50 protein-coding genes and 1 tRNA gene (1 of these 51 running past the window's edge) are annotated in these 57671 nt (G+C 44.6%); 31 read left to right on the top strand and 20 right to left on the bottom strand.

All coding sequences use genetic code 11. From position 1 onward, the window contains the following. Nucleotides 1–1610, top strand: partial view of a BCCT family transporter gene (locus QO189_RS13755; RefSeq protein ID WP_371533174.1) — the 3' portion only. 34 nt of this gene lie to the left of the window's left edge; only the last 1610 of its 1644 coding nucleotides appear in the window; its start codon lies beyond the left edge, outside the window; it ends in the stop codon at nucleotides 1608–1610. Nucleotides 1611–1731: 121 nt separating this feature from the next. Here the strand turns inward: QO189_RS13755 and QO189_RS13750 are convergent, their stop codons facing one another. From QO189_RS13750 to QO189_RS13720, 7 genes are all read right to left on the bottom strand, one after another. Next, complete coding sequence (locus QO189_RS13750) at nucleotides 1732–2073, bottom strand: hypothetical protein (RefSeq protein WP_371533173.1); 342 nt, start codon at nucleotides 2071–2073, stop codon at nucleotides 1732–1734. Between the two features lie 219 nt (nucleotides 2074–2292). Continuing rightward, complete coding sequence (locus QO189_RS13745; RefSeq protein WP_371533172.1) at nucleotides 2293–2649, bottom strand: DUF3144 domain-containing protein; 357 nt, start codon at nucleotides 2647–2649, stop codon at nucleotides 2293–2295. Between the two features lie 75 nt (nucleotides 2650–2724). Further along, nucleotides 2725–3891, bottom strand: a complete 1167-nt coding sequence (gene metK / locus QO189_RS13740) for a methionine adenosyltransferase (RefSeq protein WP_238037137.1) — start codon at nucleotides 3889–3891, stop codon at nucleotides 2725–2727. Nucleotides 3892–4045: 154 nt separating this feature from the next. Next, entirely contained in the window at nucleotides 4046–4648 is a 603-nt protein-coding gene (locus tag QO189_RS13735; RefSeq protein ID WP_371533171.1) for a DJ-1/PfpI family protein, read from the bottom strand. A 159-nt stretch (nucleotides 4649–4807) separates the two neighbouring features. Continuing rightward, a complete protein-coding gene (gene nth / locus QO189_RS13730) occupies nucleotides 4808–5503 on the bottom strand; it encodes an endonuclease III (RefSeq protein ID WP_371533170.1) in 696 nt (231 codons plus the stop codon). A 91-nt stretch (nucleotides 5504–5594) separates the two neighbouring features. After that, entirely contained in the window at nucleotides 5595–6452 is an 858-nt protein-coding gene (locus QO189_RS13725; RefSeq protein ID WP_371533182.1) for an RnfABCDGE type electron transport complex subunit B, read from the bottom strand. Between the two features lie 302 nt (nucleotides 6453–6754). Next, nucleotides 6755–7645, bottom strand: a complete 891-nt coding sequence (locus tag QO189_RS13720; protein ID WP_371533169.1) for a LysR family transcriptional regulator — start codon at nucleotides 7643–7645, stop codon at nucleotides 6755–6757. 93 nt (nucleotides 7646–7738) lie between these two features. Here QO189_RS13720 and QO189_RS13715 point away from each other — a divergent pair, with 93 nt between their 5' ends. After that, nucleotides 7739–8668 carry a DMT family transporter gene (locus QO189_RS13715; protein WP_075105955.1) on the top strand — a complete coding sequence of 310 codons (930 nt, stop codon included), beginning with the start codon at nucleotides 7739–7741 and terminating at the stop codon, nucleotides 8666–8668. Nucleotides 8669–8734: 66 nt separating this feature from the next. Here QO189_RS13715 and nudC read toward each other — a convergent pair whose 3' ends face one another. The 3 genes from nudC to dnaQ all read right to left on the bottom strand — a co-directional run bounded on the left by nudC (nucleotide 8735) and on the right by dnaQ (nucleotide 13280). Beyond that, a complete protein-coding gene (gene nudC / locus QO189_RS13710; protein ID WP_371533168.1) occupies nucleotides 8735–9676 on the bottom strand; it encodes an NAD(+) diphosphatase in 942 nt (313 codons plus the stop codon). A 131-nt stretch (nucleotides 9677–9807) separates the two neighbouring features. Further along, a complete protein-coding gene (locus QO189_RS13705; RefSeq protein ID WP_371533167.1) occupies nucleotides 9808–11490 on the bottom strand; it encodes a hypothetical protein in 1683 nt (560 codons plus the stop codon). A 149-nt stretch (nucleotides 11491–11639) separates the two neighbouring features. Continuing rightward, nucleotides 11640–13280, bottom strand: a complete 1641-nt coding sequence (gene dnaQ / locus QO189_RS13700) for a DNA polymerase III subunit epsilon (protein ID WP_371533166.1) — start codon at nucleotides 13278–13280, stop codon at nucleotides 11640–11642. A 389-nt stretch (nucleotides 13281–13669) separates the two neighbouring features. Here dnaQ and QO189_RS13695 point away from each other — a divergent pair, with 389 nt between their 5' ends. Both QO189_RS13695 and QO189_RS13690 read left to right on the top strand, forming a co-directional pair. Continuing rightward, a complete protein-coding gene (locus QO189_RS13695) occupies nucleotides 13670–14218 on the top strand; it encodes a hypothetical protein (RefSeq protein WP_227675837.1) in 549 nt (182 codons plus the stop codon). 91 nt (nucleotides 14219–14309) lie between these two features. Further along, nucleotides 14310–14615 carry a hypothetical protein gene (locus QO189_RS13690; RefSeq protein ID WP_371533165.1) on the top strand — a complete coding sequence of 102 codons (306 nt, stop codon included), beginning with the start codon at nucleotides 14310–14312 and terminating at the stop codon, nucleotides 14613–14615. A gap of 177 nt (nucleotides 14616–14792) precedes the next feature. Here the strand turns inward: QO189_RS13690 and QO189_RS13685 are convergent, their stop codons facing one another. Beyond that, nucleotides 14793–15272 carry a YkvA family protein gene (locus QO189_RS13685; protein WP_371533164.1) on the bottom strand — a complete coding sequence of 160 codons (480 nt, stop codon included), beginning with the start codon at nucleotides 15270–15272 and terminating at the stop codon, nucleotides 14793–14795. 237 nt (nucleotides 15273–15509) lie between these two features. On the opposite strand from QO189_RS13685, the gene QO189_RS13680 reads away from it, so the two are divergent. Then, entirely contained in the window at nucleotides 15510–16790 is a 1281-nt protein-coding gene (locus tag QO189_RS13680; protein ID WP_371533163.1) for an LD-carboxypeptidase, read from the top strand. Nucleotides 16791–16961: 171 nt separating this feature from the next. On the opposite strand, the gene QO189_RS13675 is transcribed toward QO189_RS13680, so the two are convergent. Beyond that, nucleotides 16962–17972 carry a GlxA family transcriptional regulator gene (locus QO189_RS13675; RefSeq protein ID WP_371533162.1) on the bottom strand — a complete coding sequence of 337 codons (1011 nt, stop codon included), beginning with the start codon at nucleotides 17970–17972 and terminating at the stop codon, nucleotides 16962–16964. 273 nt (nucleotides 17973–18245) lie between these two features. Between QO189_RS13675 and QO189_RS13670 the strand changes: the two genes are divergently transcribed. The 6 genes from QO189_RS13670 (at nucleotide 18246) to arfB (ending at nucleotide 24172) form a co-directional block, all read left to right on the top strand. Continuing rightward, nucleotides 18246–20051, top strand: a complete 1806-nt coding sequence (locus QO189_RS13670) for an acyl-CoA dehydrogenase (protein ID WP_371533161.1) — start codon at nucleotides 18246–18248, stop codon at nucleotides 20049–20051. Between the two features lie 22 nt (nucleotides 20052–20073). Further along, complete coding sequence (locus QO189_RS13665) at nucleotides 20074–21081, top strand: NADP-dependent oxidoreductase (protein WP_371533160.1); 1008 nt, start codon at nucleotides 20074–20076, stop codon at nucleotides 21079–21081. Between the two features lie 3 nt (nucleotides 21082–21084). Continuing rightward, nucleotides 21085–21867, top strand: a complete 783-nt coding sequence (locus tag QO189_RS13660; protein ID WP_371533159.1) for an SDR family NAD(P)-dependent oxidoreductase — start codon at nucleotides 21085–21087, stop codon at nucleotides 21865–21867. Nucleotides 21868–21915: 48 nt separating this feature from the next. After that, a complete protein-coding gene (locus tag QO189_RS13655) occupies nucleotides 21916–22680 on the top strand; it encodes an SDR family oxidoreductase (RefSeq protein WP_264753449.1) in 765 nt (254 codons plus the stop codon). A 147-nt stretch (nucleotides 22681–22827) separates the two neighbouring features. Then, nucleotides 22828–23682, top strand: coding sequence for a CoA ester lyase (locus QO189_RS13650; protein ID WP_371533158.1), 855 nt, complete (start codon nucleotides 22828–22830; stop codon nucleotides 23680–23682). Between the two features lie 76 nt (nucleotides 23683–23758). Next, nucleotides 23759–24172, top strand: coding sequence for an alternative ribosome rescue aminoacyl-tRNA hydrolase ArfB (gene arfB / locus QO189_RS13645; RefSeq protein WP_371533157.1), 414 nt, complete (start codon nucleotides 23759–23761; stop codon nucleotides 24170–24172). Nucleotides 24173–24323: 151 nt separating this feature from the next. On the opposite strand, the gene QO189_RS13640 is transcribed toward arfB, so the two are convergent. Beyond that, nucleotides 24324–26222: an autotransporter domain-containing protein gene (locus tag QO189_RS13640; protein WP_371533156.1), complete on the bottom strand. Its 1899-nt coding sequence runs from the start codon at nucleotides 26220–26222 to the stop codon at nucleotides 24324–24326. A 237-nt stretch (nucleotides 26223–26459) separates the two neighbouring features. Beyond that, complete coding sequence (locus tag QO189_RS13635) at nucleotides 26460–27659, bottom strand: sugar transporter (RefSeq protein WP_371533155.1); 1200 nt, start codon at nucleotides 27657–27659, stop codon at nucleotides 26460–26462. 537 nt (nucleotides 27660–28196) lie between these two features. Between QO189_RS13635 and QO189_RS13630 the strand changes: the two genes are divergently transcribed. Then, on the top strand, nucleotides 28197–28832 hold the full coding sequence (locus QO189_RS13630) for a hypothetical protein (protein ID WP_371533154.1): 636 nt from the start codon (nucleotides 28197–28199) through the stop codon (nucleotides 28830–28832). Between the two features lie 173 nt (nucleotides 28833–29005). Here the strand turns inward: QO189_RS13630 and QO189_RS13625 are convergent, their stop codons facing one another. Next, complete coding sequence (locus QO189_RS13625) at nucleotides 29006–29644, bottom strand: TetR/AcrR family transcriptional regulator (RefSeq protein ID WP_371533153.1); 639 nt, start codon at nucleotides 29642–29644, stop codon at nucleotides 29006–29008. Nucleotides 29645–29916: 272 nt separating this feature from the next. On the opposite strand from QO189_RS13625, the gene QO189_RS13620 reads away from it, so the two are divergent. The 6 genes from QO189_RS13620 (at nucleotide 29917) to QO189_RS13595 (ending at nucleotide 37322) form a co-directional block, all read left to right on the top strand. Next, nucleotides 29917–31068: an acyl-CoA dehydrogenase family protein gene (locus QO189_RS13620; RefSeq protein WP_371533152.1), complete on the top strand. Its 1152-nt coding sequence runs from the start codon at nucleotides 29917–29919 to the stop codon at nucleotides 31066–31068. 62 nt (nucleotides 31069–31130) lie between these two features. Beyond that, nucleotides 31131–32339, top strand: a complete 1209-nt coding sequence (locus QO189_RS13615; protein ID WP_371533151.1) for an acetyl-CoA C-acetyltransferase — start codon at nucleotides 31131–31133, stop codon at nucleotides 32337–32339. Between the two features lie 72 nt (nucleotides 32340–32411). After that, a complete protein-coding gene (locus tag QO189_RS13610) occupies nucleotides 32412–34613 on the top strand; it encodes a 3-hydroxyacyl-CoA dehydrogenase NAD-binding domain-containing protein (RefSeq protein ID WP_371533150.1) in 2202 nt (733 codons plus the stop codon). After that, nucleotides 34606–35745: a CaiB/BaiF CoA transferase family protein gene (locus tag QO189_RS13605; protein ID WP_371533149.1), complete on the top strand. Its 1140-nt coding sequence runs from the start codon at nucleotides 34606–34608 to the stop codon at nucleotides 35743–35745. Before QO189_RS13610 ends, QO189_RS13605 begins: the two co-directional genes overlap by 8 nt. Nucleotides 35746–36046: 301 nt before the next feature. Next, nucleotides 36047–36751: a hypothetical protein gene (locus QO189_RS13600; protein WP_371533148.1), complete on the top strand. Its 705-nt coding sequence runs from the start codon at nucleotides 36047–36049 to the stop codon at nucleotides 36749–36751. A gap of 127 nt (nucleotides 36752–36878) precedes the next feature. After that, the gene (locus QO189_RS13595; protein WP_371533147.1) at nucleotides 36879–37322 is read left to right on the top strand and encodes an SRPBCC family protein; all 444 of its coding nucleotides are present in this window, start codon (nucleotides 36879–36881) and stop codon (nucleotides 37320–37322) included. 75 nt (nucleotides 37323–37397) lie between these two features. On the opposite strand, the gene QO189_RS13590 is transcribed toward QO189_RS13595, so the two are convergent. The 3 genes from QO189_RS13590 to QO189_RS13580 all read right to left on the bottom strand — a co-directional run bounded on the left by QO189_RS13590 (nucleotide 37398) and on the right by QO189_RS13580 (nucleotide 39510). Continuing rightward, nucleotides 37398–37709: a DUF1244 domain-containing protein gene (locus QO189_RS13590; RefSeq protein WP_201602008.1), complete on the bottom strand. Its 312-nt coding sequence runs from the start codon at nucleotides 37707–37709 to the stop codon at nucleotides 37398–37400. 83 nt (nucleotides 37710–37792) lie between these two features. Beyond that, complete coding sequence (locus QO189_RS13585) at nucleotides 37793–38413, bottom strand: class I SAM-dependent methyltransferase (RefSeq protein ID WP_371533146.1); 621 nt, start codon at nucleotides 38411–38413, stop codon at nucleotides 37793–37795. A 23-nt stretch (nucleotides 38414–38436) separates the two neighbouring features. Beyond that, nucleotides 38437–39510 (bottom strand): HNH endonuclease, encoded by a 1074-nt coding sequence (locus tag QO189_RS13580; protein WP_371533145.1) that lies wholly within the window; start codon nucleotides 39508–39510, stop codon nucleotides 38437–38439. Between the two features lie 305 nt (nucleotides 39511–39815). Between QO189_RS13580 and QO189_RS13575 the strand changes: the two genes are divergently transcribed. Then, entirely contained in the window at nucleotides 39816–40244 is a 429-nt protein-coding gene (locus QO189_RS13575) for a DUF2231 domain-containing protein (protein ID WP_371533144.1), read from the top strand. Then, nucleotides 40241–41536, top strand: coding sequence for a sorbosone dehydrogenase family protein (locus tag QO189_RS13570; protein WP_371533143.1), 1296 nt, complete (start codon nucleotides 40241–40243; stop codon nucleotides 41534–41536). Before QO189_RS13575 ends, QO189_RS13570 begins: the two co-directional genes overlap by 4 nt. A gap of 136 nt (nucleotides 41537–41672) precedes the next feature. On the opposite strand, the gene QO189_RS13565 is transcribed toward QO189_RS13570, so the two are convergent. Beyond that, nucleotides 41673–41747, bottom strand: a tRNA-Gly gene (locus QO189_RS13565). A gap of 253 nt (nucleotides 41748–42000) precedes the next feature. On the opposite strand from QO189_RS13565, the gene QO189_RS13560 reads away from it, so the two are divergent. The 3 genes from QO189_RS13560 to QO189_RS13550 all read left to right on the top strand — a co-directional run bounded on the left by QO189_RS13560 (nucleotide 42001) and on the right by QO189_RS13550 (nucleotide 46208). Beyond that, nucleotides 42001–43671, top strand: a complete 1671-nt coding sequence (locus tag QO189_RS13560) for an alpha-keto acid decarboxylase family protein (protein ID WP_371533142.1) — start codon at nucleotides 42001–42003, stop codon at nucleotides 43669–43671. A gap of 191 nt (nucleotides 43672–43862) precedes the next feature. Then, nucleotides 43863–44198 carry a GlpM family protein gene (locus QO189_RS13555; RefSeq protein WP_371533141.1) on the top strand — a complete coding sequence of 112 codons (336 nt, stop codon included), beginning with the start codon at nucleotides 43863–43865 and terminating at the stop codon, nucleotides 44196–44198. Between the two features lie 216 nt (nucleotides 44199–44414). Further along, the gene (locus QO189_RS13550; RefSeq protein ID WP_371533140.1) at nucleotides 44415–46208 is read left to right on the top strand and encodes a potassium/proton antiporter; all 1794 of its coding nucleotides are present in this window, start codon (nucleotides 44415–44417) and stop codon (nucleotides 46206–46208) included. Between the two features lie 14 nt (nucleotides 46209–46222). On the opposite strand, the gene QO189_RS13545 is transcribed toward QO189_RS13550, so the two are convergent. Beyond that, complete coding sequence (locus QO189_RS13545) at nucleotides 46223–47125, bottom strand: LysR family transcriptional regulator (protein ID WP_371533139.1); 903 nt, start codon at nucleotides 47123–47125, stop codon at nucleotides 46223–46225. 242 nt (nucleotides 47126–47367) lie between these two features. Here QO189_RS13545 and speB point away from each other — a divergent pair, with 242 nt between their 5' ends. The 8 genes from speB (at nucleotide 47368) to QO189_RS13505 (ending at nucleotide 57421) form a co-directional block, all read left to right on the top strand. Further along, complete coding sequence (gene speB, locus QO189_RS13540) at nucleotides 47368–48336, top strand: agmatinase (protein ID WP_371533138.1); 969 nt, start codon at nucleotides 47368–47370, stop codon at nucleotides 48334–48336. Nucleotides 48337–48474: 138 nt separating this feature from the next. Continuing rightward, nucleotides 48475–49821, top strand: coding sequence for a cytosine permease (locus QO189_RS13535; protein WP_371533137.1), 1347 nt, complete (start codon nucleotides 48475–48477; stop codon nucleotides 49819–49821). Then, nucleotides 49818–50600 (top strand): carbon-nitrogen hydrolase family protein, encoded by a 783-nt coding sequence (locus QO189_RS13530; RefSeq protein ID WP_371533136.1) that lies wholly within the window; start codon nucleotides 49818–49820, stop codon nucleotides 50598–50600. Before QO189_RS13535 ends, QO189_RS13530 begins: the two co-directional genes overlap by 4 nt. Further along, on the top strand, nucleotides 50597–51340 hold the full coding sequence (locus tag QO189_RS13525; protein ID WP_371533135.1) for an MBL fold metallo-hydrolase: 744 nt from the start codon (nucleotides 50597–50599) through the stop codon (nucleotides 51338–51340). Before QO189_RS13530 ends, QO189_RS13525 begins: the two co-directional genes overlap by 4 nt. 124 nt (nucleotides 51341–51464) lie before the next feature. After that, nucleotides 51465–53201, top strand: coding sequence for a 5-guanidino-2-oxopentanoate decarboxylase (locus QO189_RS13520; RefSeq protein ID WP_371533134.1), 1737 nt, complete (start codon nucleotides 51465–51467; stop codon nucleotides 53199–53201). 308 nt (nucleotides 53202–53509) lie between these two features. Continuing rightward, the gene (locus QO189_RS13515; RefSeq protein WP_371533133.1) at nucleotides 53510–54913 is read left to right on the top strand and encodes a YjiH family protein; all 1404 of its coding nucleotides are present in this window, start codon (nucleotides 53510–53512) and stop codon (nucleotides 54911–54913) included. 155 nt (nucleotides 54914–55068) lie between these two features. After that, nucleotides 55069–56586: an aldehyde dehydrogenase family protein gene (locus QO189_RS13510; RefSeq protein WP_371533132.1), complete on the top strand. Its 1518-nt coding sequence runs from the start codon at nucleotides 55069–55071 to the stop codon at nucleotides 56584–56586. Between the two features lie 220 nt (nucleotides 56587–56806). Then, nucleotides 56807–57421, top strand: a complete 615-nt coding sequence (locus QO189_RS13505; RefSeq protein ID WP_371533131.1) for a TetR/AcrR family transcriptional regulator — start codon at nucleotides 56807–56809, stop codon at nucleotides 57419–57421. Nucleotides 57422–57671: the final 250 nt, after the last annotated feature.

Genomic DNA, 57671 nt, shown 5'->3' with positions numbered 1-57671 from the left:
TTCCACGGGTGAGTAAACCCGTGTTTATTACATCGTCACTGTTGATCGTTGGATTTATTATTTTCGGTGCGCTTTTCACCGAAACAGCAGGGGCAGTTTTTAGTTTCTTACAGAATTTCATTACCGATAAGTTCGGTTGGTTATTTATTATCTTAGTGAATACAGCGCTCGGGCTTTGCATTTACTTAGGAATGAGTCGCTATGGTGATATTCGTTTAGGTAACCAAACGGAGCGACCGCAGTACAATCTGTTTTCTTGGATTGGTATGTTGTTCTCTGCGGGTATTGGTATTGGTCTCGTTTATTGGGGTACAGCGGAGCCGTTGTATCACTTTATGGCACCACCAATGGGCGAGGCCGAAACGGTTGAAGCCGCAAAGCAAGCGATGAATATCTCATTTATGCATTGGGGTCTACACGCTTGGGGTATCTATACGATTGTGGCACTGTCGTTAGCATATTTCCATTTTCGCCGCGGTTTGCCTTTATCGATTCGCTCAACCTTGTATCCTTTACTCGGCAAAAGAATTTATGGTCGCTGGGGGCATACGGTCGATATCTTGGCCGTGTTCGGTACGATGTTTGGTGTGGTCACCTCACTCGGGCTTGGAGTGATGCAGATCAATGCGGGACTTGAGAAACTATTTGGTACGCCGAATAGTCTCACTGTACAGTTCGGTTTGATAGCTTTCATCACAGCGCTTGCAGCCGCTTCCGTTATGATGGGTCTGGATAAAGGTATTAAGCGCCTTAGTGATATCAATATCGGTTTTACAATCGTTTTATTGGTATTCATGGTGGCTTTAGGGCCGACGCTCTTTATCTTTGATAGCTTTATCGAAAATATCGGTAACTATCTGACCGTGATCGTACCTTTAGGTACGTGGGGCGAGTCTTACAGTGGAACAGACTGGCAAAGTGCTTGGACGATATTTTATTGGGCATGGTGGGTGAGCTGGGCACCATTCGTTGGTATCTTTATTGCCCGTATCTCTCGTGGTCGTACCATCCGTGAGTTTACATTTGGGGTGCTATTAATCCCTATGCTTATTTTGTTTTTCTGGTTCACAACTTTTGGTGGCGTAGCTATTCACATGGAGCTGGCCTCTGCTGTGACAGGTATTAGCCCAGGATTGGTTGAAGCAGTACAAGCAGATACGGGTAGCGCAATCTTTAAGCTGGTTGAGTACTACCCACTAGCCAAACCGATTACGTTAATGATTGTTGTCATGATTATGCTTTGGTTTGTGACTTCATCAGATTCGGCCAGTTTTGTTATTGACATGCTGACTGCTGGTGGTGATACCAATCCACCAAAGATCCAGCGTTTGTTTTGGGCAACCACAGAAGGCATTATCGCTGCTATATTGTTAGCGGCTGGTGGATTGTCTGCTTTGCAGGCAGCTGCCATCGTAGCAGGATTGCCATTTGCTTTAGTGGTTTTCGTCATAATGTATGCGTTGTTGCGGGGTCTTAGCCGTGACCGTTTGATTCTATATCGAGCGCAGCAAAGTTTTATTACAGATGAATCAGCAGATCATAACTCTGCAGATGAGTTTGTTGATGAGCATTTACTCAAAGGCCCACCCAAGATTGTTAAGGGTGACTAAGCAGTAAAATCGTTATTTTAACCGTTGTTCTAATCGTTAATAAAAGCCCCAATTTATTGTTAAATTGGGGCTTTTTTGTGGCTATTCAAATATCTTTTTTGGAACGAAATATTCTTATGAATTAACTGCATTCGCCTTTTGTATAACCGATGGCCTCAGGTATATTGCAGGCTGAGCAGGCGTTACCAACGGTACGGTAGCTTATCACTGAGCCAACTTTCGTTTTCACACAGACAGGGTCATATTGCATGGTACACATGGTGCTCTCAGAGTGAGAGGTTGGACATTGGGTCAGCGCGTTTTCAAGCATTTGGCTATTATTGTTCGTGCTTGATTGAGCAGGCACAGTAGTGGGCGTAGTTGTATTAAGTGTAGAGCTACAAGCTGTCAATGCAAGTACCAATGACAATATAAGTGATGATGGTTTTAGTACTGATAGTCGTTTGGATAGGCTGTTTTGCATGATTACATTTCCTTATTAATGGCGTTCGATAGCGTCCTGCTATCGCTCGTGAGTATTATTGTGAGATCAATAAAGTGCTTAAGACATTATAATATCTAATCGATAGCTGTCTACTCAATCACTTTGCACAAAAAACCCAAGCTTAATTTAGCTTGGGTTTTTTGTGTACTTTATTTGCTACTCTCTCAATAAAAGAGTATCTAAACGGACAAGATTTACTTATTCAGCTGATTTGTCATCTTGGTTTAGCTGCACGTATTTATCAAAGTTCTGTGCATAATCTGTCAAGTTGTCGCTTAGCATCTGGCGATACTGTTTGACATAAAACTCGACGATATCGTCTTTTTCTTTGGCAAAATCATCGCCTTTCACGAAGCCAATTGAGGCAACGGAGGCACTATAGCGTGCGGCAGCATACAGCAAAGAAGCACCTACTTGTCCTGAATGGGCATCAGGGCCTAGCTGACTATTGGCGACACCGATAATGGCATCAGCGCGTTGGTAAAAGGCTTGCATTTCAGGGGTGATCTCAATGCTTGCATCCACATTGTTTTCTTGAATATTGTCTTGAGACATAAGCTGCTCCTAATAATAAGTGTCGATAATTTTAGTATATAAAGACGGTTTGTAAGTGATTCAACGTAATGACTCTTATAAACCAGCGTCTGCTTTTAAGATATCAGCTTTGTCTGTTTTTTCCCACGTAAAGGCAGTTTCTGAACCTTGACGACCAAAATGTCCAAAGGTAGCCGTCTGCTGATACATTGGTTGTAACAGGTTCAGCATACGAGTGATGCCATAAGGACGCAAATCAAAGTGAGTACGAATCAGGCGAATGATCTCATCGTTACTGATTTTGCTCGTACCAAAGGTGTTGACAGAGATAGACGTTGGCTCAGCAACCCCAATCGCGTAGCTCACTTGTACTTCACAGCGATCAGCAAGACCTGCTGCGACGATGTTTTTGGCCACATAACGTACTGCATAAGCTGCACTGCGATCTACTTTTGAAGGATCTTTACCACTGAAAGCGCCGCCGCCATGACGCGCCATACCGCCGTAAGTATCAACAATAATTTTGCGACCTGTCAAGCCCGCATCACCCACAGGACCACCAATGACAAACTTACCTGTTGGGTTAATATGATAGCGTGTACCTGCATGTAATAGGTCAGCCGGTAGCACTTGCTTGATGATAGACTCCATGATCGCTTCTTGCAGATCTGACTGCGAGATGCTCGGATCATGCTGCGTCGATAGGACAACGGCATCAATTGCAGATGGTGTATTACCTTCATATTTTAGAGTTACTTGCGCTTTGGCATCTGGACGGAGCCAAGGCAGCTCGCCTGCACGGCGCAGCTCAGACTGACGCTCCATCAAACGATGGGCATATTCAATAGGGGCTGGCATCAATACGTCCGTTTCATTACTGGCATAACCAAACATTAGACCTTGATCGCCTGCACCTTGCTCTTCAGGGTCATGACGATCGACACCTTGAGCAATTTCAGGAGACTGCTTACCCAGCATATTGATGACGGCACAAGTCTCGCCATCAAAACCCAAATCTGAGTGGTGATAACCAATACCATTGACCGTATCACGTACCAGACGCTCTAAATCGATATTGGCGGTAGTGGTAATCTCACCTGCAAGTATGACCGCGCCTGTTTTCACCAAGGTTTCGCAGGCCACACGTGCATGCAAATCTTCACGTAAGATAGCATCAAGGATAGCGTCTGATATTTGATCAGCCATTTTATCAGGATGGCCTTCGCTCACAGATTCTGAGGTAAATAAGTTGTATTCACGCATAATGGGGTCGCTTAATTGCAGGGACTGTAGTCGACAAACTCAGTCATTATTAAATGTATAAAAAATAAAAGACGAAAACGAATCAAAAAATTAGCATATTTTACCGTGTATCGAGGTAAAACTCTAGCAATGGATGGTGTTATGAGGTAACTGGTTATGGATTAAGGACGGTAGAAGTCATCAATATGACTATTTTTTGCCAACGGAATTCAGTGTGTTGTGCAACTTGATGGGCTGTATCGACGCCATGTCTATCAGCGATAAAACCAAGTGCCATATCCATGCCTGCACTAACCCCTGATGAGGTATAAAACTTACCATCGACCACCCAGCGTGCTTGCTTGACCCAATCAACTTGATTCGACTGAGAAACCACCCATTGCCATGCCAGTTTATTAGAAGTGGCCTGCTTGCCATCTAATACACCACTTTTTGCCAACAAAGCGCTACCAGTACAGACGCTCAGTACCCAATCAGCCTGATCAGCGAGGATTGTGAGCGTTTGCAAAAAAGAGAGGTCATAGACTAGCTGGCGCGTACCAAATCCACCTGGTACTAAGACAATATCCGTTTCATACGCTAACGCTGCGGTTGCAGTCGTTTGCATCGCCACGCCATGCTTGCTGTGAATAACACCACCAGCCATCGAGGCAAACTGAATGCGATAATGCTCAGGCAAGCTCCCAAACATCTCAACCGGTCCGAATAAATCTAAGGTTTCAAAATCGTCAAACACTAGCGCAGTAATCGTATGCATGTGGCATCCTTATTTGAAAGTATTTTTTATAAAGACAAGCCATCACGTTAAGGTCGCCTTGTCATTACAGCATCAACGCTCTATCTGTCCATAAAACCAAAACACACATTGCTCAAATGCCAAGCAGTCAATACTCAAACAGCAAATCGCCTGTGCTTATTATAATTCTAAAAACGTCGCCTTGTCTTTAAACATGCACTCTTCATAAACAGGGCATTCGCCGCATTTTGGTGTGCGTGCTTGGCAGGTATAGCGCCCGTGCAAAATAAGATAATGATGCGCATCAACGATAAATTCATCGGGTATACGCTCGACCAGTTTGTTTTCGACGATAAGTACATTTTTGCCAGTGGCGAGTCCAGTACGATTGCCCACGCGGAAAATATGCGTGTCGACCGCCATGGTTGGCTGACCAAAGGCAGTATTTAATACCACGTTGGCGGTTTTGCGCCCGACACCAGCTAATGATTCTAGATCTTTGCGGTTGTCAGGGACAGTGCTATCAAACTTTTCAATCAAATCGCGGCAAGTCTTGATGACATTTTTGGCTTTTGCATTATATAAGCCAATATTTTTGATATACGTCTTTAGGCCGTCTTCACCCAGTGCCAGTATGGTTTCAGGCGTGTTCGCCACGGGGTACAACTGCTGGGTGGCAATATTGACGCTCACATCAGTCGCTTGTGCAGATAAGATAACCGCGATAAGCAGCTCGAAATTACTGCCATAATTTAGCTCGGTGACTGGCTCGTCAATCGTCGCTGCCAACTTTTCAAAAAATGGACGTACATCGCGATTGGGCATTCTTCTAGAGGGCGGTGTATCCGCTGTTTTATGTTTGACCGTTTTACTCATGGTGTTTTAACTATTATTTTAGTGAGTGGTGTTGCAAAATTATATGCTAGCGATGGCATTTATATGAGTTATTAAAGTATCAATCACGTAATCAAAGCGTTACTTGTAATGATTCGAGCTCTGCTTGCAAGGCTTCAAGCTCCATTTGTTTTTTATCATTGGCGCGCACGCTGAGCTGCTTTTCTAGTTTTTTGATTTTGGTACGTAGCTTAGCCGCTGCAATGGTATTCTTTGCTTGTGCTTCGCTGATATTTAGCGATTGGCTCGCTGCATTGTTGAGCTTGGCCTCTACCATGCTGACCACAGGTTTGCTATTGCTGGTATCAGCCAATTGTTCTGTCACGCGTTTGAGATGCGTGTGGTAGCGCTGTCTTAAATCTTCTTGTTCAGCTACTCTCTCAAGGGGAGAAAGCTCGCGCTCAACAACAACCAAGTCGATACAATCAACAGGGCAGGGTGCGATACATAGCTCACAGCCTGTGCACAAATCGGTAAAAATCGTGTGCATATGCTTGCCAGTACCGACGATAGCATCCACTGGGCACGCTGGAATACATTTGGTGCAGCCGATACAGTCGTCTTCACGAATCACAGCACGAACCTCTGTTGGACGTCCTGATGTCATGTCTATCGGCCATTGTGATGGCGCGGCTGTCAGATGAGTATCTATTCCAATTGTCTGAGCAATCGCATCAGTCACGGGTTGACCGCCAGGCACACATTTATTGTACGGCTCACCCTCTAATACGATAGCAGCTGCATATGGCAGGCAACCATCTGGATGCTCACAAAGTCCGCATTGCGTTTGCGGCAGACAAGCATCAACGCGTGCAATTTTTTCTTGTACATCATTTGGTAGAGTGTCAATGTGCAGTGGCTTAAACAAGATCGGTAAGTTCGCCAAGCGTGTCTGTTCAGTACTTTGAGGATGAGTGTCGGTTTGGAACATGGTATTACTGGCCTTAGTATCGGTCATCATTAGCGATTGCCACTTATATCTGTCAGTGGCTAGGTAGATAAGTGACTATTGATTGCATATTTTATAGGCAAATTGTGGGTCTTTATACTGACGTTCTATGTCAAATAGTCAATGACCCAGCCGTGTTGATCGCTGTTGCGCTGCGAAGATTAACACATTTAAAGCCGTAAAACATCAGGGTCAAAAACCTAGTCGAAACGTTAAAGTATAAGTATAAGAGCAATGATATCGTGATGCATTTGTTCTAAAAACGGTGAGCGTTTGCGGAATGTCTACTTGCCAAAACGCTTGAGGATAAAATCAATCAATAGATGCATGCGATGCGGCATGTTATCACGGTCACGATAGAGCATCTGGCAGCCTCTGGGTTGGTTGTTCCAGTCAGGCAATACTTGTTGCAAACCACCTGATGTAATCAAAGGCTGTGCATCATAATCGGGGATGAAACCCAGACCAATACCATCCGCAATAGCCCCCGTTAGTAAACTAATATTATCAACTTTTAGACGTATATTGTTTGTTGGCTGATGCGTTTGTACTTCGCCCGTTGTATGATGCTGTAGATGCCAAGTAGACATAGGGGTGCATAATACCGTAGGGTAGCCTGCCAAATCATTGGGCGTTTGGATATCGGATACATCGATATCACTGGCTGCACAAATCATAAAGCGAATATTGGTCAGCTGTCGCCCAATCCAGTGATCGGCACTGTGTTCACCAATACGAAAAGCGATATCAATAGCTTGCGCGTCAATATCAATGGTTTGGTTGGACAGACGTAAATCTAAATGGATATCTGGATATTGCTTTAAAAAAGCATTAAAATGCGGCGCTAAAATATCACTACCAAAATTGACAGGGGCGCTGATTCTGATTGTACCTTTGGCCTCATTTTTATCTTGTAGTAAGCAACTAGCGACGTTTTCTAATTCATCAAACAGATGGGCGCTGCTTTTATAATACTGTTGTCCTGCATGGGTCAATTGCACACGGTGCGCGTCGCGATTGAGCAACCTAAGTGCCAGATCTGCTTCCAGTTTGGCAACGCGGCGGCTCAATGTCGATAGGGGCATGTCAAGCATTATAGAGGCTTGGCGAAAGCTGCCGTAGCGGACAACCGCGCAAAAACTGCGCATGTCATCGAGGGAGTAGTTAAATTTCATATTCGGAATCTATGCTCTCGTTATTGCTTGTTTATACCGTATTTAAAATATATACACTAGTGGTTATCTTTTCGCAAGTTTTTTGGATGTAATATGAGCCGTTCAGCGAACACCACCGCCGTCCTATATTTATTACTGTGTACGTTTCTCTGGGGCGCATCCTTTCCTGTTGGCAAGCATGCCTTGAGTGAAGTTAACGCTTTAACCTTAGTCATGTGGCGCTTTAGCATTGCCTCGGTGTGTCTGTATCTTTATACAAAATATAAGCACATGCCAATCCCTAATCTCACACCCAAACAATGGGCGTGGGCGATTGGTGTATCCATCATTGGTGTCGGTGGCTTAAATTTGGGTTTGTTTACTGGGCTTGAACAGACCAATGCTAACAACGGTGCGTTGATTATGGCGCTTAGCCCGCTGGTGACTTCTTTGATTGGCTCTATAGCGCAGCGCCAGTTTCCTACCAAAGGCGCGCTGTTTAGTTTGGTGGTTTGTCTCTCTGGCGTACTGCTGGTACTGACCGATGGCGCATTTGCCAAACTGCTAGGATTTGAATTTAACCACGGCGATCAAATGATCTTTTTAGGTATGCTGTGCTGGAGTCTCTATACCTATCTGACCCAAGGAATCAGCCGCTGGATGCCGATGATTCCTTATACCTTGGTCGGTATGCTGTCCGGTCTTGGGGTGATCTCGCTTATGGTGTTATTTAGTGCAGAGGTACATCCACTGCAAGAAAGCTTAGCCATCAGTCGCAGTGTTTTTGGCGACTTAATATTTATTGGCGTCTTCGGCACGGTCGGCGGTTATCTACTGTGGATCTCTGGCGTCAAACAATTGGGTGCTGCCAATGCATCATTATTCTTTAATTTTGTGCCCGTTTTTGCTGCGCTCACTGCCTTTGCTTACGGTCAGCAAGTGACCGCTTTACAATTATTAGGTATGGCGATTGTGATTGCTGGGCTGTTGATACCTAGACTGGTAAAATGGCAACATCAGCGTCTGACCGTTCATAATGTCTAAAATGAGACGCAGTAGGCACTGACATTAGCAGCTAAAACGAGTTGCCAGTGTCAGTACCATTTCATTTTACAACAAGATCCCTTGCTCTTTGGCAATCTGATCGATCAATTCTCGAGCGATACTGCCCTTTGGCGGAATCTTGGGCAGGTTAGAGAGATCAAAAAAGTCAGCATGCGCCAGCTCGTCTTCTTGAATAATAATATCGCCGCTGGCATAAGAGGCACGGAACCCAAGCATCAAGTTAGAGGGAAATGGCCAAGGCTGACTACTTACATAGCGAATATCTGCCACGCTGATATTGACCTCTTCTGCCACTTCACGTACCACTGCATGCTCTAGGTTTTCACCGACCTCAACAAACCCTGCGATCAAACCATACATGGGCGGCAGTTTTTGCTGTCCATGTCGATGGTGGTGCGCGAGTAAGATTTGCATCTCACCTGACACTGGGTTTGGGCGGGTAATCGCCGTAATCACACATGGCTGCACGCGAGGATACTGGCGCAGCTGGCATACTGGACAAACCATGGCGCGCTCGCCTTGGTCAGCATGGACGGTAGGATTGGCACAGCGACTACAGAACTGCGTATCTGCCTGCCACCTTAGTAACTGTATCGCTTGGCTAATCTGATCTGATAGGGCGACAGGCAGATAGGGCATCAGCTGTCGATAAGGGACAAACGTATCAGTACTGCTTTCGGCGATGATAGGCAGCGTCACGTTATGAGCGAGTGCGTAATTATAAGTCATGGCAGTGGTGGACGGCGCAGTGAAAGTTTGGTCAGTGTTATGACTGATCAAATCAGATGAAAGGCTACTAATATTATTATCATCAGATTGCCAATGATTTGGCGATAGACTCTCATGTAGCGTCACGTGACCGAGCCGATAAGCTTGCTCGTCTGACTCAGTAATACTCTGTGGTAGTTGGATTTGTAATGGCCACCAACCATCTGGCATTTGACGGCATAAAACGGTGTCATCACTCAATATAAAAGCATGGGCCATAAAAGATTCCAAACAGTTCGAAGCAAGTCCGTATCGATTTAGATACAGACTTATTTAACGTAAAGTATTCCGATCAAGTTTTATCGCCGCAAAATGACAAAATGGTGACGATAAAACCTGTGCAAGCAGTACTAAGCCGCAAGTAGATGACTTAAGCTTTGCTGGCCAACGTCAAGCGCTTGTTTGCTGACAGGACGATTGTTCTCAAAACCATCCAGATGATGATCGACCGCCATAATAACATCAGCAATATAAGCCAGTGTATCGTCTTCGATACGTCGACCACTCTCTATGCGTTTTTCGATATAAATGGCTAATTGACCAAGCATGCTGGCGGGTGTTGGTAATTGTAAAAAGCGCAATGCACCTGCTACTTGGCGCATCATTCCCGGTATATTCTGGATATTAAGCATGTCACGCTCAGGCTCTGCCAAATAGTCATTGATGGCTTGTTCGGCACTGGCAATGGCGGTACGGCTTTCTTGTATTAAGGTATCGTTTGCCGTATTGAGCTGATGCAATGAGATATGTTGGTTATTCAATGGTAAATAAATCGCCCCAGGAGTATGCATTTCCGCCATGGCAATCGTAGCGTTCTCTGCATGCATCAATGCCAGTAGCAAGTGATCAAAATCATCTGGCGAAGGTGCCTGCCAACGGTTGACCGCACTTGCTGCTGTGCTAAGACTATTAGCTGCATTGGACAGTCCTAGCAAGCGTAAGGCTGAGCTCAGTTCAGTCAACTCTTCAACGATCTGGGCAGTTTGCATATCAACAGGGTTGATGGAGTCGCCGCGGGCGTAGCTATCCACATTTTCTTTGATGGTGTTAATTTGAGATTGAATGATGTCGTTCAGCGTATCGGTCAGCGCGCGATTGGGACCAAACAAGAAACGCTTCATTTCCTCAAGCTGAGCACCTTCTAGATGGTTGCTTGCATACTGCTCACGAAGCTGCTGCGCCTCAACCGTATCACGCTGACAGGCAAAATTGACCAAGTCTGCAAAACGTGTGTCCATCACTGGTAAGTAGCTTTGAAATTGCTGTTCTAAGTAAATCAGCGTGTGTTTTTGGCTCAAGTTCAATGGCAAGACCGCTGCGATATTGGTCACGGCAGTAGTCGCTGCCTGCCAAAACAGACTGTTGGTATTTGCTGCGATCAACGCACAGGCAGCACTCATGGCATCGAGTTTTTGCTGATCGTTTGAGTTGATGTTGCCGTCTTGATTGAGTAGGACAACGCCAAGACCACTACGATAGGCGTAAGTTAGCAGCTCTGTGTCTAGGTTAAGTGTGCTTAGGGGTTCGAAGTTTTTTTCAGGGTTGGCAATGATGACGCTACTGCTGCCAAAAGCAGAAAAAGACTCTACGGTTATGGGTGCTTTTTGCACATGAGCATTGAGCTTGTTAACCACTGGCAATAACAAAGTAGGCTCTACCGATTCAGTCAATAAGACAAACTCGACATAGCGATCTAGAGTCATGATGGCTTCTGATAAATCCATGATCAGCGCGGTATCATCATTATCGCCACTATCATAAAGGCGCTGCAAACCATCGACGATTGCATTGTTTAACACTTCCGCACCGACAAGAGAAATCAGTTTAAAAATACAAGACAGCTGCTTTAGTACGTCAATAGAATCTGCCAACAAAGGCGCTTGGCTACTATCATCATTGAACTCGCTCAGATGAATCTCAGTATCTTTGAGCGTTGCGATAACCTCATCATGTAATAAATGAAGTGATGGCAGGTTAAAATCAGTAACACTAAGCGTTGGGGCGGTTAACTTCATTTGCGCAGACTGGTCCATAAGTATTTTTCCATAATGTACTGATGAGAATAGCAATGGTGTAAGTAGGATATTAAAAAATTGGTGTTAGTGATGTTTTAACGCTTTATATGACAATAATCAAGATTATATTGTACAAATGTCAGTGTAATGCAGGCTCGATATAGCAGCTACATATTAACTTTTAGCTCAGGATAGTTTTCTGCAAGAGAAGCGTACCAGCTTTGATTGGTGGTCTCATCTGACGTCGATGCTAGCAATAAATTGGCCAAATTAGCAAAACTGGCATGGGCAGTCTGCCCACCATCTGATTTCGTGTCCTCTTCAATGGCGAGCGTCACTTGTCCACCAGTCATCGCCAAATAAACTTCGGCTAAAATCTCTGAGTCAAGTAAAGCCCCGTGAAAAGTACGGTCTTGCTTACCAACGTCTAGACGACGTACGAGGGCGTCCAACGTGTTCTTTTGTCCGGGGTACTGCTGCTTTGCCATGACCAGCGAATCGGTCACTTGTACGCGCTCAGCAAAGTCATTTAGACCAACCTTAGCAAACTCCATGTTTAAAAAGTTCATATCAAAGGTGGCGTTGTGAGCGATAATTTCAGCACCATCCATAAAGTCATATAATGACTGGGCAACTTGATCAAAGGTAGGCTTGTCGGCCAAAAATGCCTCAGAGATACCATGAATACGAATGACTTCATCATCCATGCCGCGCTGCGGATTGATATAAACGTGTAGTTTTTCACCAGTAAATTTACGCCCAACCATCTCAACAATACCGACCTCGATGACACGGTCGCCCTTTAGTGCGTCAAGTCCTGTGGTCTCTGTATCCATGATGAGCTGACGATTTGCTTCATGGCGATGTATCGGCTTTGGCAATAGCGGTTTGAAATGAGGATTGGCACGGCTAGTATCCCCATCAAACTTGGGTGCATCATTATCTATAGGTGGCATATCACTAATTATGACGGTGTCATTCATGGGTGTTTGGGCTTCTAGCATGGCTTTGTTACTCATCGTTTTGGGTGCGTTGTCTTGATAGTGGGCAGTCTCTACCATGACATCATTCATCATACGTTCTTCATGGCTATGGTGACTGTCATTGATTAGTAACTCATTTTCTGACACATCTTCGTCAAACTCGTCATCTACCATATCTAGACCCAATGGGTCGAACTTTAGCCAATCATCATTGGTGACAGGTTTTTTATCAGTCGCTATGCGGTCTTTTTTTTTAGGTGCGTCTGATTCGTTTATCACAGGTTTTTGTGTTACAGATTCTTTTATCATAGAGGAGTGACCACTGTTTGACGTAACCCCTAAGTTTGCCAGTTCATCTGCTTTTTCATTACCGGCATGTCCAGCATGTCCTTTGACCCAATGCCAATCAACATCACGCTGTTGACATAGGTTATCCAATTGTTGCCAAAGGTCTTGATTGGCGACGGGCTTTTTACTGGCTGTTTTCCAGCCTTTTTTCTTCCAGCCTTCAATCCATTCGGTGATGCCTTTTTGGACGTAGCTGGAGTCTGTCCAAATCTCAAGTTTTTGCTCATGTGAGCTATGTGTTAGGGCCTGTATCGCACCCATGAGCTCCATGCGATTATTGGTGGTTTCCGTATCACCGCCATATAAATCCTGCGTGCTACCATCGCTAAATATAAGGTGCGCGCCCCAACCGCCAGCGCCGGGATTGCCTTTGCAGGCACCGTCAGTATACGCTACCGTTGTGTTTTTCTTGGCGGCTAACGGATCAGTTGCGTTGCTTGTATGAGAGTGTGGCATGGCGTTACGGTTGTCTGACATAGAAATGTATAAACCTAATAAATAGTAAGCATAAAAGTAGTATTAGAACATCGCGCTCGTGCTAATTGAGCGATGCTAGTGCCGCTGTGAGTATAACAAATCTATCGTAAATATGGGTGGTCGTGACGCACAAAATCGCAAAACCAGCGATGGCAATGCATAACACAATAGTAACCTGATTGTTTTCTGTTAAAATAGCTTGGTTCGCTAAAAAACGTCTGTTTTTTCGCGAAAATGCTTTTAAAGAAGCCAATACCAGCGCGCTGTTTTTGTCACATTTGTCACAATAGTATCCACAGAAAACATTTGCAGATAGCTATTTGATAGTTTTTTTTATGATAACGCGCTCAATGCAAGTCTCCCATACATGACCGCAGGATAGCTTTATTATGTCTTTATGCTCAAATGTTTTTTATAAGCGACTGACGTATCTGATGCTCAGTGCTACGGCCAGCACAGCGCTTCTTTTGAGTGGCTGTAGTGATAACAGCAGCACTCAAGCAGATACTGAAGTTGCAGCAGATTTATCTGTCTTTGCCGGTTGTTATACGGTGAGTCAAGATGAGCCTGCGCAAATAAAGGTTAGCCAACAAGAAGGCGCTTGGGTGATGCAGATGAAAGAGCCTGCAAGTGCTAAGCGCGTCTGGGATGAGCCTGAAGCGTTAGAAGTGATTAAAAATAGTGATATACCGCAATTTTTCTCTATTGATCCAGACAATGTCGATGCGGTCATTGGACGTCCTGATCGAGTGCTAGTATTGGCGCATGTCAAGCCTGCCTATGCCAATATTGACCCACTATTAGACAGTGAGTATCTGTCTTATATCTACCGAGGTGCTAACACCATCTATCGAGTAGAGTGTGACGACGTCAATACCGATATATTGGCCAATCCACACGCCAACATCATTATCGATAATGTGAATGAGAGCAATTAGATAAGTATTGCTCATAGATATCATTGATGATCAATAGGATTTATCCAAAACCATCTTGCTACAAGCCGTTAAATCAGTAGAGTCAAGCTATATGAATTTTTTTAGTTATGTCGTGTTAGGTGGGTTTTCTTATGCAGCGGGTTGGGCGATAAGAACGTATGTATTAGAAAAGCAGCCGAAGACTGACCAGCCTTACAATCTCAAGCATCCTGCTATTTTGGCGTACTTGGGTGGGTTTTTTATCGTTATGCTGATTGTTTCGTGGTTGATTGGTCGTTATGCGCTTGATCATGCTGCGATCGATTTACCATTTATTATTGTCAACAGCCTTGTGGCAACCTTTGTGTATTCGTTTGGGCTCAATCCAGAAAAAGCAAACTATGATGTGCCTAATTAAAATCTGATGTTTGGAGGTTTAATCGTTCAGCGTCAGATTGATTAAAGCAACAAAAAAGCCACAACCAATGTGAATGGCTGTGGCTTTCTTAAGACTGCAATTCTTTACCTGTTAAGGAGTTAGCAGTTAACCGATAATTAGCAGTTAAGACATAATTATCGGCTAAAACATAAATAGTTATGAAGCCTTTTTGAGATCAGTACTGGTTTCATTATCATCTTCTTCATCAGTGCTGGTCTTATCGTTACTGATTTTGTCAGTGTCTTTTTCATCTACTGGCTTACTTTCGGCATCCGCTTGCTCTTGTTTCCATACTTTATATTTTTGCAAATCCTTTTGGGCTTGTTTTAAACAAAATTTGAGCACAAGTGCGTCATCGATATAACCGATAAACGGAATAGAATCTGGGATAAGGTCAATAGGGTTTAGCGTGTAGATTGCGCCAACCACACCTGCTGAGAGGGTTCTAAAAGGAATCTTGCGATAATCCCCTTTGTAATAATCTTTAATCAGACTCATAAATAGCATCAAGTCATCGCTAAAAGGTTCAAGGTAGCTATTGTCCTCTAGCTTTTCTTTAAGTTTGTCTTCTTTTCCAATCAGGTATTTCAAATTAGAAACAAGTGTTTTTTCTTTATCATTTTTCTTGGTAAACATAATTGTTGCCTTTATTTATTTGCGATGAATTTGTATCTACAGTAACAAATATACTCGCCCCATGTTGTGTGTCTCGGTAGCGAAAAAGTAAATATAGGTAAAGGCTTGGGTAACTTGACTGCTGGCAAGATGCGTTACAATGCTTGAGTATGACAGCGTCATTTGTGATGTGCGCTGCTGCAAAAAGATGACAATGCATAAACCATAAAAACAAAAATGTATAGGTAGTAACAACGTATGGGTTCAAAAACACCGTCCATCCAGCAGTCAATAAAAGATAAAAATCTACCGTTAAACTTAGTTGATGAGCTTAGTATTGGCTTAAACCGTCGACAGTTTTTGCGTCGAATAGGGATCGGCGCAGGTGCTGCGGCATTGGCGACTCAAAGTATTTCTCACGTGTTGGCTGCTAGTCCCATTGAGGCAGGTAATAGCTCGCAGTTGACCAAAGACGATCTGCCGACGCCACTATTGGATGAGCGCTCAGCACAAACGTCCTTAATCACAAACTGTACCACGCCTACGATTGAGACCAGACTGTTTGCCAGCTCCAATGTAGGCGGTAGTGATGAACGCAATCAGTTAGCACTAGATCGTATGGCTTGTGCGGGGTTTAAAATAAGTAATCCTGATATTACCAATCGTCAGTATTTGCGCTTTGCAGGTACGGACTCGCAGCGTGCCAGTGATTTTCAAAACCTCGCGACCGGCGCGATAGCAGCGCCAAAGCTGTTGCTGGGTGTGCGCGGTGGTTATGGTGCAATGCGTATATTACCCATGGTTGACTGGACAACCCTTGGGCGTATTATGAAAGAGCGCGGCACGATACTCGCAGGGTTCAGTGATGTGACCGCGATTCAGTGTGCGCTATTGGCAAAAGGGGCAATGAGTTCGCTTGCGGCACCGATGCTCTATAGTGAGTTTGGCAAAACAGCACCTGATAAAGTCAGCTGTCGGCAGTTCGCCCAAGCACTAACCAATCCTAACCTTACGAACACCATACAAGATGCGTCTTTAACCAGTCAGCGATTGCCTACCATACTCACAGCAGGCGAGCCTAAAGTGCTCATCGGTACGATTTGGGGTGGCAACTTGAGTGTGGTCTCAGCGCTGGCTGGCAGTGAGTATTTGCCGCGCATTAAGGGCGGTATTGTGTTTTTAGAGGATGTGGGCGAGCAGGCATACCGTATTGAGCGCATGCTGTATGACTTATATCTAGCCGGTGTGTTTAAAGGTCAACAAGCGATTGTATTTGGCGCATTGTCTGGTACAGGTGAGGACAGCTACGACAAGCGTTATGATGTTGCCACGGTGATTCATCAGCTACACAAGCTGACAGGGTTACCGATTTATAGTGGTATGCGTTTCGGTCATATCGGTAAAAAACACAGCTTTCCGCTAGGCGCGATGTGTCAACTCAGTCCAAACACCAGCGGCGGTTATCAGTTGGCGTTCAGCGATTATCCCACGATTAAAGCCGATATGATTCATGTCGAAGGGCTATGGCAGAGTGCCTAAGAGCTAAACAATACTATAGTCGATTCAAAATAGAACAGAGACGCTACATTTCAACGCTGAACTGAAATAAATTTTTCTTGCTTGCTGTGCCTTCGCAGACAGAGGCTAAGAAAAATTTTTTCCAGTCCCGCTGACTCGTTTTTATACTACGTTCACTATATTATTAAGTCATTAAATCGCTAACCGTGAAAACTTATCTTGGTACTCCTTAGGCGTCAACTCGGTAGTGCGTTTGAACAAGCGTGTGAATGATGAGATATCTTCATAACCCACTTGATCCGCCAGCGACTTTATCGTCACATCGCCCGATTCCAAGAGGCGTTTTGCTTGCTCAATTCTGACCGCTTGAATGTACTCAATGGGGCGCATGGACACGCAAGATTGAAAGCGTCTGTTCAAGGTACGTGGGGTGATATTTGCCATGGCAGCCAAACTACTGACTTGTATTGGCTGCTGAAAGTTTTGTTCGATAAATTCTTGGACTTGTTTGACCAACTGATCGGAATGCGGCTTGTGCAAAGTCACATTGGTGTAGCTGTTTTGGTTGCCACGCTTACTATCGATAATCTGAGTTCTCGCCACTTGCGTAGAAATCTCACGCCCGCAATAACGCTCTATTAATAACAATCCTAAGTCATAAAAGGCACTGCCGCCTGCTGCACAAAATATATTGCCGGACTCATTACTTGAATGAGTAACAAACTGGTTCTCTTGTAAGTCCACCAATGGAAAATCTGTCTTAAATTTATTGGCATAGCCCCAATGGGTGGTGGCGACTTTATGATCTAATAACCCTGCCTCCGCCAAGAAAAAAGCCCCGCTACAGTTACTGGCAATATCCGCGTTGGTATTCGCCAGTCGTTTGAGATGCGGGAGTAGCTCGCTGTTTTGCTTCAATACCTTATCAATAGAATCGCCAATAGTGGGTACCAGTAACAAGTCGCACTCCGTGACATCTTGGATATCGCAATGGGCATGAACCATTAAGCGATTACTACATCTGATAGCGCCGCCACCCAAGCTTGCGATCTGTACCTTAAATCTAGGCTCTACGTCCTCATCTAAAAATCGCTGCCAGCTGACCCCTGTAAATGAAAATAGATCTAAGGCACCAGCGAGCACGCTCCCAAGTACACCATCGAAGCCAAGAATGATCACTTTAAACGGTTTGAAATAAGGCATAAGGCTCTCGTGTCTTTAGGTGCGCTTGTTAAAAACAGGGTGTTTTTAATGAATTTTTCTTAAAAATTTGTCTCATTTGACCATGATTATGTCATAAATGACAATACGGCAAAGCGCTAAATTAGCTTAATATCAATTGATAAGCATTTATGACCTTTGTTTTGCCTTACTCAATGATGCAGTAAATAGAAGAGATAAAGCCATTACAGATGGCAGTAAGATAAACGGATTTTCATGATTGACGATATTTGAACTTTACTAAAAGAGACGACTATGGCAGCAGATACCCTTATCAACGACTTTGAATTACCGTTCCAGCTCTACGATGTATTGGGAACACAAACCCTCACTGAGCATTCGAAATTTTCAGAGCACAGCCGTGAGACCTTTGATGCGGTATTAGACACGGCAAACAAGATCGCGACTGATTTATTTTTGCCGCACAATCATCTGGCAGACAAGAACGAACCGCAGTTCGATGGTAAAAAAGTCAGCATGATAAGCGATGTCAAAGTCGCTTTTGATGCGTTTCGCGAGTCGGGCTTTATCGCTGGTCGTTACAGTTTTGAAGATGGCGGTATGCAATTGCCCGAAACGGTGATGACAGCCGTGGCAGGCTACTTTATGGCTGCCAACCCATCAACAACGGCTTATCCATTTTTGACCACTGCTGCAATCAATGTCATCTCACATTTTGCGAGTGAGGATATTAAAACCGCCTTTATGCCGCGTATGCTGACAGGTGAGTTCACCGGCACCATGGCACTGACAGAGCCGCACGCGGGCTCGTCACTTGCCGACATCAAAACCACCGCGGTCAAACAAGACGACGGCTCCTATCGTGTCAAAGGCAGCAAGATTTATATCTCAGCAGGGGACCATGAGCTATCTGACAATATTGTCCATCTAGTATTGGCCAAGATTCCCGGTGGTCCTAGTGGGGTAAAAGGCATCTCTTTATTTGCCGTACCTAAGTATCGCTTGAACGATGATATGTCTGTAGGCGAGCGCAATGACGTTCATTTGACGGGTCTGATTCATAAACTTGGTTATAGAGGTGCGACTTCCACGGCATTGAGCTTCGGTGACGCGGGCGAATGCCACGGTTATCTGATCGGTGATGAGCATTTTGGTCTGCGTTATATGTTCAAGATGATGAACGAAGCGCGTATTGCGGTGGGGTTTGGCGCTGCAATGATTGGCTATCGCGGTTATCAGTATTCGCTCGATTACGCCAAAGACCGTACACAAGGTCGAATCGCACCAAACAACAAGCCTGAAGATGATGCGACTGCTATTATCCAGCATGGTGATGTCAAGCGTATGCTGTTGGCACAAAAAGCCTATTCTGAGGGCGGTATTTCATTGTGCTTATACGGCTCAAACCTAATTGACCGTATCAATACCTGTGAAGACGAAACCCTAAAAAACGAGCTGACAGAACTATTAGATCTTCTCACACCAGTACTAAAAGCATGGCCGTCTGAATATGGGCCCAAAGCCAATGATTTGGGTATTCAAGTATTGGGCGGTGCCGGTTATACGCGTGAATATCATGCTGAGCAGTTTTGGCGCGACAATCGTCTCAATCCTATTCATGAAGGCACAAATGGCGTACAGGCACTAGATTTGTCATTCCGTAAGTTATGGCAAAAAGGTGGGCTTGGTATTCAAATATTAAAGCGTGAAATCACGCAGGATCTAGAAAATATTACTAAGCCTGAGAGTGCGGCACTGGCGGGTAAATTAACACCTTATATGGGTCATTTGCATGAAGTATTGGTGCATCTAAGCAAAGTGTTGCAGAAAGAAGAAGCTATCACGCTAACGGGCAATGCGCAGGCGCTGATGAATATTTTTGCTTCAATTGTGCTTAGCTGGATTTGGATTCGCCAAGCCAGTAAAGCTGAGCAGCTATTAAGTACAACGCAAGATGTGGAACAGCAGAATTTCTATAAAGGCAAGATACAAGCGGCGAAGTACTTCATCGATTGGGAACTACCGTTGATTAACCGTGATATTGCCATTTTAAATAACACTAATTCTGTTTGCACTGATATGCAAGCGGACTGGTTCTAGGGACGACTCTAAGGAAAGAATAATGACAACCATAAATAAGCAGTGGCGACTAAAAGCAAGACCAGTCGGCGAACCAAGTGCTGAAACTTGGGATTATACTGAGACAGAAATACCGACTATTACCGATGGTCAATTACTGATTAGAGTTGATTATATCTCTATCGATCCTGCGATGCGCGGTTGGCTGAATGATGCCAAGTCTTATATCGCACCAGTACAAATTGGTGACGTCATGCGCGCCGGTACGGTGGGTGAAGTGATTGAAAGTAAGCATGAGAAATTTGCCGTTGGGGATTATGTTGCAGGTCACGATGGCGTGCAGTCATATGCGGTCAGTGATGGCACAGGATTGCATAAAGTTGATCCAAATCTTGCACCGCTACCTTACTATTTGGGCGTACTTGGGATGCCGGGTATGACAGGCTATTTTGGTTTACTCAAAACAGGTCAACCAAAAGCAGGCGAGACCGTCGTGGTATCAGGTGCTGCGGGTGCTGTTGGTAGCTTGGTCGGTCAAATTGCCAAAATCAAAGGCTGCCGCGTCGTTGGTATCGCAGGCGGTAGCGAGAAATGCAAGTTCTTAGTCGATGAGCTTGGGTTTGATGCGACGATCGATTATAAAAACGAAGATGTGAAAAAAGCACTAAAGAAAACCTGTCCAAATGGCGTTGATGTCTATTTCGACAATGTGGGCGGTGACACCTTAAATGACGTGCTTACTCAGATTAATCTACGAGCTCGTATCGTTATTTGCGGGGCTATTAGTCAGTATAACAACACCACAGCAGTCAAAGGCCCATCGAACTATTTATCACTATTGGTCAATCGGGCTCGTATGGAAGGCATCGTGGTGTTCGATAATATCAAAGAATATCCAATCGCCATGAAAGAGATTGCTGGCTGGATTCAGTCAGGTGACATAAAAGTAAAAGATCATATCGTTGAGGGTATCGAGACGTTCCCTGATACGCTTATGATGCTCTTTAAAGGTGAAAACTTCGGCAAACTAGTACTTAAGGTAGAGGGATAAATCATGACACTGAATACAAACGGAATTGCATCAGATGTAACAGGTAAACGTATTTTGATCACTGGTGGCGCATCAGGTATTGGTGCTGCAAGCGCATTACTATTGGCCAGTCGCGGCGCAAAAGTTGTGATCGGTGATATGGCAGAAGAAATGGGTGAGTCTGTTGCCCAGCAAGGCCGAGATGCAGGCAATAGCATCACTTTTAGAAAAGTAGATGTAACCAGTGGTGATGAAGTGCGTGCATTGTTTAACTTTGCGATGGAGACGCTAGGCGGCCTAGATGTGGTGGTCAATAACGCAGGTATCGACCACAAGCCTTCACCCATGCATGAGCTAAGCGATGATGACTTTGATCGCAATATCGCCGTCAATCTAAAAGGGGTCTGGAACTGTATGCGTGCTGCTGTCAATTGTATGATACCGAATGGCGGTGGTCATGTGATTAACGTAGCTTCTATTGCCGGTCTACGTTCTGCGCCCATGTTATCGGCTTACAGTGCCGCCAAACATGGCGTAATGGGATTGACCAAATCTGCGGCCCATGAATATGCGCGCGCCAATATCCGTTTTAATGCGGTATGTCCAAGCTTCATTGATACGCCAATGGTACGCAATACCATGGCAACGATGAATGAACGCGCGCAGCAAGCAACCGTCAAAGCCAGCCCGTTACGCCGTTTGGGAGAGGTGGATGAAGTTTCTGCCGCGATTGCATGGTTAGCTAGCGACGAGAGTAGCTTTATGAATGGTCATGCCTTCACCTTGGACGGCGGCATGTTGGCATAATATTGACTTTTACGCTTACGTATATAGTATTTAAAAACATAAGGAATAATGATGAAGGATTTATTTGATTTAACCGGTAAGGTTGCCCTAGTGACAGGTGCCAGTCGCGGTATTGGTGAGTCTATTGCCCGTTTATTGGCCTCAAGAGGGGCACACGTGATTGTCTCTAGCCGCAAGATTGATGCTTGCCAAGCAGTAGCAGATAGCATCAAAGCTGACGGTCATAAAGCCAGCGCCTTTGCCTGTCATGTAGGAGATATGGAGCAGATTGACGCGGTTTTTGAACATATCAAAAGTGAGTTTGGTCAAATCGATATCTTGGTTAATAACGCTGCAGCCAACCCGTATTACGGTCATATTTTAGATACAGACTTAGCCGCTTTTGATAAAACGGTAGAGGTAAACATTCGCGGTTACTTCTTTATGTCAACAGCCGCTGGCAAAATGATGAAAGAACAAGGCGGCGGTGTTATCTTAAATACTGCGTCGGTCAATGGATTAGTGGCAGGCGATAAGCAAGGTATTTACTCAATCACCAAAGCGGCGGTTATTAGCATGACTAAAGCCTTTGCCAAAGAATGTGGCCCACTCAATATCCGTGTGAATGCACTATTGCCAGGCCTGACGGATACCAAGTTTGCCTCTGCTTTGACCACCAATGATAAAGTCTTAAAAATGGCACTACATTCGATCCCGCTAGGGCGCGTGGCAGAACCTGATGAAATGGCGGGTACTGTACTGTATCTCGTGTCGGATGCTTCAAGCTATACCACAGGCGCGACTATCGTTGTCGACGGTGGTATGCTGGCTTAATTAGCAAGCTATAGAATACAAGCTAAGATGAGCGTTACTATTGAAAACCGCATGAGAGTAAATTTTATGCGGTTTTTTTGATTTGATTTTTAATGAATTGCATAGCTACTCTTCATAATACCTTCAAATAATTAAAAGGAGTCAAACGTGGACTCAGTGACCAATCATCAAATTAATACTATTTCGCACAATAAAACATGGCTGTTTGTACCTGCAACTAGAATCGATAGGATAGAAAAAGCCTTTGCCAGTGGTGCAGATGCCGTGATTGTGGATTTAGAGGATGCCGTTGCCAAACAAGATAAAGCCAAGGCTCGAGAGGCGTTAAAAAACTACTACGATGATCAAAATGCGAAGCAAACTTATCGGCCCATTTGGCTACGTATTAATAAAGCTGGTAGCGAGGAGTTTTTCAAAGACATCGTGGTCTGTCAGCAAATGCCTAACTTGGCTGGTGTGTTATTAGCTAAGGCCGAGCAAGTAGCTGATATTGAAAGCATACATCAGCTTACCAATCTACCTATCATTGCGCTAATAGAGAGCGCTATTGGATTGTATCAGATTGGTGACATGGCAAAAGCAGTTGGGTTGGTCGCGTTTAGCTATGGGTTTTTGGATCTGTGCAATGATCTGCAAGTGCAAGTAGGGATGCCATCAGCGGACATTATCGCCAATCAGATTCGCTATCAGCTTATTTTGACCTCAAAAGTACACCAGTTATCGCCGCCAATCGATACCATTTATCCTGATTTCAAAGATGGAGTAGGGTTAAGTAATCGAGTAAATTTGTGGTCACAAATGGGCATGTCAGGAATGCTTTGTATTCATCCAAAGCAAGTGGCAGTCGTCCAACAAACATTGCAACCAACAGATGAGGCCCTGTTATTCGCACAGCGTGTGATTGAAGAATATGAGCGGAGCGGACAAGCGGTGTTCAAAATAGATGGCGAGATGGTCGATGCGCCAGTGATTGCGCGCAGCCGTCAACTATTGGACAGGTAGCGGTTATTAGCAAAGTAGCAGACAAATCTATAATGCTTTATCATGAGCCATATCTACTCGTATATAAAAGCACACTATGATTTTTATCAATAACCGTATTAGCCTCAATGATAATGAGGTAGAGATTAGTGCCATACGCGCACAAGGCGCAGGCGGGCAGAATGTCAATAAAGTGTCTTCTGCCATCCATCTCCGTTTTAATATTCACACTTCAAGCCTGAGTGAAGAATACAAACAGCGATTGCTAGACAGTAAAGACAGCCGCATAACCAAAGAAGGCGTGCTTATCATTAAAGCACAGCAGTTTCGTACGCAAGAGCGCAATAAAATAGATGCGTTTGAACGTTTGCAAAGTTTTATCACCAAAACCACTTACGTTAATAAAACCAGACGGCCTACCAAACCAAGTCGGAATGCCAAACGCAAACGGGTGGATCAAAAAACTCAGCGTGGTAAGACCAAAGCCTTACGCGGTAAAGTGGATTTTTAGAGAGTTTGTGATACTAGCTTTTGTCATTGAGAAGTTTTGCGATAGAACAGCTATACAGCAAAAGTCATCGTAGGTTATGGCGGTTTTTGAATTTATAGTGGTATAGGCGAGAAATTATCACCTATACCATCATGCTAGATTAAATAGTTATTTAGAATGCGCCATTAAGTCCAATAAATAGGCTGGTTGAGTCGTCGTCATCACCTTGTGAATGTGTGACACCAGCATTAGCGTTCAATAGACCAAAGCTTCTAGACACTCCAAGTGTCATGGCAACGTTATCGTCATCAGTTTCGATCATAGGTGTCTCAAAACTAATGTTAGATAGCGTATTCAAACTTGCTGTTACCGCTTCGCGGTTGTCACTCAGCTGCTTTTGATAATGAATATCACCAAATAAGTTGAGGTTCTCCATCAAGGTATGATTGGCTTTGAGACCAATCTTGCCGTATGTCGTAGAGTACTTCTGCTCATCGAACTGCATGGCAACGCCAGACATCTCTTTTTCTTTGAGTCCGTCAATTTTTACGCGGCTCGCTGTTGCACCGATATAAGGTGTGACGGCAATATTACTTACCTGCAATGGGTAGCCTGCCTGCAGGTTGGCATAATAACGTTTACCATCAGCATTTGACTTGAACTGTTGTTGGTTGCTACCAAGTGTGACAGCACGTGTGACATCGACATCCATGTTGCCAAATCCTGCAGCACCATTTATCTGTAAGCCGCCAAACTTGTTGCTATGATAGACACCAAAACCAACTTCTCCCAGATCAATATCACTTAAACCTGTGCCGACATCTGAGTTTTCAAAGTCTTTTTGGGTGATGTTACCGTATAAGCCTGTCACTGCATTGGCTGAATTAGGATGAGCAAAATCTACACCAAGTAATACTTGGGTATTATTATCACCATCAAACCCTGCAATATCTTGATTGGCGACTTCACCAACAGCCCATAGTGTACGAGCAGGTTTTTGCTCACTGCTTTGGATTTGGTTGACGTGTGACTGCAAGCGCTCATTGGTTGCAAGTCCGGTTGTCGTTGCAATATGAGGTAGTACACCGATTAGGCTGGGGGCAATGACAACAGCATTTGCATAGTCGGCGATCAGTTGGTGGGTAGCACCTGTTGGATGAATGCTATCAGCGAAAAAGTAGTTTTCGTTGGCATCTGTTTCTACAAGAGTGTTGCGTCCACAAGTTAGAGAGCTATTGTTGTCACCACAAGCTTCATCGGTGACATTAGTGAAACCATACTGAGCAGGCGATGCAATAATCTCTTGAGTCAAGCTAAACATATCTAGCGGTATGATATTAGCACCAGTATTTGTTACGCCACTAAGCATAAATTGATTATATAAACTGGCGGCACCATTTGCTGCTCTTTGCGCTGCCAAAGCCTCTATAAGATCTTGACCTTCTAGGTTAGGGTCTGGGACAAACCTAGGCGTCAGACCGATATCAGGAATATTAGGTACTAAAATGTAGTTTGCGCCATTATCTTTTAATGTGTTAATTGTTTCGATTTGGCTCGCTACTGCGCCGAGTATCGTAGCTTGGGCATTAGCAGGATTTTCAGCCGCCGCAAGCAAGTCATTTGCACCTGCCCACACGACATAAAGTCCATTAGGATCTACTTGATTATTATCAATATAATTATCAACTTGGCTATTGGCAGAGGCCACCGGAATACCAAAAGCAGTGACATCTACGCCTGCTCTTGCACCACCAATTGCATAATTATTACCCGTCTGACTACCATCATAAGTATTGGCGACAGCAGTAGTACCTAGTTGTTCAGCGAATGATGTTGCCCATGTATTATCAGGGTTAGTAGTAAATTGACCTGACTCTTCAAGCCCAAACGCACCTTGAGTGAGGGGGCTAAAATATCCGCCATCCGTTAAACTGTCGCCAAAAAAGGTGACACTGTTATAAGCATTTGCGTGAGAAATACCAGCTACAGATAGGCTGATGGCAAGCATGCTTTTAGTGAAAGTTTTGAGATTAGTATGACCAACTATGGAGCGAGCGGTATTACGAGGCATAGCGACTTCCTTGTCATTAATGTAATAGATTGTCAATCGAGTGTAACTATTTTTTAGAAGGCTAGCAATCATTTTGATTACAACATTAAAAGAATATTGTCTTATTTTTACAACTTTTGTATCCCTAAAAGAAATCTAGCAAGCCTTGCAAGGCTGTACTATTACATGACCATTTCATTACATACATCACTACTTTTAATCATTCACAAAGCATCGGTCTCAATAGATAGATTACACTTAACCAAGTCGCCGACTCAATTCAGGGAAGCGTTTTATCATAAATAACATTAGGAGCAGAGCGATACTCGCAATAGCCGCGCCGACATAACCCACGCTTGATATCGAGATATGCGTCACTGCATAGCCACCAAATAGCGCACCTGTACCAATACCCAAATTAATAATACCTGAAAACATCGACATCAGCATGTCTTGTGCATTGACATCGACCATGATGACCTTTGCCTGCATCGAGATAATCAGCAACATCAGCGCCGTACCCCACAGTATGGCGTTGATACTGAGCGCCCAGACAGAGGTGACGACAAACAGTAGTGTCAGCATCGCTGCTAGTATTAGTATCGTAGACATTAACATCAACTGAGTATTGAATCTGTCACCCCAACGACTAAATATCACACTGCCTAAAATCCCAGCCGCCCCAAACAGAAGTAATACAAAAGTAGCCGCGTTTTCGCTGATATTACCGACCTGACGCATAAAGGGTTCTATGTAAGAGTAGGCCGTATAGTGTGCGGTAAAGACGAGCAAGATAAGCAAATATAGGCAGACCAATAGTGGGTTTTTGAGTAGCTCTGGAATCTTTCTAAAAGATCCCTCAAACATACTGGGCAGTGTAGGCAGCAGTCTTGCTTGGAGTATGAATACCACTAATGCAATGATACCAATGCCACCAAATGTCGCGCGCCAACCAAACCACTGACCAACCAACCGTCCTAATGGCACACCTAATACCATCGCAAGCGACGTCCCAGTCGCGAGCACACTCAGCGCCATGGCTTTCTTGCCTTTGGGGGCGACGCGGATGGCAATCGCTGCTGTAATGGACCAAAATATCGCATGAGACAGCGCAATACCAACACGGCTAATGAGTAGTACGTCAAAACTCCATGCAAATACAGATAGTATATGACTGGCAATAAAGACGGCAAACAGCCCTAATAACAACCGTTTGCGCTCAAATCGACTGGTCAATAGCATCAGCGGCAATGACATCGCTGCCACAATCCAAGCATAAAGCGTCAACATCCAGCCCGTTTCTGCTGTGGTGATAGAGAAGTCTTGGGCGATATCGCTCAATAGTGCCACAGGTACAAATTCTGTGGTGTTCATAATAAAGGCACTAACGCCCATTAAAAATACTTGAAAATACTGAGTTCGGCGAGCGTTTGCGCTCGTCTCAATGTTATTTTTCATAAAATCCAATACAAAGCAGAGGCTAATACGGCGAGTGATAAGTCAAAGTGGGGCAGGTATTCTTGGAATACAAGCGTCGCGAGGCAAGATAGCAAGCCAAAGTCGATTGTAAAAGATGTTTTTTGATAAGGATTGTTAACTCAAAGCTCAACTTGAGAGGCTTAGGAAAAGAGATGCAATGAAAAATACGAAACAAATAAAGGAAATTAACCTTCAACATGAGGTGCTTTTAATTTAAAAACCTAATCGTTTACCATTGAAAAATAAGTAAACATATCGGTATTTATTTTCTGCTGTCTGTTATGCTATCATCATTAAACGAACTATCGTGGGTTTAACAGTTTTATTATCGCCGTCCATGACAACCGTCTCATGGCAGCATGACAAACCTTGCAACTTCCAGCACGATATAAAATAACCTTGGTAAAGCGCATGAGCCTGTACTCCGACAACCTCATTTGTGCCTGATTTTTTGCCTATTTGGGCGTATATCAACCTTTTTCGTCGGAGTTATAGGAGTCTAAGGTGTTCAATATCATGAGCCACATTGCCAACCAATCTCAATATACCCGTCGTTATCACCCACGCCATCTCTTAGCACAATATGCAATCAGTCAGATAGCCACACTTGAGCTACGTTCGCAAGATATTGTCAGAGCCATGGGTTATCCTATCAAGCATACCATTCCTGCCTGTGACCGCTTGCGCCATGTACTGTCGCATAGATATCTTGGACTTGATAGCAGCTATATGGACAAATACTTTACCGCTGATGAGTTTTTGGCAAAACTGTTTGCCGTGCTTGAGATACCGTATCAGCCATTCGCAGAAGATATTGCGCAGATTAAATATGACTTGGCGAATTACTCTAGTACGCTACCTAGATATAGCTTACGAGCGGAAGTGGATTTTACATTTACGAGTGCCGATAACTGGATGTCTCGTGGCGCGGCTTCACGTTTTGCGCAAGTACACTTGCCTAGCGGTTTTGCCAAACTAGATGATGCTACGCGTGAATCAGTGATTCAAGACAGCATCTGCGAGCATTATCAGCAGTATGAGGGCAGTTTGCCATACGACGGTATCATCAAAGGCTATCGACTGACTATTGAACAAAACAACCACGTGGTCGACCATGCAGAGTATGGATTGCCAAAATCTAGCAGTATCTAAAATTTTTTGAGCGTATAAACAGCACGAGCTGTTAATTGCATTGATTGAATAATAATATTGACTGAAAATAAGTATAAAAAAGCCTCACTTTATCGTGGGGCTTTTTGGTTTTTTAAGCTATGTTTTCTTGTAAGAGTCAGATACTGCTAAATATCAGTTTTATAAAATGAATTCTAGGCATCAGGCTTAGAGATGGCGCGCCATAAAATCACAAATAGCGCATCAAATTCTGCATTAATAGGCGTCTCTGTCTGGCGAATGGTATGCATTAAACCAAGTCGACTGATAAATCCCATAAACACATCAAAAAGTATGTGCAGTGGCACGGTGTCGTTGAGCACCCCACGATTTTGTCCATCTTCTAATACTGCCAAAAACGCGCCGATTAACTCTTTGTTTTCATAGATTGCGATATTGCGTATCCGCGAGGCCGACACAGAAGACAGCACCATCACAGCATCTGGATGCGAGTCGACAAAATCAAAGCAGACCCACAGCGTCTTGCGTAGACGATCTTGTACGCTATCAATCCCTTGCAGATGATCCATGATGCGAGCGGCTAATCTGCCGAGCACGATATCCATAATGGTATAAAACAGCGTTTGCTTGTCCCCGAAGTACTTGTAGAGCGTTTGCAAAGAGACGTTTGCAGACTTTGCAATCTGCGCCATCGTCACCTCATTGGCATCAAGTCCTGCAAAGACTTTACGAACGGCCTGTTCAATTTTATCCAAAGTTGCGGGCCGCATATCGGATAGGGGCGCTAGAGATCGAGTTTGCGTGAGGCTAGCTGACTGATTAAAGGTTTTCATATTTATCGCTTCTTAAAGTATTAGCTATTTGATATGTCCTACCAATTGAATAAATTGCTGACTAGTTCTCATTATTAAATTAATGAGTAATTCGAATTACCATTTTTATTTAATAGATTGCGGAGTGGTTTTTCGTAGCCTAGTATAAGACTCGTATATTGGTAAATACAAAGAATTTATCGCATATCTATAACGGTAACATAAATTACCATAATTTAAAAAATGGCTTGGATATAGCTGTTATTCATTCAACCTTGTCAAGGATAGACATCATGAGTATCGAAAAATTTACCCCAAACTGGATGACCGAAGAGCACCAGATGGTGTACGACAGTGCCTTAAAAATGTTTCAATCTTGGGATTTTAAAGATGAGCAGTGGCGCAAAAATGGCATGATTGATCGCGATGCGTGGGAAGAGGCAGGCGAGATGGGGTTTTTGTGTGCGGCAATACCAAGCGAGTATGGCGGCGGTGGTGGTGATTTCGGTCACGAAGCGGCGCTCATTTACGCACAGACTGAGGCCAATCAGTCAGGATTTGGGGGTATGGTGCATTCAGGTATTGTCGCGCCTTATATTTTAGCCCATGGTACTGAAGAACAAAAACAAGCGTGGCTACCAAAAATGGCAACGGGCGAATATATCGGCGCTATTGCCATGACCGAGCCTGGTACTGGCTCCGACCTGCAAAACATTAAAACCTATGCAGTAAAAGACGGTGATGATTATATTATCAATGGTTCTAAGACTTTTATCACCAATGGTCAGCACGCCAATCTGATTTTATTAGCATGCAAAACAGACCGTGAAAAAGGCGCACAAGGTGTCTCACTTATCATTGTAGAAACCGATAAAGTAGAAGGGTTTGAGCGTGGACGTAATCTCGATAAGATTGGTCTGACGTCGCAGGATACCTCAGAGCTGTTCTTTAGCAATGTCCGTGTACCACAAACCAACCTGCTCGGCACGGTAGAAGGTATGGGTTTTATCCAGATGATGCAGGAGCTGCCGCGTGAGCGCTTAATCATTGCGTTATCTGGGGTTGGCTCGATGAAGCTGGCGATCAATTTAACTTTAGATTACGTAAAAGGCCGTGAAGCCTTTGGTAAACCTATTTGGAAGTTTCAAAATACTCGCTTTAAGATGGCAGAATGCTATGCCGATTATCTTGCTGCCAATACCATGTGTGATGCGGCAGTAGATGCGATGTTAGATGGCAAACTGTCTGTACCGCATGCCTCACTAATCAAATACTGGGTTACCGAAAAACAGTGCGAAGTCATCGACGAATGCGTGCAGTTGTTTGGTGGCTATGGCTATATGACAGAGTATCCTATCGCACGTTTATATGCTGATGCGCGCGTGCAAAAAATCTATGGCGGTACCAATGAGATTATGAAGGAACTGGCTTCACGCTTTATGTAGACGCTTATATTATAAGACTACGATAATTATTGTTTATTTAAAAAATAAAAAAAGGATTTTTTATGACTGAGACTGCATATATTTATGATGCTATCCGCACGCCACGTGGCAAAGGAAAAAAGGACGGCTCCTTGTATCAGGCATCACCGATTTGGCTGACACGCACCTTATTAAAAGAGATGCAACAGCGCCATAATTTGGATACCAGTTTGATCGACGATGTGGTGCTTGGCTGTGTGACGCCAGTGGGTGAGCAAGGCTCTGATATTGCCCGCATTGCCGTTATTGACGCTGGCTGGGCACAAAGTGTGGCAGGTCTTACCTTGTCTCGCTTTTGTGCCTCTGGTCTGGAATCTATCAATTTGGCGGCTGCCAAAGTCATGTCAGGTATGGAAGACATGGTAGTGGCAGGCGGCGTTGAGTCTATGAGCCGTGTGCCGATGGGCTCTGATGGTGGTGCTTGGTATATGGATCCGCGCGTCAATGAAGCGACGCATTTCGTACCGCAAGGCGTGGGTGCGGATACCATCGCAACGCTCAAAGGCTTTAGTCGTAGTGATGTTGATGCCTTTGCCACCGAGTCTCATCGCCGCGCTGCACAGGCTTGGGAGAAGGGCTACTACGATAAATCTGTTGTACCTGTCACCGATATCAACGGCATGATGCTGCTGGATAAAGATGAAACCATCCGTCCTAATACCAATGTCGAAACCTTAGCGGGTCTTAAACCGTCTTTTATTATGCCGGGAAAAATGGGCTTTGATAGTGTGATATTAGACCGATATACCACGATCGAAAGCGTCAATCACGTGCATCATGCGGGTAACTCTTCAGGCATCGTTGATGGTGCGGCAATTTGTTTGGTTGGTAGCGCGGCGGCTGGGCAAAAAGCAGGGCTAAAACCACGCGCCAAAATCACAATGGCCTCAGTCATTGGCTCAGAGCCAGCCATCATGCTGACAGGCCCGACACCAGCTTGCCAAAAAGCCCTCGATAAAGCGGGCATGCAAGCCTCTGACATAGACCTTTGGGAAATCAACGAAGCCTTCGCTGCTGTGCCGATGAATACCGCTGATGATTTTGGCATCTCGCTTGATATCCTCAATGTCAATGGTGGCGCAATCGCTATGGGTCATCCGCTTGGGGCGACTGGCGCGATGCTAATGACGACTGTCCTTGATGAGTTAGAACGACGCGATCTGCAGACCGCGATGATCACGCTATGCGTGGGTGGTGGTATGGGTATTGCCACCATTATCGAGCGCGTTTAACTTTTTCTGAAATAGACCTGAAAACCAATTAGACTAAAATGCAATATACAAAGAATCATTTAAGGGATAAAAATGATGACAAATAACCAGACAGCTAACCAAACAGCAGATAGCGTAACCGCCATCAATGAATTAGAAAATTTCTCAGCTCAGCGTGATGACGATGGTATCGTCACCGTCACAATTGACCAAAGCAAACGCAAAATGAATGTCATCGGTGATGGCTTTACCGAGTCGTTTGCCACGATAGTCAATAGTTTCATCAATGATGACGCCGCCACAGGCTTGATTCTCACATCGGCCAAAGACACCTTTGTGGTTGGTGCAGATATCGACCAATTGAGCCAGATAAAGACAGCCGAGCAAGCATTTGCACTGACTGAACAGTTAAAAGGGAGTTTGCGTACGCTTGAAACATCAGGCAAACCTGTGGTCGCTGCTATGACCGGAACTGCATTAGGCGGCGGTTTAGAGCTCGCGCTAGCATGTCATTATCGTATTGCCATTGACACGCCTAAGACCAAGCTTGGTTTGCCTGAGGTGAAACTGGGCTTGCTACCTGGCGGCGGTGGTACTCAGCGCTTACCAAGGTTGGTCGGCATTCAAGCAGCACTGGAGCTGATGACGCAAGGTAAAGAATTACGACCATCAGCAGCAAAAGACATTGGACTTATTGATGCGACCGCTACTGATCGAGCAGATATGCTGAAGCAAGCAAAAGACTGGATTCAAAGTAATCCAAGTGCGCAGCAGCCATGGGATAAGAAAGGCTTTAAAATTCCTGGCGGCGATAGTAAGCATCCAAAGGTGGTTCCTATATTTTCTATCGCCCCAGCCATGGCCAATCAAAAGTCACATGGCAACTATCCAGCGATTACTCATATCATGTCTTCTGTGTTTGAAGGATGCCTCGTAGATATCGATACAGGGCTTGAGATCGAGTCGCGTTATTTTGCCGCTTGTGTGATGTCTACTGAATCAAAAAACATGATCAATACCCTATGGACTCAGCTGAATAGCATCAAAAAAGGTCAGTCTCGGCCTCAAGGATTTGAGCAGACCCAAACCAAAAAAGTCGGTATTTTGGGGGCTGGCATGATGGGCGCAGGTATTGCTTATGTCACTGCCAAGGCAGGGGTAGATGTCGTTTTATTGGACACAGAAATTGCCAATGCTGAAAAAGGCAAAGCGTACTCTACCAATATTTTGGATAAAGCCATCAGCCGAAAGCGCGCTACCGAAGAGAAAAAACAAGCCCTCCTAAAACGTATCACGCCAACCGTCTCTTACGATGATTTAGCTGATTGTGATCTCATCATCGAAGCGGTGTTCGAAAATCGAGAAATCAAAGCCAAATGTACCCAGCAGAGTGAAGTAGTGATTTCAAGTACGGCCGTCTATGCGTCCAATACCTCAACGCTACCGATTACTGGACTGGCAAAAGCCAGTACGCGACCAAACCAGTTTATCGGTCTGCATTTTTTCTCGCCAGTAGATAAGATGCCGCTCGTTGAGATTATCATGGGCGAGCAAACCGACGATGCAACATTGGCCAAAGCTTTCGACTATGTTATGCAAATAGGCAAAACGCCTATCGTCGTTAATGATAGTCATGGCTTTTATACCTCGCGGGTATTTGGCACCTATGTATCAGAGGGTATCGCAATGCTAGGAGAGGGTGTGCATCCGCGTAGCATCGAAGTCGCCGGACTAAAAACAGGTATGCCGATGCCGCCCTTAGCGTTGCAAGATGAGGTGTCATTGAGCCTAGCATTACACGTCAGCGAGCAGCAGCAACTTGATATGGCAGCCGAAGGTAAACCAATCGTAGTGCGCCCTTCTTATGACACACTAAAAACACTGGTTAATGAGCATGGACGAGAAGGTAAGAAAAACGGCAAGGGCTTCTATGACTATCCAACAGAGGGTGATAAGCATTTATGGCCTGAGCTGATAAATCTATATCCACCAAAGTCAGAGCAACCCTCGCAGCAAGATTTGGTGGATCGCCTGATGTTTATTCAAGCCAATGAATCTGCTAAATGCTATGAGGAAAATGTCGTACGCTCAGTTGCCGATACCAATATAGGGTCTATCTTTGGTTGGGGATTCGCACCGCAGCATGGTGGTACGCTACAGTTTATCAATGCAATGGGCGTCAATGAATTCATCAAACGTAGTCGCGAGCTCGCGGCAAAATACGGCGAACGGTTTGAGCCTGCTCAGATAATACTAGACATGGTAGCCAAAGGCGAGGCGTTCTCTGATGACTGATGCGCATGTATCAAATCATGATCAAATGGCGGACTGTCTACAAGGGTTACGAGTGGTCGATCTGACTCGTAATCTACCGGGACCTTTTGCCACGCGTTTGCTTGCGGATTTGGGCGCGGACGTCCTTAAAATCGAGCCCAAACAAGGCGATCCTGCTCGGGTATTTGGTGAGCTCTTCGCAGCTCTAAATCATGGTAAGACGACCGAAAAATATGACTTTCATGATCCCAAAGCGATTGAAGCTATAAAAGCACATCTTAAAGAAGCTGATGTGATGCTAGATAGCTTTCGCCCAGGTGTCTTGGCAGAAATGGGATTAGATGCTAAGGCCCTGCATGCCGTTAATCCAAAGCTAGTCATAGTGTCAATCACTGGTTATGGCGTAGTAGACAATTACGCAAAAGAAGGTATTTACTTAGAAGATGCTTACTCAAAAAATGATTCTCAAATAAATCATGATTGGTCTGATAAGGCTGGTCACGATATTAACTTTATGGCTATGAGCGGTGTACTTGATCAGCTAAAAACGTCTCAGGGTGAGCAGGCCATGCCTAATATTCAGTTTGCGGATTTGGCAGGTGGTAGTGACACAGCAGTGATAGCGCTACTGGCTGCTGTATTTGCTGCCCAGCATACGGGCAAGGGGCGACACATTGCTATTAGCATGACGCACAGTTTGTACAACCATATGGTCATGCCAAAGGTCACAGGCAAACTGATTAATAGTTTTTCAGGAAAGGGCTTAAACGACACTCTACTGCCACAGCATGATTTTTTAGGCGGTGCATTACCATGTTACCGACTATACCAAACCGCTGACCAGCGCCATATGGCGGTTGGTTCGTTAGAGTTGAAGTTTTGGCAAGGTCTATGTGAGGTATTGGAGTTACCAGCGCTTAAAGACATACATTGGCAACTTGGGATCATGCCCAATAGGCTTGAGAGCCAAACAGCGACTAAAACCATAGCGGAAAAGTTCGCCAGTCAAACGCTTGAGCATTGGCAACGTATATTTGTGGCAACAGACGTCTGTGTGACTCCTGTGCTAAGTTTGCAGGAAGCAAAGGCTCACCCTTTGTTTGCGCATCAAGATGAACATCAGGCAACCTCAGGATGGCAACAGGTGAATTGATAATTAGTATGTCAATAGTTCTAGATACAAGTGAAAATTGGATTAGCCCTTGAAGATGATACCAATCCGCCGCTAGCTAGCATCGTCTTTTTAGTCTGTGTTATTTGGACTGCTTGTTTGAACTAGAGTGATTGAACTTGTATGTTTACAACTGTCTATCTAAAATTGCCTGAATAAGAGACAATATACGCATAAAATCTAAAGCGCCGTGATATTAAGAAAGTATCATGTACTAAGGCTCCTAAAGATTGAGCCACACAGACATTTCACAAATTTAACTCAAGCAAAAAGGCCGTTTTGAATGACTAAACATAACCCGTATAATTTTTTACCTTTGCAGCCTACTGGTAGAAACGAGAACGACACTGCCAATACCTATGCACCTGAAGATATGATTAAAATATATGAGCAGCAGTTTCTCATTCAAGTACCTGAAGAGGAGCTGACAGGGTTTTTGCCTGCCCTAAAAGCGTTTTATGATATTGATAACCATACACTAGATGTCAGCGCCGTTATTTTTGATGCAATTGCAGATTCGAGTATTATTTATAATCACAAAATCAAAGTGGGCGGCTATCAGTTGCTAGGCGGATTGGTAGAGGAAGCGATTGAATATGATGAGGATACTCAAAGTGACGACAGCACTGAAGGCGAAGAGATTCAGGCCTATACACTAGAGTGTCAGCGTACTTTTTTCATCAATGATGTAGAAATACCGTATCATTTTAATCTGTTCATTTATGGCGATGGCTATTCTACTTTGACCAAAAAAGAAACCGTGCTAGAAAAAATGTATTGGTTTGTCAGAGGCAGGTTTGAAGAGGAGTTGTTGGATGACTCCAAAGATAATGATAGCTTGGACTCGATCAATGAGCAGCTAGCCAGCTTGGGCATTGCGGCCATGGATCTAACGACTGTAGATGAGATCGTAAGTTATGTGGAAGGCAGCATCATAGATGACGCAATGGTTGATGAGCTGAATAAGCTATTGGATGATGTTGAATAGTATTAATGGTAAGCGTCTTTCAAAAGGACGAGGTTCTTCACGATCATAAATTTTCAAAGTGTGACGGCTTTATTTGTTTCTAAAATGGCACTAAGCGAAATAACTTTAATCCTAACGAGATCATATTATGTTCAAAATAAAAGTAGAACGCATTGTCAAAAAACCGATTGATGAGGTATTTGAAGCGCTAAGTGACCATGCCAGTTATGGCTCATTTAAAGCGGTGGGAGTTGCTAAGTTAGTCGCTGAAGGTAATGAGGAGCGCAATGGTGTTGGTGCTTTACGTAGCATTCAAGCGGGACCTGTTAAGTTTTGGGAGCGGATTACAGCGTTTGAGCGTCCTACTCATATGCAATACCAAATCGAAAAAGCTAAACCTGTCAAAATGCGACATGATAAAGGCGTCATTGATTTAAAAGACTTGGGCGATGGGACCACACATGTGACCTGGATATCCGAGGGTCGATTGATGGTACCATTGCCATTAATCGGTCTCCTATTTGATCGTCAAATGCAGAAACAAGGAACCATAGGATTTAGTAGTATACTCAAATCTATAGAAAGCCGCTAATCTAGCGGCAATATTGTCTTCTTCGATATAATTATATAATGGTGGCTCTTTTATTTGAGCCACTACTAGTCGGTTTTAATCCGTTTTGTTCTTGGCAGCTTCAATTTCGTTAAAACGTGCTAACTGTTCTGGTGTTGCTTTTTGCTGATACTTTTCTTTCCACTCAGCATAAGGCATACCATAAACAAGCTCGCGCGCATCTTCGTAGTCGATTTCAATACCACGCTCTTCACCAGCAGCTTTGTACCATTTGGATAAACAGTTACGACAAAAGTCAGCAAGGTTCATCAGCTCAATATTCTGTACATCTTTACGCTCGTCTAAATGAGCCAATAAGCGACGAAATGCCGCGGCTTCTAATTCGATGTTTGATTCTAATTTTGCCATAATATTCTTCCTAATTGTCATTGAGCCATCTAAAACTTAATTAATACTAACCAGTAAACTTATTATAGTAGAGGTTCGCTAATTTAAAACCTTTTAATCATAATATTAAACCACGCTTCATTTCTATCTGTTCTTTGGTCAGTCGTGAGCCAAGTTTCTTCTTTGAATTCATAAGTAATTTTTTGCTTTAAAGCGTTCCAGCGTTCTTCATTTATATCGCAAAAAAAACGTCCATTATCAACATGATCATGATTGCCATACTTGAAAGATGCGTAAAAAATACCGTCATCTGTCAGCGTAGTGAGCAAATTATCTACTAATTCAGGAAGCTTTTCATAAGGTACATGAAGTAGCGAAGCGCATGCCCAAATACTCGTAAATCGTTTATACCAATTTTGAAATGGAATTTGCTCGAAAGTTACGCACTGCCAATCAATCATATCATTGTGATGAATTTTTGCCCGCTCAATCAGCTCTCGGCTGCCATCAATAGCAGTAACATTGAAGCCTAATTTGGCAAAGTACATACTGTCACGACCAGAGCCGCAGCCCAAATCTAATATATGTTGCTGGGCTGCTAGTCTAATAGGTAGGTTATATATAAAGGGTTGATATAGCCGATGCATATCTACACTAATGGTGTGCTCAATGAATGAGTTTGCATTACTATCATAAAAGGTTAAGGTGTTTGATTGATTTATCATGGGCTATCTATCGCTGATCATTGTTAGAAGAGACTATTTCCTTGTTGTCTAGGTTGCCAGACATGAATCAAATGCTCTTTTGAAAAATTGAAAGACTTCTGTAAAAATTGCTGACGTGTCTTCTCATTTCTACCCGTTTGATTGATTAAGGTTTCGCGTAATGGGTGGTGACTGCCAATCAAATATTCGTTGCGTTTATGCAGTCTTTTTAATAACTCAATATTAGGTACTTTAGCAGCTTTACCATCTATACCACGGTTGCAATTAGAGCAGGCAAGTACCAAATTCCAAACCCCATCGACATTAACTGGCCGACAGCAACCAGCGATTGCTACTTGGGGTTTTAAAGTATGCGGAAAGAAGTGGTCAACGTCTGCTAGCATCACGTCATTAGAAGCAACACTGATTTCTGTAAAGCAGTAAAAGCATCTGCTCTTTTGATATCCGTTTAATGCACCTCTTGAACTGGTAATATCAATGCGGCGATGTTTAGTATCTTTAGTAAATAGCTGTTTGGTATCTTGGTCAAATTCAACCGAAATTAAACTTTTATTAATATTGAGCTCCCACGATTTTTCTACCAAGTTCCAACGCGACTCCGTCTCAAAATTTAGATTTTTAGCCGAATTATCAAACACATGAAATAGTTCGAATAAGTTATCTGTTAGACGTATTCCTTTATTGTGTTTACGCTCGTCAACAAAAAATTCTTCATCAATCACATCATAGAAACGTTCTTTCACTGCTTTAGTATTGACTACATGAAATGCGTCCAAAACGTATTTAAATCCTTCTTTATTCGTGACATGAATGAGTTCATCTTCGCTAATCTGTTGATAGTTGAATTGAACGCAAGCATTGATAAACTTACTACTACTAAAAGTGCTCTGTTTAGGGCTATATTTTAGATGTTCACATAGATGCAAGGCGTAGGGCAGCGCTAAATCTTCTAGCGAAATTAAATCAGAATCTCTCTCTAGGCTGACGTCGATTAGAGTTTTGGCAAGCGCGAATTTGTAAGAAGCAGTGTTTCTACCAAATAGAATGATAGCTCGCCAATAATTTTCTAGCGTGGGCTCAACGTCTATGAAGTGCATGAATGGCTCAACCTGTCATTAGTTAGAATGGATTCCCGTAAAAGTCGACTCTAATAGTACTATAACCTTTCCATTGAGCGGTTAGTTTACCAAGTTTAACTTTACAGCTTCTTCGGAAGCGCTCACTATATTAAATGCCAATCTAGGAACTAATAACCGACTGACCTTACTAATCTGAAAAAGGTTAAATAATTCTATTGGGTAGGTTTTAAGGTACGTTTTTATTTCGTAAAATTCAAATTTAATTAAGCGCAGTTCGAATTAGTACGATCGAATACTCGTTTATCAGCAATAAGGAAATTGCCATGAATAGTGCTGTTACCCGACAATCTGGCACCTCGCTGCACCCATTACACGCATTTTTTCTATCAGGAATGGTGCCTCTTTTTATCGGAGTCTTACTCAATGATTATGCCTATTGGTACAGCTACGAGCTGCAATGGAAGAACTTCGCTTCTTGGATGCTTATAGGTGCGCTGGTGTTCAACGGCTTGGCGTGGCTAGGCTCGATTGTATTTCTAGTCCGCACTGATAAGCGCATGGGTAAACCAATTATCTATTTTCTGTTACTATTAGCGACTTTTGTTATTGGTATTATTAACTCGTTCATCCATGCAAAGGACGTCTGGGCCAGTATGCCGACTGGGCTTATTCTATCCGTTATCACTGTCATTCTGGCCTGCATTACAACTTGGATTGGCCTCACCAGCTGGCGTATTGGAGGTGCAAGATGAAACCAATTAATATCCTATCAATAGCTTTGGTCGCGGCCCTCTTAAGCGCATGTGGCGAAAACAATATAGACGATTCAGAACAATTAGGTGCCAATCCGACCTTGCCAGAAGCGCAACGTGGCCTAGTACCAACCTTAAAAATTGCCGATCCAGCAGGTTGGGGGGATCATCGGCCTGTCGTGCCATCAGGTTATAAAATCACAGCCATTGCCACTGACCTGCTAATTCCGCGGCAAACACTGGTATTGCCCAATGGCGATATTTTAGTGGCTGAGGGTCGAGGTGGTAACGCGCCCAAACTACGTCCTAAGGACTTCATTGCGGGGTATTTCAAAGGGAAAGGGACGACTTCGGTCAAGAGCGGTAATCGTCTGACTTTATTGCGTGACAAGGATGGTGATGGCACTTACGAGACCCATACCGTATTTGCGGATAATCTGAATGCACCTTATGGTCTTGCGTTAATCGGTGACCAACTGTATGTCGCCAATCAAGATGCGGTAGTGCAGTTTGATTATCAGCCTGGTCAGACCACTGCTAGCGACGCGCCGCGCAAACTCACCGATCTGCCCAGTATGATCAATCATCACTGGACCAAGTCGATGACAGCCAGTCCTGATGGCAGGTTCTTGTACGTGGGTATTGGTTCCAATAGTAATATTACTGAAAACGGATTGGATGTAGAGGCGGATCGCGCACGAGTGTGGGAGATTGATGCCAAGACTGGTGCTCACAGACCCTACGCCACTGGTTTGCGTAATCCGACAGCATTAGCGATCTTGCCCGGTACGGATCAGTTATGGGCAGTCATCAACGAGCGTGACGAGCTCGGCCCACGATTAGTACCTGATTACTTGACCTCGGTTCAGGAGGGTAAGTTTTATGGCTGGCCTTATAGCTACTGGGGTCAAAATGTGGATACGCGGGTCAAGCCGCCGCAGCCAGATATGGTAGCGGCCGCGATTGCTCCAGACTATAGCCTTGGTTCGCACAAAGCTCCTTTAGGTTTGGCTTTCTCAGCGCCAACCATGGGCGGTAAGTTCACAGAGGGGGCGTTTATTGGTCAGCATGGTAGCTGGAATCGTTCAGACCCAGCAGGATACAACGTCGTATTTGTCCCATTCACTAATGGCAAACCAGCTGGAGATCCAGTTGATTTTGTCACAGGTTTTCAGGGCGACAATGACAAGACTTTTGGTCGACCTGTAGGGGTAACGGTTGATCCAAAAGGAGCACTTATTATCGCTGATGACCTCTCAAATACTATCTGGCGAGTAACCCCAACTCAATAAGCGGTATATGGAAAGACTTCCTGCGTAAGTTGCTTTAACTCATGCAGGATATTGAACCAATCCCAAAAATTAAACAAAAAAACCCCTCATTTCTTATATAAGAAATGAGGGGTTTAGTGCTTTTTCAAGCCATATTTGGAGCGGGAAAAGAGATTCGAACTCTCGACCCCAACCTTGGCAAGGTTATGCTCTACCACTGAGCTATTCCCGCTAATTATCAATTAACTATCGTCAGTTGATGAAGGCGTATTATACGCAGTTTTTTTTATGTGTCAACACCTATGACAAAAAAAATTGAAGTTATTAAAATAGGCATGTCTTCTATCTACAAATGTATGTTATAACGGTTGATTATAATATGTATTCCAAAAGCTTTGCATACATAAATAAGCTGGGATGCACATTATGATTTAATCACATTCACAATTATCAACACTTACGAAGATAAGTTATAAGGATAAAAAATGAGTCAACAGTATACCATCGCTGATTATTTGTTTGATCGTGTCGCAGAAGCGGGTGCCTCTGAGATATTCGGCGTACCAGGCGATTTTAACTTAACCTTTTTGGACAATGTCCTTGCCTCTGACAAGCTGCGCTGGGTGGGTAACACCAATGAGCTAAATGCTGGCTATGCGGCCGACGGCTATGCACGTGAGCGTGGGTTTGCCGCCATGGTGACGACTTTTGGCGTAGGCGAGCTGTCAGCGATTAACGCGACCGCAGGTTCTTTTGCTGAGTACGCGCCTGTATTGCACATTGTAGGGGCACCAAGCACAGCTTTGCAAGACTCAAAACGCCGTATTCATCATTCGCTTGGCGATGGCGTATTTAATCATTTTATTAAGATGGTTGAGCCTGTAACGGTAGCCCGTGCGCAGCTTACTCCTGAAAATGCTGCTTCAGAAATTGATAGAGTAATTCGCTTAATTCTCAAAAAGCATCGCCCAGGTTACCTATTGCTATCACCAGACGTCGCGCGTCAGCCTATCTATCCACCAACGACAAAACTGATCGATAGCCAAGAAGATATTACCAGTCAAGCGGCACTAGCAGATTTCAAGCAAGCACTAACAGAGTTTTTGCCAAACAAGACAACGACGCTCATGGCAGATTTGATGGTGCATCGTTTGGGGTTGCAGTCACAGCTCAAAGCACTAATCGCTGATACAGACATTCCTTATACCACGCTGTCTTGGGGTAAGACACTACTTGATGAAAACAGCGATCGCTGGGCCGGGACTTATGCAGGCGTTGCCTCGCGCCCCATTGTCAAAGATGCAGTAGAAAACTGCGAATGTCTGATCAAAGTAGGGGTGCAATATACGGACACCACTACCGCGGGATTTAGCCAAGATATTGACGAGAGTATAGTAGTAGACTTGCATTATGAGCGTGCTTCTATCAGTGGGAAGAACTTTGCACCGATTGCCTTGCAAGATGCGTTACAAGCCCTGCACGAAGTCATGACCTCTGGCATCAACATCGTACCAAAACCTTTCTGTGAGCCAGTTAAGCCGCATGAACAAAAAGGCGGGGATAATGAGGCGATTCGCCAAGACGACCTATGGCATATCATTGCTGATTGCTTAGATCGTAATAACCTAGTGTTCTCTGAGCAAGGAACAGCATACTTTGGCATCAGTGATGTGCGTTTGCCAGAAGGGGTGACGTCATATGGGCAGCCAATGTGGGGATCAATCGGCTATACATTACCAGCCAGCTTAGGTGCAGCAGTTGCATCGCCAGATAAGCGCAGTGTTTTATTGATTGGTGATGGTTCAGCACTGCTCACTATCCAAGAGCTGGCGGTCATCATCAAAGAGCGTATCAATCCAGTCATCGTACTAATCAATAACGACGGCTATACCGTAGAGCGTGCGATTCATGGCGAAAACCAATACTACAATGATATCCCAAAATGCGATTGGCAGATCATGCCAAAAGCGTTTGGCGCAACCGAAGCGAATAGCTTACTACTCAAAGCAGAAACAGCAGGCGAGCTAAAAGCTGCTTTAAACAAAGCTGCCGCGACTACTGATAAGCTCGTAATGATCGAAGTCATCGCAGACAAGCATGATATCCCGCCATTGCTAGCAGATATTAGCGCAGCCCTAAAACCAAAGAAGGATTAAGTAACTCGCAAAAGCTTACTTAATAAAAGTAACAGCCCCATTTAGCAACGTAGCTAAATGGGGTTTTTTGCGTTTTTTTATCACACGGGTCAATTAATAAGCGATGCCTCTTATGTCAATTTGTAGACTCTAGTATGATGGCTGATTGGGCTATGTTCAGCCCGTCATACTCAATAGGAGAGTGATCCATCATGATCTGGCTAAAAATGCTTATTGGCGCTTTGATGGTATTGGCAATTCAATTATTTGCCCAAACGCGATTCTTTTATCTGGCGGCACTTGCGCCGCTTTTCCCCACCTTTACGCTCATCAGTCACTTCATTGTCGGTACTGAGCGCAGTCCTACTGATTTAAGGGTTGCCCTGATATTTAGCATGCTGGGTGTGATACCGCATTTAATTTATACCTTGGTGGTATTTTTTAGCATCAGTTATATGAGCTTATATAAGGCACTGTTGTTAGGCGTTGTCGCTTGGACAGTAGCCGCTGCCATTTTGGTACTGACATGGCAATACATTCAGGCCTAAATACTGTCTATAAATTTAGTGGTAGGTGTTACTCTTAATACCGATATAGAATCAGTGTAAATTGATTTTATTAATAGCTCTGACAATCGTTGCTGATGAGAAACTCTCTGGCGTGATATCTAATAACAGTGAGATAACGGAAATATTTTCGCAATCAAGTACTATTATGCTTCATTCAATATTGATGCAATAACTATAAAAATAGGGCTTTAAAAAATGGATACCTTGAATATCCTATACCTCGTAGGGGCAGTACTCATTTTCGCTAGTATTATGGCGAGTACATTATCAGCGCGTTTGGGTGTGCCCTTGCTATTGCTGTTTTTGATCGTCGGTATGTTGGCAGGCGAGCAGGGTATCTTGGGTATTGAGTTTTCTCAATATGGGTTGGCCAATTTTGTGGGTCAAGCCGCGCTGGCTTGTATCCTATTAGATGGTGGTTTACGCACGTCTTTTAAGTCGTTTCGGGTCGGTTTAAAACCTGCGATTACTTTGGCTACTTGGGGCGTGTTGGTCACGGTACTGGTGCTCGGGGTATTCGTTACTTGGTTGCTCGATGTCGACTGGCGTTTTGGCCTGTTGATGGCTGCGATTGTTGGCTCAACCGATGCGGCCGCCGTATTTTCTCTATTGCGTAATGGCGGCGTCAAGCTCAACGACCGCGTCCAAGCCACGCTTGAGTTAGAATCTGGTGCCAACGATCCCTTAGCCATTTTATTAGTAACGGGTTTGATTGCCCTAAACGTCGACCCTGCTGGTCAGACAGCATTTGGCTTTTTGGTCTTACTGTTCCAACAGTTGAGCTTTGGATTAGGGATGGGCTTGCTCTTTGGTTATTTGTTATCTCGACTATTGCCCAAGATACATCTGGCAGAGGGCATGTATGCCATTTTGATACTGTCGGCAGGCCTGGCTGTTTTTGCCGCAACCAACTTGGTTGGCGGTAGTGGGTTTTTGGCGGTGTATCTGACAGGGGTGCTGATAGGTAATCATAAAGTACGCTCAACCGAGCATGTCATGCGCGTGATGGATAGCTTTGCTTGGCTGTCGCAAGCAGTATTGTTTGTGGTATTGGGGCTACTGGTCACGCCATCGAACGTCCTTAATGTCTGGTATTATTCGGTGGCGATAGCGGCCTTTATGATCTTTGTTGCCCGTCCCATCGCGGTCTATACCAGTGTCAAACCCTTTAAGTTTAAAGATCGCGAGATTGGGTTTATCTCTTGGGTTGGTTTGCGCGGTGCAGTGCCCATTACCCTTGCGATTTTGCCTGTCATGGCGGGGATTGATAATGCTTTTATGCTCTTTGATATTGCCTTTGGGGTCGTGGTGTTGTCGTTGATACTGCAAGGTACGACCATTCCTACCATGGCAAATCTATTTAAGGTACGTATTCCGACCAATAAAGATCCCAAAGAAGAACACGAGGTTTGGGTATCGGATAAGGCGAGTATTACCTTATACGAGTTTGAGGCGCAATCAGGCGCATTTGCTATTGGCCGTCATCCTATGGGAATCTCTAAAGGCATTAGCCCTGATGAAATCAGCGTATTTGCGTTGGTACGGGGACAACAAATTGTCGTCGTCGATGAGAATACAAAAATAAAATTTGGTGATAGTGTCTGGTACGCCATGCGAGGTAATCACGCCAGTAAAATTGCCAAGATTTTTAATGATACAACGTTAGATCGTAAGGCTATTGATGATTTTTATGGTGATTGGTTGCTGTCACCCAGTGTCAAACTCGGAGATTTGCCATTTTTTACGGAAGTCATGGCATCCGAAACGTTAGTAAAAACCCTCAAGACGACAGACGAAGCTCATGCGAAAAACATGTGGGAGCAGACGGTCGCTGAGTATGTGACATCACATTTAGGTACAGCACCTGTTTCAGGCGATACGGTTGTGGTGAACGATGAGTGGTCACTGGTCATCAAGGAAGTAGGCGAAAAAGGTAAGCTTAGGAGCATTGGTCTCAAGAATCAACAACCGTCCGTAGCAGCGCAGTGATATTCGTCCTCTCTTTATAGCAAGTTCATCATCTTATTTAAAAAGTCAGCCGCTTGTTTAGGCTGATTTTCTCGATATGCCCAGTGATGCTCGACGTCGTAGCTTGCTTCATTGGGCAGGAGTATTTTCATCAATCCCATGCCCTCATAACGTCTCGCCAAATCACGCGGTAAGTACCCCACATGGTGGCCTGCAAGGATAAGCTGCGCGGTTGCCTCCATGTGATATGTGGTGGCACTCAAGGTTTTTGGGCGGATATGATTGATATGATGCTCGACCACGTAGCCCCTTTTTATCCACGGATAATTCTGCTCTAAATCTTCAAAAGTCAATCCTTCTGAATTATAAAATAGCTTATGCTCACGTCCGCAGCAGACCACTTGTTTTTCGACAAATGCTGGCTTAAAGGTGAGCAACGGCGGAAAGCTACCAAAATAACCCACACCAATGTCACTCTCGTTACTTAAGAGCTTCTCTAGCATGCTCTCAGGGCTTTGCACATCGATAGAAAAGTGTATCAGTGGGTTTTCTCGGTAGCTGCTGGCAAGACGTTGTCTAAGCGCATCATAAAAAAACTTGGGCATCTGATCAATTAAGCAAAGCCTAATATGACCACCGTGCACTGAGTCTAGTTGCTTAATATAGTGCAGCTGGTGTTGAAAGCTCGCGACCGATTCGGTAAAGCCCAAACATGCTTCGTAGACAGCCGCGCCATCTTCTGTCAGCTTAAAACCTGCTCGACCGCGATGGCAGAGTGTCATGCCCAAGCGGTCTTCTAGGTGAGTCAAATGTCCGCTAATCACTGAGGTCGTGACATTTAAGCGCGACTGAGCAGCAGTCACGCCTTGACACTCCACGATAGCCATAAAGCTACGTAGCGTTTTGATGTCTATTTTTATCAGCTCATCTAATATCATACCCGACCCCTTACTTTCGCAATAACGTGCTACCGCAACAAATTACTTTATCAATTAAACCTATTTTATCAAGTAATTATATCCTTCTTAAACTTCTGGTAATAACTGATAAAACCAGTTTACTACGAAAAAGTAGAAGTTTACTTCTAAATTTTACCATGGTTCCTTCCCTTATATTTATGTATTGTCAATTGTATGTAGCAAATTGTGTATATAAATCAAATAAAATAGGGAAGTAACTGATGACATTCAATCAACCATTAAGTGGCAATGATATGCCAAGATTTGGCGGTTTCGCTTCTATGATGCGCTTGCCGACTCAGGCTGATGCCGAAGGGTTAGATGTGGCATTCGTTGGTGTGCCTTTAGATATTGGCGCATCAAACCGTAGTGGTGCCAGATTGGGGCCTCGACAGATTCGTGATGAGTCAAGAATGATTCGTCCTTACAACGTGGCGACGCGTGCCGCGCCATTTGAGTCGTTGCAAGTGGCTGATATCGGCGATGTACCCATCAATACGTTCAATCTGTTAAAAAGCGTCGATATCATCGAAAAATTCTATACAGAAAAAGTCGTTAAACATGGCGCAATTCCGCTCACGCTGGGTGGCGACCATACCATCGCACTGCCTATCCTACGGGCACTCGCCAAAAAACACGGCCCTGTCGGTATGGTACACATCGATGCTCACGCTGATATCAATGATGATATGTTTGGCGAAAAAATCGCTCATGGCACACCGTTCCGCCGCGCTGTTGAAGAAAACCTCATCGATGGTAATCGCGTGGTGCAGATTGGTCTGCGGGGTACAGGCTATAGCGCTGAAGAGTTTGATTGGTCAACCCAGCAAGGATTTCGCGTCGTGCCTGCTGAGGAGTGCTGGTATAAGTCGCTCGCGCCGCTCATGGCAGAAGTACGCGAAAAGCTAGGCGATGGTCCTGTTTATCTAAGCTTCGATATTGATGGAATTGACCCTGCGTTTGCACCCGGTACAGGCACGGCTGAGATTGGTGGTCTGACCTCCACGCAAGGCATCGAAATCATACGCGGGATGCGTGGTCTTGATGTGGTGGGTGGTGACTTGGTCGAAGTATCACCGCCGTATGATCCATTTGGCAACACTTCTGTACTGGCGGCGAACTTATTGTTTGAGATGCTATGTATCTTACCAGGTGTACGCTATGACGATAAGGTCAAAGCGGTTTACTAATCGCAGCCAATTATCGGCTAGAGTTGGCGCATAGAGCAGTTATCCCAATGCGGTATATCAGTGGATAGCAGCCTGATGAGATGGTGACCAGTGTATTGAGTTGCTGGTATGAATATAATTCGGTTAAGGAAGACCCCAATGAGTAAATCCTCTTCATTTTTTGGTCAAGACACGCTCTCTCCAAATGAGGTTGGGCATAGTCTAGGTTCGATTGGTACGTTTGCGCTATGGTTCGGTGCCAATATCGTGGTGACGACTATTTTAACGGGCATGTTACTCGTACCTGATTTACGGTTTACTACGGCTATCACCACCGTGCTTATTGGCTCATTAATCGGAGCAATACCGCTGCTATTAGTTGGTCTAATGGGGCAGCGTACCGGACTGCCTTCGATGGCACTGACGCGCCGTGCTTATGGCCCAGTTGGTAGTCAGTTGATCTCGTTAGTGAATATGGGTGTGCTGATTGCATGGAGTTGTATTCAGGCGCTGCTGGCTGGCATGAGTCTGGACTACGCAATCGAAGCCACTACAGGTTATAGCAACCTGCCGCTGTTTGTTATTTTATGCGAGACAGTGGTAGTGCTTATCGTGTTGCGTGGTCACCTTGGCATCGAGCTTGTCGAACGTTGGGCCGCATTAGCCATGGCTGCGCTTACCGTTATAGTCCTTTATCAGCTAAATCAACATTATGATGTCTCAAGATTGTTTGAGATGCCGGTTGAGTCGCGTAATGGTATTACTTTAGGTATCGCCTTTGATATCGTCATTGCTACTGCCTTTTCGTGGATGTCTTCGGCTGCTGATTACAATCGCAATTGTAAATCCCCAAAAGTTGCCATATGGGGCACTTATTTTGGCTATATTGTGGCAGCCATCGTTGCCATGGGGTTGGGCGCGACCATCTCAGGTCTCTCTATCATGTATGGCATGGAGCAGACTTATGATCCGACGCGCTTGCTCGCTGACTTTGGTTTTGGCCTACCAGCCGCCTTGGTTATTTTCTTCTCGGTCATGACCACCAATGTCATGGCAGTCTATAGCGCAACGCTATCTTGTATGAACATCAAACCTAATATGAGTTTTTGGAAACCTGCTCTTATCATTGGTCTGGTCACTATTTTTGGCGCGCTAATTCCGGGTATTTTAGATCAATTCCAAAACTTCCTGCTGATCGTAGGCGCGCTATTTATCCCCGCATTCTCAGTCATGATTGTTGATTATTACCTTGTTAGTAAAGAAGGCTATACTGCAAAACTGCTTGATGCGACACATCAATTGGGACGTCCTACAGCAAAGATTGCTATCGTCGCTTATATAATTGGTGCGGCATTGGCAGCTTACTGGACTCTGATTGCTCCGCCGTCATTTGGTGCATCGTTACCTGTCTTTATCATCACAGGTGGTCTCTACTGGTTAGGCGCGACGTTGTTTACCCGTCAGAGTGATGCTGTCATTTCCGCTCAAGAGGAGCCATCGTTATGAAATTGATGATCGCCCAAACCAACCCTTTGTGGGCTGAACCTACGAACAATCTAAAGGCATTAGAGTCGCTCTGCTGTCTCGCAGCAGAAGCAAAAGTAGATCTGCTCGCACTGCCGGAGTTGGCTTTCACAGGCTATAACATCTTTGAGCGTCTTGATGGCTTAGCAGAAGCGATCGACGGCCCCATCGTCACTGAGGTAGCGAGACTTGCTAATAAATACCAATTGCATGTGTTATTTGGGCTTGCTGAACGCCGACCCAATGGTGAACTGAGTAATGTTGCCATATTAATAGATGACAACGGGCAGCATCTTGCCACTTATGACAAACGCTACCTGTGGGATCGCGAACACGAGTTTTTTACAGCAGGTAAAAAGTCCTGCGTAGTCGATACGCGATTTGGCAAGCTGGGTTTGATGATTTGTTACGACAATGAATTCCCAGAAGTGGCAAGAGAGCTTGCGCAAGCAGGGGCACAAATCATTTTATCACCGACAGCTAATATGCTGCCAAATGCAGAGCGTCAGGTGCTCCAAATACGCGCTCGCGCCATGGACAATCAATGCTTTGTCGCTTGTATCAATCGCTCGGGTATAGAAGACAACCTTCATTATTGTGGCAATAGCATCGTCGCTGGTCCCGATAGTGAGATACTCGGCAGACTTGGCTTAGCGGCTGGCACGATGATCGTTGATATCGATCTTGCCCGTATTGATGAGAGCCGTACGCACCAAGATTATCTCAAAGATTTACAAGTTTCTGATGGAGCTGACTTATGAGCGAACAATCACTAGCGCGTATCAAACCAGAGAACTGGTATCGCACCACCGCGCATAGCGATGGCATTACGCTCATCGATGAGCCTTGGATCAAGCCATTTTTTCGCTGCAATCTGTGGCACGTGCGCGGCAGCCAGCGCGATTTATTAGTAGATTTCGGATTGGGTGCGGTGCCGCTGCGTCGTCATGTTGCTCTGCTCAGTGATCGCGATATCGTTGGCGTTGCCAGTCATACGCATTTCGATCATATTGGCGCTGCCAGCGAGTTTGACTGCTGTCACGTCCATTCTGCTGAAGCCCATATTCTCGCTGAACCAGACAATGCTCGTACGTTGGCAGATATGTTCGTCAATGACGAGATGTTTGACGCGTTACCACCTGAGCCTTATGCCCATTGTGGTTATAAAATTGCTGCACCTGCCAAAATTATGCCATTAGAAGATGGTGACATGATTGACTTGGGTAATCGTCAGTTTGAGGTGATTCATACACCCGGTCACTCACCAGGCGGTATCGCTTTGTGGGAAGCGGCTAGCGAAACGCTCATTTCTGGCGATCTTATCTATGATGGTCCATTGATCGAAGATACATGGCATAGCGACATGACTGACTATGCTAAGAGTATGCGCCGTCTCAATGCATTGCCTGTACGTGTCGTTCATGGCGGTCACTTTCCTAGTTTTTCAGGCAAGCATTTACACGTAATGATTGATGATTGGTTAAGGCATCATGATTTGTGATTGATCGCACTCAATCACTACTCTAAATAAATAGCTACTTAAAAAATAACGACGCTAAATAAAAAGCTATTTCAAATAAAACACCTAACCCAATATTTATCAAAATTTTTAGGATGATTGCCCCATGACCCAATTGACACAAAAATCTCTTTCATCATTTGACACCCAGCTTCTGACCTGCGGCGAGCTGCTCGTTCAGTGGCTAGAATACTATGGGGTAGAGACGGTCTTTGGCATACCGGGGGTCCATACCGTAGAGCTATATCGCGGTCTACCCAATACCAGTATTCGCCATGTGACCCCGCGTCACGAGCAAGGCGCTGGGTTTATGGCAGATGGTTATTATCGCGCTTCTGGCAAGATCGGTGTGTGCTTCATCATCACAGGTCCTGGTATGACCAACATCATGACGGCGATGGCGCAAGCATTGGCTGACTCCATACCGATGTTAGTTATCTCTAGTGTCAATAAAGTCAAAGACACGGGAAGCGGTGAAGGGCACTTGCATGAGCTGCACGATCAGCAAGGCATGGTCAGTAAGGTGGCACTCACGAGTAAAACCATCTGGCAGCCTGAGTCATTGCCCAAAGTTATCGCAGAAGCGTTTGCCTTATTTAATAGCGCACGTCCAGGACCAGTCCATATTCAGCTACCTATTGATATCATCACCGCTGATGCCAGCCATGTTGCTAAGCCGCCTAGCTTAAAAGATATGGCTAATAGCCAAGCTGATAACAACAGCTTTACCCAACCACAAGTGACAAGACCACTACCAAATCCAGCACAATTGGATCTGATTATCGAGTCATTAAAAACCGCAAAAAATCCGGTATTGCTTTACGGCGGTGGCTGTGTCGATGTCGATCACGATGCGCAAAAACTGGCAGAGTTGATAGACGCGCCTACGTTTTTGACCATCAATGCTAAAGGGCTACTGCCACCTGCTCATCCGTTGAGCTTGGGTAGTAACCAGTCATTAGACGCAGGCCGAGCGGTGATTACAGAGGCAGATTGGGTACTTGCCATTGGTACGGAGCTTGGCGAGACCGATTACGATGTGTTCTTTAATGGCGAATTCAAAATCAATGGCACATTGGTGCGTATCGACTGCGATGCCGAGCAGTTGCAGCGTCCGTTTAGAGCGGATATCGCGGTATTATCTGATGCACAGATGGCCATCAGTGGACTATGTAGTCGTTTAGAAAATGAGGTATTAAACGGGCAGGCATTTGATCATCAGGCATTGTCACGCGTGAATGAGGCAAAACAAGCCCTTTTACAAGATACAACTACAGACTTTGCGGGTCAAAACGCCTTGCTAAAACTGATCCGAGATGAGGTGGAAGGTGTGATTTTTGTGGGCGACTCAACCCAACCTGTCTATAGCGGTAACCTTGGCTTTGAAGCATTGGCAACGCGTAAATGGTTTAACTCCTCAACAGGCTTTGGCACGCTAGGCTATGGCTTGCCCGCGGCGATCGGTGCCATGATTGGCTCAAACTTGCCTGTCGTTAGCTTGATCGGTGATGGCGGGATTCAATTTACTATTGCAGAACTTATTTGTGCCGCTGAGCTTGAGCTGCCATTGATTGTCCTGTTATGGAACAACCAAGGCTATGGTGAGATTCGTCGGTATATGGAAGAGGGCGGCTTGCCACTGATCGGCGTCAATATCAAAACGCCAAACTTTGAGCCATTAGCTGCAGGGTTTGGCGCTGGCTACCGCAGAATTACGGACAAACAGCAATTGCTGGTGGCGCTAAAAACAGACACGACAGGCAAGCAACCGATCATTTATGAGATTGATGAAGCAGATGAGTTTCTCAAAGAGATGGGTGAGACGGTTACCTATTTTAGTTAACGGTACTCATAAACAATGCTCAAAGGACTATAAACGCGGGTCGCTCAAGGAAAAACGTTCATTAGAGTAAACCTCGCTATTAGGGCGTGTCCCTAATTCAAACGTGTATCACTAAATGGGCTAAAAATGGCTAAATCTTTGACAAACGGCGTCAAATAGCTGGTTAATATCTCGATATTATCTGCACTACTTTCCTTGTTTGCCTGCGATTTATCTCATTTTTATCACCATTCTTAAAATAGGGACACGCCCTAGTCAGACAGAAAAACGGAAAAACTGGCGATCACCACCCATTAAGGAGAAGGTAAATGACGAATGCTATTGATAAATCGCAGCAACCGATATTAGGAAACGATGTCGATCCAAACACACCGCAGGCAGGGCAGTGGCGAGCGTCAATGTGGAAGTTTCTGCTATTTTCAGCATTGGGTATTGCGCTATTTATCATACCGTTTCAGTGGGATGGTAAGGTCACCATTTTATTGGGGGTGCTCACAGATACATTACAAGCTGCATTGGGCGGATTTGTGGTCTATATCACCATGGCGATCGTGACGATCTCCTGTCTTGGCGCATTGGCAGTAAAGGTGTTAAAACCCAATCTGCATGAAGGCTCACTAATAAAAAATCTTTTTGATGTTGATTGGTTTTGGCTCACCACGCGTTTGTTAGGTATGGTGTTTGTTTGGATGATTTATCTGCAAGTCGGCCCTGAGTTTATTATCAATCGCAATACGGGCGGCGTCATTTTTGAAGATTTGATCCCCATTCTGATTCCGTTGTTTTTCTTTGCTATTTTATCGCTGCCATTTTTGACTGACTTTGGCCTCATGGAGTTCTTGGGTACATTGGCGAGCAAGATATTTGTCAAGCTGTTTAAACTGCCAGGTCGTTCTGCCGTTGATGCGATGTCTTCTTGGTTTGGAGCCGCGTCTATTGGTTTGCTAGTCACCATGCAGCAGTATGATAAGAGTTTCTACAGCCAGCGTGAAGCAGCCATCATTGCCACCACCTTTTCAGTGACTTCCATTGCCTTTACCTATGTGGTTGCCAAAACTATTGGTGTGGACAATAACTTTGTCTATTTTTATCTAACCATTGCGCTGACTGGATTTATCGCTGCGATCATCATGCCGCGTATACCACCACTGTCAATGAAGCCTGACACCTATCACTCAGGCAAAAGTATGCTGGACGAAGGTATTCCTGCTGGATATAGCACTTACCAATGGGCGGTCAATCGTGCCGTCACTCGCGCACACTCTATGCCAAGCTTGGGTTATGTGTTCAAACGCAGCGTGGGCAATCTATTTGATATTTACTTTGGATTGATTCCAGTTGTCTTTGCCATCGGTACGATTGGCTTGGGCTTAGCAGAGTACACGCCTGTCTTTAATTGGCTTGCGACACCACTTGTGCCATTGCTTGAATGGTTGCAGATTCCAGAGGCGGCAAAGGCTGCACCTGCCATGATTATGGGCTTTGCGGATATGTACTTGCCAGCGCTGGTCGGTAAAAGCATTGAGAGTGAGATGACACGCTTCATCGTGGGTGCTGCCTCAATTACTCAGATTATCTATATGTCTGAAGTCGGTGCGCTGATTTTGAAATCAAACATCAAACTCAATATATTAGAGCTGTTTGGGATTTTTATCCTTCGTACGCTTATCAGTTTGGTGGTGATTACTTCGGTCGCGCATCTGCTTTATTAGTCGCACATTCGATATCAACAAAGCATATAACGTAAAAAATAATTGGTTTTTCTGTCGTCAGATAAACCGATTATTTCATCAATTACGTTGCACGTGCTATGCAAATAAATAAAATTTTATCCAAAAATATAAGGCAATTAACCATGGTGGAATTGATGAACGCTACAAGCTTAACCAGAGAAGGCGCAACACAGACGGCTCAAAATGAAGTCGCGTTAAATGCCGCTTATATCAATGGCGACTGGATTGAGATTGAAGCGCCTGCGACTGACTCTGATAACACAAGCTTTGACAATACAAATAACCATGCCCTATATGACCCTAATTCAGGAGAGATAATCGCAATGACGCGCTTGTGTACCAGTGCTCATGTAGACATGGCGGTCAAGGCTGCCTCTGAGGCTTATAGCAGTTGGTCGCAGACTGATGTCAGCGAGCGCGCCCGTTATCTAAGCGCGATTGCAGCGTCTATGGAGCAGCAATTCGATAAGTTGGTTGGGTTGTCTGTGTTAAATAACGGCAAGCCAATTGAGGAAGCAAAAATAGACGTGGGAGATGCCATCGCTTGCTATCGCTACTATGCTAATTTGATAAGCGATCAAGCCACGTGGTCTGAGGTGTCCACGCTTGAGTCAGGTATACGGCTGCTAAAAACCTACGCGCCTGTGGGTATTTGTACGTTGATTACGCCTTGGAATTTTCCGATGGTAACGACGGCTTGGAAGCTAGCACCTGCGCTAGCGGCGGGTTGTACCGTGCTATTAAAACCGTCTGAGGTGACATTATTACCAGAGCTGATGCTGGGTAATATCTTATCCAAGATAGGATTGCCAAAAGGTGTGGTGAATATCTTACCGGGTGCTGCCGAAGTGGGTGCTGCTATGACCAGCCATCCGCTGATTGATAAAGTCTCTTTTACGGGTAGTAATGTGGTCGGCGAAAAGGTCATGAGTCAAGCGGCTAAGAGTGTTAAAGATATCAGCCTAGAGCTGGGCGGCAAGTCAGCTATTGTGGTATGCGCAGATGCCGATATCGACCACGCTTGTGATTTGATCATTGGTGGTATATTTACCAACGCTGGTCAAATATGCTCGGCTACCTCACGACTGATCGTCCATGAAAGTATTGCTGAGCCACTATTTAAGACATTGAAAGTTAAAACAGAAAGCTTGCAAATTGGTGATGGTTTTGCAACCGATACGCAAATGGGGCCAATGGTGAGCAAGCAACAACTAAACCAAGTCAAAAAATACTTTGATATTGCCACGACCGAGCGGCTGAATTGCTTAACAGGTGGCGAGATTGTAGATGGCGCAGGATATTTTGCGACGCCAACCATTTACACAGAGGTACCAATGACCAGTCAGTTATGGATGGAAGAAGTGTTTGGCCCCGTATTAGTCAGTACGACTTTTACAGAAACATCAGAAGCTATTCGTTTAGCCAACGACAGCAAATTTGCGTTGGCAGCGACTATCGTGAGCGCTGTCGAAGCTGCAGCACTGGAGATGGCGCTACAACTCCAAGCAGGTCACATTTGGATTAACGAGCAACAAATCGTATTGCCAGAATCGGGTTGGGGCGGTTTTAAGCAAAGCGGTATTGGCCGAGAGTTGGGCGGCGATGGCTTATCCGCTTATCAAAAGAGCAAGCACGTACTGCTGACTGATTGAGTCGCTCGTAGTTTTATTAGCTGTTTTAGAACTTCATACCTAGCTGTTAATATCGTTATTGATAGCTAGCGTCATGATCGTTCTCTATTTTATTACCCAGTCTATTTTCCCGTATCCACTTTACTGAAACTCCTATTAAGGATAAAATTGAGCAATCATTCAAATTTTATCGCCGTGCTCATTTTTATATGAGGTCACGGCGTTTTACATGGGGCATAGTATGTCACGCACCGCACTCTATAATCGTCAAGATGCCTTGGAGCGAGCCTTACAGCTTTTTTGGCAAAAAGGTTTTCATGCCACCTCATTAAAAGACATCGAACAAGCGCTCGATATGCGTCCAGGGAGTATTTATGCCGCTTTCGGTAGTAAAGATGGTCTGTTTCAAGAAGCATTAGAATACTATGCTCGTCTAGGATTGACTGAGCTTGAGCGTGTATTAAGCCATCATCAGTCGCCGCTATCAGGTTTGGCCGCTTACATCAGGCAGCTAGGCGGTATTCGTGATAAAGCATTGCCGAGCCGCGCCTGTATGCTGGTCAAAAGCTTATTAGAGCTAGGTGCTCGTGAGCAGACAGCGTTAGAGAAAGTAGAGCTGCTACTATCAGGAATGGAGACGCGCTTTATAGAGTGCTTCAAAAAGGCTCAACAGATAGGTGAGATAGACAGTCAGCTTGATGCGGTCAGACTAGGGCGACGACTGCAAGCGGAGGTCATGGGGTTGCGTGCCTTCGCACAGCGCGATGTCGATAGTGCGGCGATTCATAATCTTGCTGAAGATATGGCATCCTCTATAGAAGCGCTGCGACTCAATCATTCAGCAAAAGCATATTAGTTGATCATACATCTCTACCGCTTTGAAGCCTCTAACTGCTTAAGAGTATGATAGCCGCCATGTATACGGGTAAAATATCGTAATCGCGCAAGCAGTCGCAAAGATACCAGCGAGCAGCACAAAATGCTGCGGCCAAATTCAAACATTCAAGCGTCCGTTGTACTGATATATTTTAGGGTGTGTTGACAATTACCGTAAATGGATAATCGTCGCTGCTAAATAGATATTAGCAGCAAACGACTCATCCGTT

Source organism: Psychrobacter sp. Arc29 (genome assembly GCF_041431175.1).
GTDB lineage: Bacteria > Pseudomonadota > Gammaproteobacteria > Pseudomonadales > Moraxellaceae > Psychrobacter.
The sequence above is the reverse complement of the archived record's forward strand: the minus strand, read 5'-3'. Positions and strand labels throughout refer to the sequence as shown.

What these genes read in the sequence shown, in the direction of transcription:
- QO189_RS13550 (WP_371533140.1), top strand. Translation starts at nt 44,415, where the DNA reads ATGGATACCTTGAATATCCTATACCTCGTAGGGGCAGTACTCATTTTC.
- QO189_RS13725 (WP_371533182.1), bottom strand. Translation starts at nt 6,452, where the DNA reads ATGTTCCAAACCGACACTCATCCTCAAAGTACTGAACAGACACGCTTG.
- QO189_RS13605 (WP_371533149.1), top strand. Translation starts at nt 34,606, where the DNA reads ATGACTGATGCGCATGTATCAAATCATGATCAAATGGCGGACTGTCTA.
- QO189_RS13585 (WP_371533146.1), bottom strand. Translation starts at nt 38,413, where the DNA reads ATGATAAATCAATCAAACACCTTAACCTTTTATGATAGTAATGCAAAC.
- arfB (WP_371533157.1), top strand. Translation starts at nt 23,759, where the DNA reads ATGATTTTTATCAATAACCGTATTAGCCTCAATGATAATGAGGTAGAG.
- QO189_RS13685 (WP_371533164.1), bottom strand. Translation starts at nt 15,272, where the DNA reads ATGTTTACCAAGAAAAATGATAAAGAAAAAACACTTGTTTCTAATTTG.
- QO189_RS13525 (WP_371533135.1), top strand. Translation starts at nt 50,597, where the DNA reads ATGAGCGAACAATCACTAGCGCGTATCAAACCAGAGAACTGGTATCGC.
- QO189_RS13750 (WP_371533173.1), bottom strand. Translation starts at nt 2,073, where the DNA reads ATGCAAAACAGCCTATCCAAACGACTATCAGTACTAAAACCATCATCA.
- QO189_RS13715 (WP_075105955.1), top strand. Translation starts at nt 7,739, where the DNA reads ATGAGCCGTTCAGCGAACACCACCGCCGTCCTATATTTATTACTGTGT.
- QO189_RS13570 (WP_371533143.1), top strand. Translation starts at nt 40,241, where the DNA reads ATGAAACCAATTAATATCCTATCAATAGCTTTGGTCGCGGCCCTCTTA.
- QO189_RS13660 (WP_371533159.1), top strand. Translation starts at nt 21,085, where the DNA reads ATGACACTGAATACAAACGGAATTGCATCAGATGTAACAGGTAAACGT.
- QO189_RS13665 (WP_371533160.1), top strand. Translation starts at nt 20,074, where the DNA reads ATGACAACCATAAATAAGCAGTGGCGACTAAAAGCAAGACCAGTCGGC.
- QO189_RS13590 (WP_201602008.1), bottom strand. Translation starts at nt 37,709, where the DNA reads ATGGCAAAATTAGAATCAAACATCGAATTAGAAGCCGCGGCATTTCGT.
- QO189_RS13575 (WP_371533144.1), top strand. Translation starts at nt 39,816, where the DNA reads ATGAATAGTGCTGTTACCCGACAATCTGGCACCTCGCTGCACCCATTA.
- QO189_RS13505 (WP_371533131.1), top strand. Translation starts at nt 56,807, where the DNA reads ATGTCACGCACCGCACTCTATAATCGTCAAGATGCCTTGGAGCGAGCC.
- QO189_RS13520 (WP_371533134.1), top strand. Translation starts at nt 51,465, where the DNA reads ATGACCCAATTGACACAAAAATCTCTTTCATCATTTGACACCCAGCTT.
- QO189_RS13595 (WP_371533147.1), top strand. Translation starts at nt 36,879, where the DNA reads ATGTTCAAAATAAAAGTAGAACGCATTGTCAAAAAACCGATTGATGAG.
- QO189_RS13655 (WP_264753449.1), top strand. Translation starts at nt 21,916, where the DNA reads ATGATGAAGGATTTATTTGATTTAACCGGTAAGGTTGCCCTAGTGACA.
- metK (WP_238037137.1), bottom strand. Translation starts at nt 3,891, where the DNA reads ATGCGTGAATACAACTTATTTACCTCAGAATCTGTGAGCGAAGGCCAT.
- QO189_RS13735 (WP_371533171.1), bottom strand. Translation starts at nt 4,648, where the DNA reads ATGCATACGATTACTGCGCTAGTGTTTGACGATTTTGAAACCTTAGAT.
- QO189_RS13515 (WP_371533133.1), top strand. Translation starts at nt 53,510, where the DNA reads ATGACGAATGCTATTGATAAATCGCAGCAACCGATATTAGGAAACGAT.
- QO189_RS13680 (WP_371533163.1), top strand. Translation starts at nt 15,510, where the DNA reads ATGGGTTCAAAAACACCGTCCATCCAGCAGTCAATAAAAGATAAAAAT.
- QO189_RS13610 (WP_371533150.1), top strand. Translation starts at nt 32,412, where the DNA reads ATGATGACAAATAACCAGACAGCTAACCAAACAGCAGATAGCGTAACC.
- QO189_RS13615 (WP_371533151.1), top strand. Translation starts at nt 31,131, where the DNA reads ATGACTGAGACTGCATATATTTATGATGCTATCCGCACGCCACGTGGC.
- QO189_RS13545 (WP_371533139.1), bottom strand. Translation starts at nt 47,125, where the DNA reads ATGATATTAGATGAGCTGATAAAAATAGACATCAAAACGCTACGTAGC.
- QO189_RS13635 (WP_371533155.1), bottom strand. Translation starts at nt 27,659, where the DNA reads ATGAAAAATAACATTGAGACGAGCGCAAACGCTCGCCGAACTCAGTAT.
- QO189_RS13630 (WP_371533154.1), top strand. Translation starts at nt 28,197, where the DNA reads ATGAGCCACATTGCCAACCAATCTCAATATACCCGTCGTTATCACCCA.
- nudC (WP_371533168.1), bottom strand. Translation starts at nt 9,676, where the DNA reads ATGGCCCATGCTTTTATATTGAGTGATGACACCGTTTTATGCCGTCAA.
- QO189_RS13620 (WP_371533152.1), top strand. Translation starts at nt 29,917, where the DNA reads ATGAGTATCGAAAAATTTACCCCAAACTGGATGACCGAAGAGCACCAG.
- QO189_RS13555 (WP_371533141.1), top strand. Translation starts at nt 43,863, where the DNA reads ATGATCTGGCTAAAAATGCTTATTGGCGCTTTGATGGTATTGGCAATT.
- QO189_RS13510 (WP_371533132.1), top strand. Translation starts at nt 55,069, where the DNA reads ATGAACGCTACAAGCTTAACCAGAGAAGGCGCAACACAGACGGCTCAA.
- QO189_RS13690 (WP_371533165.1), top strand. Translation starts at nt 14,310, where the DNA reads ATGAATTTTTTTAGTTATGTCGTGTTAGGTGGGTTTTCTTATGCAGCG.
- QO189_RS13675 (WP_371533162.1), bottom strand. Translation starts at nt 17,972, where the DNA reads ATGCCTTATTTCAAACCGTTTAAAGTGATCATTCTTGGCTTCGATGGT.
- nth (WP_371533170.1), bottom strand. Translation starts at nt 5,503, where the DNA reads ATGAGTAAAACGGTCAAACATAAAACAGCGGATACACCGCCCTCTAGA.
- QO189_RS13535 (WP_371533137.1), top strand. Translation starts at nt 48,475, where the DNA reads ATGAGTAAATCCTCTTCATTTTTTGGTCAAGACACGCTCTCTCCAAAT.
- QO189_RS13530 (WP_371533136.1), top strand. Translation starts at nt 49,818, where the DNA reads ATGAAATTGATGATCGCCCAAACCAACCCTTTGTGGGCTGAACCTACG.
- QO189_RS13705 (WP_371533167.1), bottom strand. Translation starts at nt 11,490, where the DNA reads ATGGACCAGTCTGCGCAAATGAAGTTAACCGCCCCAACGCTTAGTGTT.
- QO189_RS13580 (WP_371533145.1), bottom strand. Translation starts at nt 39,510, where the DNA reads ATGCACTTCATAGACGTTGAGCCCACGCTAGAAAATTATTGGCGAGCT.
- QO189_RS13745 (WP_371533172.1), bottom strand. Translation starts at nt 2,649, where the DNA reads ATGTCTCAAGACAATATTCAAGAAAACAATGTGGATGCAAGCATTGAG.
- QO189_RS13720 (WP_371533169.1), bottom strand. Translation starts at nt 7,645, where the DNA reads ATGAAATTTAACTACTCCCTCGATGACATGCGCAGTTTTTGCGCGGTT.
- QO189_RS13670 (WP_371533161.1), top strand. Translation starts at nt 18,246, where the DNA reads ATGGCAGCAGATACCCTTATCAACGACTTTGAATTACCGTTCCAGCTC.
- dnaQ (WP_371533166.1), bottom strand. Translation starts at nt 13,280, where the DNA reads ATGTCAGACAACCGTAACGCCATGCCACACTCTCATACAAGCAACGCA.
- speB (WP_371533138.1), top strand. Translation starts at nt 47,368, where the DNA reads ATGACATTCAATCAACCATTAAGTGGCAATGATATGCCAAGATTTGGC.
- QO189_RS13560 (WP_371533142.1), top strand. Translation starts at nt 42,001, where the DNA reads ATGAGTCAACAGTATACCATCGCTGATTATTTGTTTGATCGTGTCGCA.
- QO189_RS13600 (WP_371533148.1), top strand. Translation starts at nt 36,047, where the DNA reads ATGACTAAACATAACCCGTATAATTTTTTACCTTTGCAGCCTACTGGT.
- QO189_RS13640 (WP_371533156.1), bottom strand. Translation starts at nt 26,222, where the DNA reads ATGCCTCGTAATACCGCTCGCTCCATAGTTGGTCATACTAATCTCAAA.
- QO189_RS13625 (WP_371533153.1), bottom strand. Translation starts at nt 29,644, where the DNA reads ATGAAAACCTTTAATCAGTCAGCTAGCCTCACGCAAACTCGATCTCTA.
- QO189_RS13695 (WP_227675837.1), top strand. Translation starts at nt 13,670, where the DNA reads ATGTCTTTATGCTCAAATGTTTTTTATAAGCGACTGACGTATCTGATG.